Genomic DNA, 57671 nt, shown 5'->3' on the forward strand with positions numbered 1-57671 from the left:
TTGTCATTTGCAATTACTGTTTATGGACTTTTAACGGAGTCCACACGAACGAAAGCTTACGTCTTTAGGCGTTTGTCGATGCTATTTCGGCCCCATCAGAAGCCCACCAAATTAATGTTGGGTTTGTGGTGGAGCCGCCGGGTACTGCCCCCGGGTCCAATCCGCTTATTACACGCGCGTTTATCGTCATATCTGGCAAGCCAGCTCTTACTATATAGTGCATCCGCGTCGAAAGTTCCAGTCCCAAACGAAAAAGCCGCCCCGAAGGACGGCTTTAAACGCATAAATCTATGACGGATTAACCGGACCAGCCCATACGTTTGGCATTGGCTTCGCAGCTCGCCTTGGCTTTGTAGCCTTCCGTGCTGCGGCCCACAGGTTCGCCATTGGAGGCGGTCCGACGCCAGCGATGCTCACCGGCTTTATCTTCGTAGAATTCCCACTTATCGGCCCCACCGAGATTATTGGGATTGCCGTTATAACCGTGACGTTCGGCATTGGCGGTGCAGCTGGCTTTCGCTTTATAGCCTTCAGTTGCGGCGCCAATGATGTTGCCATTGGAGGCGGTGCAACGCCAGCGATGTTCGCCAGCTTTATCTTCGTAAAATTCCCATGTGTCGGCCATCGTGGTCTCCCCGATCTTTGTTTTCGATGCGCATGGTTAATAAGCGCAAGGCGGTTTTGGCAAGAGACAATCGTGCACAGGCTTGTTTTGGGCGTTGAAACGAGGCGGCTTGGCGGTCATAGAAAACTCATGAGTCAGGCCCTGAAATATCTTCGTAAGCTTGTCGCGTTCGACACGCGCAATGGTAGCGGTAATGAGGTGGCTTGCGTGGAGTGGTTGGCAGAGGCGTTAAAGGCGCATGCGCCGGATCGCTTGATCGTTGAAACGGTCGGACGGTCGCGCGAAAAATCAGATAGCGCTTTCGTACTTGCCAGCTGGGGCCAGCCGAAGACCGTCTTGAATGTCCATATCGATACGGTGCCGAGCGGCGAAGGGTGGTCGGCTGATCCATTGACATTGGTGGAACGGGATGGACGGGCTTATGGTCTCGGCACGGCTGACATTAAAGGCGCTGCGGCCGCGATCCTCGCTGGATTGGATGAGGTGACGCCTCGGGACGTCGCGATCCTCTTTTCGGGCGACGAGGAGCATGGCTCCGAAGTCATGCCTGCCGTCATCGAACGGGGTTATCTTTCAGGGATTGAACGCGCCGTCGTCTGCGAACCGACATCCTGCCGTGTCGGACGGGCGCATCGCGGAATACTTGCGTTTAGCGCAACTTTTCGTGGGCCCGGCGGGCACTCGAGCCTGTCTGATACGATCGAAGCTCCTTTGCTTAAAGCGGCACGGTTCGCTGTCGCCCTCGGAGATTATAAGGAAGACAATATCGCCTTTGGCGTCGATCCCTTCAAAGGGCTGTGTGTCAATATTGGGGAATTGAAATCTGATGGCGCTTATAATGTAATTCCGACGACCGCGACCGCTTGGGTCTCCATGCGGCCTCCTCCCGGGGATGACGTGCGTGCGCGCGAGGGAGATTTAATCGCCATGGCACTTGCAGCGGCGTCTGATGTTCACACTGACACGATCGTGGCTTTCGCGCCCTTCGCCAGCCTGGATATCGCAGCTTTCATGCCTGTGTTCGGGACAGAGGAGATCGTCGATCTTCCTTATTGGACGGAAGCGTCAATGATGAGCGGCGCAGGGCTTAACGCCATCGTTTATGGTCCGGGCAATCTGGAACAGGCACATCGATCAAATGAATATGTCGAAATCGATCAACTCCATTCGGCGCAGGCGCGTTATGCTGCTGTCTTAGCAGGGGGGCTCTCATGAGCAGTGTACGTCAGACGGTTCTGTCGTCGCTCTCCGCCGTGGGCGCGACACAAGAGGCGAGCTTTTACGCTGAGTTGTTCGCCAAAGATGATCCGGAACGCTTCGCGTTGATCCTGCTTGATCCGCGGGTGCTAAATAATCCCTTGCTCGAATCGCTCACGTCGAATTTGCAAATCCTCTCCAATTTAGGTTTGGCGCCAACGCTCCTGATCGGCGCGTTGGAAGATAATCGGACAGCGATTAAATTTCAGGGACAACGGCTGGCCCGCGATCTGGATAGTTCGGGCGTGAAATCAGCGAAGTTGGACACCAAAACCTACGGGCTTATCGGTGAAATTCGCCGTCGTGCGCAATCCGGGATTATTCCAATTTTGGAAATGACTGAACGTCGCGGGCAGGGCGGCATGACAAAGCTGATCAATGATCTGCGGCCTAATAAAATTGTCTCCTTGCAACCCTCTGGAGGATTGAGCCTCAAGGGTGTCCGCCGTCGTAATCTGCGCTTGGCTGAAATCGAGGGATTCTTGAATCAAGCGACGGTTACACCGGGTCAGCAATCCTTTCTGCGGATGGTTCAAAGCATTGAACAGGATGCGAATGAAGGGCGTCGTAGTTATGTATTGGCTTCGCCGCTTAATTTACTGAGTGAGCTGTTCACGACCAAGGGATCTGGGACACTGATCCGTCGGGGCGCCGCCGTGGTGCGTCACGAAACACTGGCCGAGGTCGATTTGCTTGGCTTAACGGCCGCCATTGACCGGGCCTTTGATAAGCCCCTGCGGACTGAGTTTTGGTCAGAACCGATCAAAGCCGCTTTTTTAGAGCCTGATTTTCGAGCCGGTGCGATTTTTACGGAACTGGCAGGTCACGCGTTTTTGTCAAAATTTTGGGTCGTGCCTGAAGCGCAAGGCGAGGGCTTATCCCGCGATGTCTGGGAGAAAGCGTGTGAGGACATCCCGAAATTCTTTTGGCGCTCGCGCCGACATAATCCGTTTAATGATTGGTATATTACAGCCTGTGACGGGATGCAGGTGAGTGGCGACTGGCGTGTGTTCTGGAAAGGGCTTGAGGGGAATGCTATTCCCAACGCGATAAGCGCGGCAACCACGGCCCCTGACGATTTTAGACCGGACTGAATATGACACTTTCAATCAATGACACTTTTGACTCGGGTAATATCGAGGTTGTCGACGCGTCTGATCCTCAGAATATTCGCCTTCGCATCAAGCAAGATCATCAAAGCGATTTTTATCAGTGGTTTCACTTCCGGGTTGCCGGCGCGAAGGATGTGCCTTTGCGCCTCGTGATCGAAAATGCGGGTGCGTCCGCCTATCCGAAAGGATGGGAAAATTACAAAGCCTGTATGAGCGAAGATCGCGATGACTGGCTGCGTGTGCCGACGACGTTTACCAATGGTGAGCTGGTCATTGAGCATACGCCAACACTTGATTCTGTACATTATGCCTACTTTACGCCTTACACGATGGAGCGTCACCGGGACCTTATCGCTGACGCTGTGTCCTACGAGGGCGTCTCGCTACGTGTGTTGGGTCAGACGCTCGACGGACGCGATATGGATTGCCTCTCGATGGGCACGGGCGACAAATCGATCTGGGTTATTGCGCGCCAACATCCCGGCGAGAGCATGGCGGAGTGGTGGATGGAGGGCTTCCTCGCCCGCATGACAGACTCCGAAGACCCGCTTGTGATCGACATGCTCAAGAAAGCGACCTTCCATATTGTTCCAAACATGAACCCAGACGGCTCTTTTCGCGGTCACTTGCGCACCAATGCGTGTGGCGCGAATTTGAACCGCGAGTGGGACACACCGTCGATGGCACGCAGCCCCGAAGTCAAATTGGTCCGCGATGCGATGGACGTGAATAAGCCTGTGCTTTGCTTTGATGTCCACGGCGACGAAGATCTGCCGTATAACTTTATCGCGGGCGCCGAGGGCAATGATAATTATACGCAAAAACAAGCGGATGATCTTGCGGCCTTCCTCACGGCTTATAAAGCGGCCAGCTCAGATTTTCAGACTGAGGTTGGCTATCCGCTGACCGCACCGGGAAAAGCCAATATCACCGTCTGCACCAATGCGGTCGCGTCCCGTTACGATTGCCTGGCGATGACGCTCGAAATGCCGTTCAAAGACAATGCCAATGCGCCGGATGCGGCGCGCGGATGGAGTGGCGACCGCGCGGCTCAACTCGGCAATGATACGCTCGAGGCGATGGCGGCGGTGATTGACCAACTCTGATAAAAAGCCCCGGCGCGAACGCCGGGGCGGTAGGGGTTTTAAAGCGTAACGCGATCGACGATTTTGACCTGATCAATGGCTTGGATAGCGGCGACAGTTGCGTCGCTGACCATGCCATCGACACTGATGAGGCAAACGGCTTCGCCGCCTTCTTTTTTCCGACCCAAAGAGAAGGTCGCGATATTTGTCTTGGCTTCGCCCAAAACGCGGCCGACTTCGCCGATGAAGCCCGGCTTATCGTCATTGCGGACATAGATCATCGACGGGCTGAACGCTGCGTCCATCGGGACGCCAAATAGCCTCACAATGCGCGGTTCACCGCGATAGATCGTGCCGACAATCGCAAACTTACGGACAGCCGTTTCGACAGTGATCCGTATCAAGCTGTCGGCTCGTTCCGCTTCGTTCACATAGCTCTCAGTCAGTTCGATGCCGCGTTCTTTGGCGAGAACAGGCGCGCTCACCATGTTGACATCTGGCATGGCGGCCTTGAGCATCCCGGCAAGTGCCGCAGCGCTCAAGGGGTTGGTATTGAGCTGCGTAATCCCGCCTTTATACGTGATCTGGATGCTTTTGGCCGGTTCGTGGAGCAATTGTCCCATCATCGTGCCAAGCTTGTCAGCCAGGTCGACCCAGGGCTTGAGTCGAGGGGCTTCTTCGGCGGTAATCGATGGTGTGTTGATGGCGTTGCTAATCGCGCCGGTCAGCAAGTAATCCGCCATTTGTTCCGCGACTTGCACGGCGACATTTTCCTGCGCTTCATTGGTCGACGCGCCGAGATGCGGGGTCGCGATGAAGCCCGGCGTGCCAAACAAGGCATGCTCTTTGGCGGGTTCAATGGAGAATACGTCAAGCGCAGCCGCACTCACATGGCCGGCGTCTAACGCATCTTTCAATGCTTCTTCATCGACCAGACCGCCGCGCGCGCAATTGACCAAAATGAGGCCTTTACGCGTCATGCCGAGCCGTTCGCGATTGACGATGTTCTTGGTACTTTCGACCAAGGGCGTGTGCAACGTGATGGCATCAGCGCGCTGGAATAATGTGTCCAGTTCGACTTTTTCGACACCAATTTTACGCGCGCGCTCTTCGGTCAAATAGGGGTCGAACGCGATCACTTTCATTTTCAAGCCAAGTGCCCGCTCTGCGACGAGCGCACCGATATTGCCGCAGCCAATGACGCCGAGCGTTTTATTAAATAGCTCCGTGCCTTTGTAATCCGATTTCGGCCATTCGCCATTCTGTGTGCGTTCTGACGCTTTCGGGATTTGGCGCGCAGCCGCAAAGAGCATCGCAATGGCGTGTTCAGCCGTCGTGATGGCATTGCCAAACGGGGTGTTCATGACAACGACACCGCGGTCCGTGGCCGATTTAATGTCGACATTATCGACACCAATCCCGGCCCGTCCGATGACTTTAAGGTTGGTCGCTTGGCCAATAATTTCGGCGTCAGGACGGGTGGAGGATCGAACCGCGAGGCCGTCATACTCACCAATGATTTTCATCAATTCGTCTTTGCTCAGACCTGTGATGACATCGACATCAACACCGCGCGCTTTGAAAACTTCGACGGCGCGATTGGACATTTTGTCCGCAATGAGAACTTTTGGCATCTTACAGCTCCGCGATCAGAGTATCAAAGGCCCAATCGAGCCACGGCAAGACGGCGACAACATCGCCGTGCTCACACAATCCAGACACCCAGAGGCGGAAGCCGGGAGGGGCCGTACGGTAAGCGCCAAAATCGAGCGCGACATTTTCATCGGCCAGCAAATTGACGATGGATTTGGCGAAGGCGGCTTGGTCGTTGAGCGGGAGCGCGGCAATACGCGGGTCCACGATTTTGAGGCAAACACCCGTATTGGAGCGTTTCTCGTCATCTTCGCACAAATTGGCAATCCAATCTCGCGTGTCGACCCAATCCCAAATTGTTTGAGCGTTAGCATCGGCCCGGTCTTGCATGCCTTTCAGGCCGCCATTAGCTTTAACCCATTTGAGCGCGTCGAGATGATCTTCGGCACAGAGCAGGGACGGCGTGTTGATTGTCTCGCCTTTGAAAATGCCCTCAATCAATTTGCCGCCTTTCGTGAGACGGAAGATTTTCGGCAGCGGCCACGGTGGGTTGTAGGACTCCAGCCGTTTTACGGCATGGGGCGACAGGATAATCATGCCATGCGCGGCTTCTCCGCCCATGACTTTCTGCCAAGAATAGGTGACAACATCGAGCTTTTCCCACGGCAGGTCTTGTGCATACACGGCGGACGTGGCGTCGCAAATCGTGACGCCGTCGCGGTCATTCGGGATGAAACCGTAATCCGCGACTTTCACGCCGGACGTCGTGCCATTGGCAGTAAAGACGAGGTCTTGTGAGCCATCATAGGCTGAAAAATCGGGGAGCTTGCCATAATCAGCGGTGAGCAGCGTGAGCTCATCCAAGGGCAATTGCTTGTCTGCATCAACGACCCATGCTTGGCCGAAATTTTCCCAAGCCGCGACGATCACGGGCTTTGGGCCGAGCATCGACCACATGGCCATTTCGACCGCGCCCGTATCGGATGCGGGGACGATACCGATGCGGTAATCGTCAGGAATTTGGAGGACTTCGCGGGTGAGGTCGATAACCTCTTGAAGTTTGGCTTTGCCAAGTGCGGAGCGGTGGGAGCGGCCCAGAGCCGCGTTAGAAAGCGCGTCTAATGTCCAACCGGGGCGCTTACGTGTCGGTCCGGCAGAAAAACGCGGATCAGCCGGACGTGAGTCCGGTTTCGGAAAATTCGTCATCAATGTCTCCATCAGTGCGTTTTTATACACCGTCGAAGTGCGCCTCAGTGGGGAGGCGTGGCCCACGCGCCGAATAGCGGGCCGGGGAAATGAGTCAAGTTAGGGAATGATAATATGTACGACCGCGCATCAAGGCGCCGGCATTCAAGCGTTTCGTGACGTGACACGAGCGCGGGCCTTCCCCGCTGATGGGGAAGGTAAAGTTAGAACCATTTACAACGAGCATAGCCCGCGCGCCTGACAGACGCATCCGATCAAAACGCCGTGCCCTCGCGGCCCGCTATGAGCTCACGCGAGTGACGGTTAGACCCTTCCGAGGCTTTCGACCCCGCAACTGACTGCCGCCCGATCTACCGAAGGCGCACCTGACATTCAGGGCCGAACCGCGATGCGGTTCGGTTCCTAGCCAAACGATCCACTGGATCGTTTGGCGTCGTCAAGCTCGTTTCTCATCCGATAGTCGTCATCGATAGTTCCGTCGAATGGAACCGCATGCGCCGCATTAACTCGCATACCGTCCAGCCTACCAAACCCCCGCCAGCCTGAGAATAATGCCTCTCTCGTGTCCGAAGCGGGTGAGGTTACAAGACCATGGTTTAGGAAAGCGGGGATGGGAGTGCGTGGATTTCTTTGGCTGCGTGATCAGATGTCGATATAAACGCGGATTGATCCGCCAAGACCGCTGACAAACTTTCAAAAAATGGACAACGTTCATCCCTAACACCCCATTTTACGCCGCTCACCCTGACGAAAGTCGGGGACCAGCCACCTGACATGGCGAAGCATGGATGTGTTCCTAAAACTGGAGTCGGACTTTCGTCGGGACGAGCGATTTTGAAGGGACAAGGATAAGCGTGTTAATCGCCTAAAACTCCGTATACCCGCCGCCATTATCCTGCGCCAAATTACCAAATTTGGTCAGTTCTGGCGTAAAGCTCAACATCACAGAGCCAATGGGTCCGTGCCGTTGTTTTTGGATCAGGACTTCGGCTTTGCCCACGGAGTTATCCATCTTGGCTTGCCACTTCATCACCGCTTCAGGATCGTCATCATCCGGTTGTTCGCGGGCGAGATAATATTCGTCGCGGTAGATGAACATAACGACGTCGGCATCTTGCTCGATAGAGCCAGATTCGCGCAAGTCAGAGAGTTGTGGGCGTTTGTCTTCGCGTTGTTCGACCTGCCGCGACAACTGGGCGAGGGCGAGCACAGGAACATTGAGTTCTTTGGCGAGGGCTTTCAGACCCTGCGTAATCATGGTCACTTCCTGCACTCGGTTTGTCGACGAATTCATCGCTGCGCCGCCGGTCAAGAGCTGGAGGTAATCGACCACGATCAAATCAAGACCCTTCATCCGTTTGAGCCGCCGCGCACGCGCCGCCATGGCCCCAATCGACAAGCCGCCCGTGTCATCAATATGTAGCGGGATACGGCTGATTTCATCGGCGGCATCGCGCAAATGTTCATATTGTTCGGGGTTGATATCGCCGCGCCGGATATGGTGCGAGGGAACCATAGAGTGTTCGGCCAGCAATCGTGTCGCCAGCTGTTCGCTACTCATTTCGAGCGAGTAAACACCGACAATGCCGCCGTTCATGGTTTTTTCGACGCCATTTTCGTCTTTTTCAACTTTGTGCTGTTTGGCAACATGGAAGGCGATGTTGAGCGCGAGGGATGATTTGCCCATCGACGGACGCCCGGCCAAGATCAGCAAGTCAGATTTATGCAAGCCGCCCAGTTGCGCGTCGAGATCATCAAGCCCGGTAGCAATGCCCGAGAGTGTGCCTTTACGCTGATACGCCGCCGTCGCCATTTCAATCGAGTCGATAAGCGCATCTTCGAACGACACGAACCCCGTTTGTGTGCCGCCAATCTCAGCGAGATTATAAAGCTGCATTTCGGCTTGTTGGATTTGCTTGGACGCATCGTCTTCGCTGTTCTGATCCTTGGCCAATTCCTTCATCGTGTCGCCGAGGCGGATAAGCTCACGGCGCATCGCCATATCAAAGATCAGCTTAGCGTATTCCGGCGCGGTTGATCCGGGCGGCGCCTGTTCTAGCAGCAGCGCGAGATATTCGACGCCGCCAATATCGGACAGGGCGTCATCCTTGGCAAAACGGTTTTTGATGACGATCGCGTCGGCAAGTTTACCATGCTCAATCAGGCTCGCCATCGCACGGTACATGTTGACGTGAACGGGATTGTAAAAATGTTTGGCTTCGACGATGGAGCTAACGCGGTGGTAAATCTCATTATCATAGAGCAGCGCGCCCAAAAGGGCCTGTTCGGCCTCCATACTATGCGGCGTTGTGTCGAGTTCTTCTTCGAACCCGTCCATCATCTGGCCCTCCATCATTGAGGGGTCGATCGGGGCATAGTCAGGCATGTCGGGAATGTCGCTCATGGCCTGCGTCTGTCACACCTGAGAGGACGGCGGCAGATGTCTTAGCAGCAAACAATCTTATACATATCCACAACGCCCGAGTGATGGGGATAAGAGGGGTGTTTCGCCAGCTCTATGGCGACATTTGGCTTGATCTATGCCTTTCCCACAATCGGATTGAAAGTTGTGCGTCGTCTGTCGGATTGCATTGTCGGGAGTTCATGGCGGTCCTACGGTCATGAAATGAGCAAGCCGCGCCGTATCATTGGGTTCGACCCGTCCATTGTCGCTTGCGGTTGGGGCGTGATTGATGTGGAGGGCAGTAAGATGCGCCACGTTGCGCACGGGGTTATTCGTCCGCCGCGCAAAGAACCCTTGGTCAGCCGCTTGTCCTTTCTTTTCGTGGAAGCCCAAGCGGCGATTGAGGCCTTTCACCCGAGTGAGGCGGGCGTCGAAGAAGCCTTCATGAAGGATAATGCGATGAGCGCGCTAAAGCTGGGGCAGGCGCGGGCCGCCTGTATACTTGCGGCGACGCAGTCGGGATTAATCGTGGGAGAATATGCCGCGAAGCTCGTCAAGAAATCCGTCGTCGGGACGGGGGCCGCCGATAAGGCGCAGGTCGCGCATATGATGAACCTGCTGCTGCCCGGGGCGAATGTGAAGGCCGGCGACGCGGCAGATGCACTCGCGATCGCGATAACTCACGCCAATCATCCGCGCATCGGGTAGTGCTATTTACGCGCGGGTAGATAATGCGGGGCGGGCACAGGTGGCTCTGGATACCCCATCATGACGACGGGCGGCGGCGGGGTATAAACCTGCGGCTCTACATAAACGGGTGCTGGCGGTTCCGGTGCGACATAGACGTTAGGTTCGACCGCAACCGGAGCCGGGGGCGGGGCATACATGTAGGGCTGTGCGTAGCAGCAGGGGTTCTGAACAGGGGGTGGCGTGCACACGTACGGATGACACCCTGAATTCGTGTAGCGCGTGTTGTCAGGCGACGTTGAACAGGCCGACAGGGTCGACGCGCCGACAAGGCCAAGGATGACGACAGATATTGCTTTCACAGTCATTGTAGATGCCAAATTTGTGTTTCTAGCCTTCTCACTATCCCATGTGACTTAAAATTAGATAAAAATGCGCGCGGTGCAGGACATCGCAATCTTCGTATGAGCTTGCCCGCATCACCCAATCCATGTGCTAAAGGTTCGCTACGAATCGCACAGGACGTAGTGACATGATCGGTATGATATCCGGAACATGCCTGATGGTGGGCACGGGCGAAGCCATCGTCGATTGCGGCGGTGTTGGCTATCTGCTGCGCTGTGGCGTCCGAGCGCTGGGCGATATGCGCGAGGGATCGCCCGTCAGATTGCATGTCGAAACCCATGTGCGGGAACAATCGATTACCTTGTTCGGCTTTGCGACTGAAGAAGAACGCGCGTGGTTTGAACGGTTACAAGCTGTGCAGGGTGTGGGTCCCAAAGCGGCCTTGGCGATCCTTGATATTCTTAGCCCCGGAGACGTGATGAGCGCCGCCGCCCTAGAAGATAAAACAGCGTTTTCGCGCGCCTCAGGGGTCGGGCCAAAGCTTGCGACCCGCATTGCGACGGAACTCTCAGGCAAACCGCCACCGCTCGGACGCGGTTTTACGTCGGCTTTCACGGCGCCATCATCAGACGTTATTGATGGGGCGGCCCGTAATGAGGGCTTATCAGACATGCGTCTTCGCAATGATGCCATTAGCGCGCTGGCGAATTTGGGCATTCCGCAAAGCGATGCGCTCCGGGCTGTCGCGGCGGCCTATGCAAAGTTTGAGGATGATCCAGCTCTGGATGATCTGGTTAAAGCCGCTTTGAAGGCATTGGGGTCATAGATGGACGACCTTGCTGCGCGCCTCACTGACGCCGATACACAGCCGGGCGATGTGCGTGACCGGGCGCTGCGTCCGCTGAGTTTCACTGATTTTCGCGGTCAGCAAAAGGCCATCACGAACTTAAAAGTTTATGTTGAGGCGGCGCGACGACGGGGTGAACCGCTCGATCACTTGTTGCTGTCCGGCCCGCCGGGCCTCGGTAAGACCACGCTGAGCCAGATTGTGGCGCGTGAGCTCGGGGTCAATTTTCGTTCGACGTCAGGGCCAATCATTTCAAAGGCCGGTGATCTCGCGGCGCTTTTGACGAATCTCGAACCGAACGATGTCTTGTTCATCGACGAAATTCATCGGCTCAATCCGGTGGTGGAAGAAGTGCTCTATCCCGCGATGGAAGATTACGAGCTTGACCTGATCATTGGTGAAGGGCCTGCGGCACGGTCGATAAAGATTGATCTGTCGCCCTTCACATTGATCGGCGCGACAACCCGTGCGGGTCTGCTTGCGACACCGCTGCGCGACCGTTTTGGTATTCCGGTTCGTTTGGAATTCTATTCCAAGGAAGACCTGACAGAAATTGTGGTGCGGGCCGCGGGTAAACTTGGCTTGAATATGACTCCGGACGGCGCGGCAGAGATTGCCGGGCGCGCGCGCGGAACCCCGCGCGTTGCGGGTCGCTTGCTGCGCCGGGTTCGCGATTTGACAGAGCATGACGGCGTTACTGTCGTCGATGCCGTGGCAGCCAATGTGGCCTTGAACCGCTTGGGTGTTGACCATTTGGGTCTCGATTCTCAAGATATGCGCTATCTTCGGACGCTATGCGATATGTTTGGCGGAGGGCCAGTCGGTGTCGACACGATGGGGGCCGCACTCGCGGAGGCCCGTGACGCCCTTGAGGATGTGGTTGAGCCTTACCTGATTCAGCAGGGGTTCTTGATGCGCACCCCGCGTGGCCGCGTCGCAACACCCCGCGCCTATGAGCATATTGGCCTGCCCGCCCCGATGGTTGTATCGAATAGTGAATTTTTCGGCGATGATTCTCTTGATAGTGGCGGGGTTGGAGATGTCTGAAGACGAGACTGAGGTGCCGACCAGTTTTCTGCGCAAAACGATCGCGCCCGCTGTTGCGATGGTCATCCTTTATGCGTCAATCCGATCATTGCCTTCGTTACTCATGAGCCAAACCCCGCCGATTAACGGCGAACACCTGCTGGGCGTGTTCCTCCTCAGTCTGGTCGTGTTTTACCTGTTTGGTCTCTACAATGACCGCAAACGCAAGCGGAAAGGGCCGAACGAGTGAAACCTGAAGACGCTGCCATTCCCGACCGGGATCGTCCGCCCCTCGGCTATTTTGACGGCCGACAGCACCGTTTTCCCATCCGCGTATTCTATGAGGATACGGATTTTTCAGGCGTCGTTTATTACGCGAATTATCTTCGGTTTTTGGAACGCGCCCGGTCGTCCTTCTTTCGCCTTGCTGGGATTGGTCATGCTGAATTGCTTGAACGGGATCCAGCGCTCGCCTTCGTGATCCGAAAAATCAACCTCGATTATCGGAGTAGTGCGAAGATCGACGATGTCCTGACCGTGGTCACGACCTATGATGTTTTCAAAGGCGCACGATTGTTGGTGACGCAGTGGATAGAACGAAACGGCGAAATCATTTTGACCGCCGATAGCGAAGCCGCTTGTATCGATTTGGATGGGCGTCCAAGGCGGGCGCCAAAAGAGATGATCGAAAAGCTCAAACCTTTTCTTCTCACCACCCTGTAGGAGGCGCCCATGTTCGAAGGATTCGACTGGCAACCCATCCTCATCGCCGCGATTGCGGTCATGAGCTTAATTAACGGCTTATCCGTTTTTCAAAACTTTCGTTCTGACCGCGCCGTCGTTCGGATCGAACCCGTTTATGAAGATGATTGGATGTATTGGACGGAACTTGTCGATGAGAAAAGTTCCGAAACTGTCCGCCGCTATATTATCATCGGGCACTTAGCGCGGACGAACTTCGGGCGCAGACCGACATCAATCGCCAATACAAAATTGCGAATTCGTCTTCGGAATATGCGGACAGCAACTTCGGCCCTTTATGATATAGCACCGCCGGAGTTAGAAATTTCGAATGCAGACTCGCAACGTCTGCCTGTGATGAAAGCGGGGCCTGACCCATTCGATTTTCGCCCCATGCTCCAACCGGGCCAATCTGTTGCCGGTATCCATTGTTTCTTATTCGGAATGTATGGCTCTGATTTGTGGATGCCAAAGACTGAAAATGGGATGCTCGAAGGTGCTCTTGAACTAGAGAGTGGATTTGGCAATTTATTCAAATCCAAAGTCGGGTTTCGTCACGTTGAATTTTCGGCGCTGGAAACACTCTTCCCAGAGTTGGAAAGCTTCGTAATGAAAAACCTCGAAGCGGATGAGGCATGATCCGAGACACGCTGTTCCTGCTTCCGCCAGGGTTTGAGGCGCGCGGAGAACGTCAATATTGCCCCGAATGTGCTGAGGTCTGGGGGTTACTGGCTTATTACCCCGCAATCCGTGAGACGTTGGACGTAGTCTATCAACCTGTCGCTCATCCTCGACCGGACTTAGTGACACGATTGGGAACAGGGCAGTGGAACTGCCCGACGCTAATTTTAGGAGACACCAGCCCGGATGGGGCGGGGGTGCAGGCTTCAAACGGTGTCCGCTATATCGATAACGCGCGCGATTTAGGGCGCTACTGGGCGGCCCTTTATGGGACGGCAGTGCCGCGATAGCACTGCGGTTTTTAGGCTGCTCTAAGGGGCGGGCCTATATTTCAGAACCTATATTTGATGGATCGGGGCCGATGTGAATCGACCGTGCTCCAGTCGATTCCGTGATCAGCGCCAACGCGAAAGAGTGGTCTCGCAGTGTCAGAGTGGTGGCGCAAACAATGGTGGGCGATACTGGGATTGAACCAGTGACCCCTGCCGTGTGAAGGCAGTGCTCTCCCGCTGAGCTAATCGCCCGTAAGATCCATTGTCCTTACGAAGGCGCGGCTTTAGCGGGGCGGGGGCGTAAATCAAGCCTCGCCTGTAAAAGTCTTGCGACAGCGGCCTTGCTTTTTTGTAATGGTTTTCGATAAAGCGCGTCACAATCGTGTTACAATTGGAAAGACGACGTGAAAAACGCACCCTTCAAGCTATGGTAACCGTAGCTTGGTGACTAGAATAGATTGGTGTCAGTTTGGGGTTAACCCGTTTCACACTAGTTTTTCGTATAATCGCCGTGGCAGAGTTTTAGGCTGTCCTAGAGAGAATAATATGACCGAGCCGACGCCCATTGCTCGCAACATCCCCCTTAGGCATGGTGATTTCGCGACTCTTAGCGAAGCCTTGGACTATGCTGCGACTGGTGATACTGGATTTAACTACTTTGACGGGAAGGGGCGCTTGCGCACCAGCCTCCCCTATTCTGAGTTGCGAGAGCAAGCGATGGATGTCGCCAAGCGGCTCGTCGGTTTTGCGCCGAAAAACTCTCGTATTGGTTTGGCCGCCGTCTCAACCCCCGAATTCGCTATTCTGTTTTGCGCTTGCCAATATGCGGGCTTGGTCCCGGCGCCGCTGCCCTTACCCGTAACCTTGGGGGGGCGCTCATCTTATGAGCGTCAGCTTGAGCGGATGGCGGATACGGGTGACTTCTTTGCCCTCTTTGCGCCGGCCTCGATGGAACCGATCATGAGCTCGGCTCTGAACGACACCGCGACACCAGTCTATACGTTTGAAGCCGTCCGAGCGCTGCCCAAAGGCGATAGGCTCCGCCCCTTCGACGCGGATGACCTGTGCTATATTCAATATTCATCAGGATCGACATCGTCTCCCAAAGGGATTCTCGGGACCCAAGCGTCCGTGTCGGCCAATTGTCATGCGATCACGAAATATGGTCTGCAGGTCAATGAAACGGACAGGGCGACGTCTTGGCTGCCGCTCTACCATGATATGGGACTGATCGGTTGTATGCTTGCGCCGCTTGTTTCGCAAATGTCTGTCGACTTTATGGATCCAACTGACTTCACGCGCCGCCCGGTGACGTGGCTCCAGTTGATTTCAGATCACAAGGGCACGCTGTCCTATTCCCCCACATTTGGCTACGAGCTGTGTGTGCGCCGCTGGCGTGAAGACCGCGAGCTGGATCTATCGAGCTGGCGCGGCGCAGGGATCGGCGGCGATATGGTGCGTCCAGAGCCGCTGACTGATTTTGCAGAGCTATTTGCGCCGATGGGCTTTAAGGAAAGTGCGTTTACACCGTCCTACGGCATGGCCGAAACCACGTTGGCCGCGACTTTCGCGCCGCTGGGGCAGGGGTTGCTGAAACATACAATTGATATGCGCCGTTACGAGACCTCGTCCGATGCCGTGACGGCGACAGACCTGACGCCAAAAGCGGATCGTCGGACATTTGTCGCCTGCGGTGTCAAATTGCCAGATCATGACGTTGAAGTGCGCGACGAAGATAACGCCGTTTTGGGCGAAGACCATATCGGTCGGATTTGCTTAAAGGGACCGTCCCTATCGCCGGGCTATTTCCGCAACAGCCAAGCGACGGAAGCCGCATTTTCACGCGATGGTTGGCTCGATACAGGGGACTTGGGCTATTGGCACGGTGGCCAGTTGATCGTGACGGGGCGCTATAAAGACCTTATCCTCTATCATGGCCGCAATATTTGGCCCCAAGATATTGAATGGGCGGCACAAGCTGCGGCCCCGCATCGCTGTGGTCGGGCCTGCGCTTTCTCCGTCGGCGGAGCGGGCGATCAGAAAACGATCATGTTGCTGCTTGAGTGCCGGACGCGGGATCGGAAACTACTCGCCGAAATTGAAGCCGCGGTCTCTGCCGCGATTCGTCTCGAAGTGGGTGTGCCCGTACAACTCATGCTGGTTCCAAAATCGACCATGATTATTACCTCATCAGGTAAGCTGTCGCGCGCGCGCGTGAAGCAAAAATACCTCGATGGCGGCATCATCGATTTACAGACACCAACACAACTCCGCGCTGTTGAAACGGCGGGTTAGCCGTCACACTTGCACGTTAGGGGTGGTGAATGGGTGGCTAGACGCCCAGCTATCAGCTTGGTAACGGCGCGGCTTGAAACGTATGGCCACTGTTGAAAGGGCCCGCATGCCGACTGATGAGCAAATATTTGATAAAATATGCGAGCTGCTCAAGCCGTATAATGTCAAAAACAAGCCAATCCTACGGGCGTCAGGCATTATGTCCGACCTTGAAGTTGATTCCACAGCGGTTTTCGACCTGATTATGGAATTGGAAGATCACTACGATATTTCGATTCCGATGGAAGTCATTAGTGACGTCAAAACGGTCGGTGAATTGGTGAATGCTATTCAGGACTTATTGAACTCATGAGTGGACCCAAAAGCACTGCGGATGGCGAGAAAGTCGCCGCCTCCGGCCTATCGATTTTCAGCAAATATGACCCGCTTAAGCAACGTGTCGATGTCGTGAAAAAGCTCGGCGTCGATCCGTTTGATATGACGTTTGATGATATAATGAGCGCCACTCGCGGGCGCATTGGCAACCGCGAAATCATCCTGGCGGGCACAAATAATTATCTTGGACTCACCTTTGATCCGTCGACGCGTGCATCCGCTAAAGACGCGATTGATCGTCACGGGACTGGCACCACAGGCTCACGCATTGCCAATGGCACATATGTCGAACATGAACAGTTAGAGCGCGATTTAGCCGCGCATCTCGGCAAGCCGTCCTGCATCGTCTTCACGACAGGCTACGTCACAAATTTGGCCGCGATGGCCGGATTGGCGGGTCCGAATGATGTGATCTTTATCGACGCGGATGCGCATGCCTGTATCATTGACGGGACGCGCTTGGCGGGAACAACGACCGTCCGCTTTCGCCATAATAATCCCGCGGATTTGGACAAACGCCTCGCGCGGCAGAAAATCCCCGAAGGCGGCCATGCGTTGGTCGTGATTGAAGGGCTCTATTCCATGTTTGGCGACATTGCGCCGATCGATGAATTTGTTGCCGTCGCGCATAAGCACGGCGCCTATCTCTATGTGGATGAAGCCCATAGTTACGGTGTCTTTGGTGAGACAGGGGCTGGGATCGCTGAAGAGCAAGGTGTTCTGGATAAAATCGATTTCTACTCTGGCACATTTTCCAAAAGCCTCGCGTCGGTCGGCGGCTTTTGTGCGTCGCGCCATCCTGAATTTGAACTGCTGCGCAAGGTTATGCGCCCTTATATGTTCACCGCCTCTGCAGCTCCGTCCAACATCTGCGCGGCACAGGCGGCGCTAGATGCGATTAAAACGCGCCCTGAGTTGCGTCACAATATTATGGCCCGCGCCGCACAATTGCATGCGGGACTTAGCGATATGGGCTTCGAGCTTTGCGCGCCCGCCAGCCCTGTGATTGCGGTACGCCGTGATAATGAGGTGCAGGCCGCGATGGAATGGAATTGGCTGTTACAAGAAGGCGTTTACGTCAATTTGGCCGTGCCGCCCGGAACACCTGAAAGCTCAAGTCTACTGCGGATTTCCGTCTCAGCTGCGCACACGGAAGAGGACGTCAACGCGATCCTCAGCCGTTTTAAAGCGCTTAAAGACAATGGCGATGACATCATCGCGGAAATGATGCGCCGGATGCAAGCGTCTGCATAAAGGCTCCTGTCTAGGGGGCTACCCTAGCGAAACGCGCCGCGTCGCCAGAGTTTCCATCCTAGGACGGGCGACCAGAGAACGGGGTGTTTACGTTGCGCCTTTGTGACCTCGAGCGACACGCCAGAGTGTCGCTCTACTTTGCGCAGAACGTAATCAAGGCCGCCATCAAAAGTGGCGGCGCTGTTTAAAACGCGGATCGCGGCGATGGGTCTCCCGATCATACGGCGCATGAACCACCGAAATTTTGAGCCGTTTCCGGGGTAGGTTTCAACAGCATACTGTCCGTTATCGGACGCCCCGAAGAGCGTTTCGCTGACTGTGTCGTAACGGGCTTGGTAGCGGGCGACGATTTCCTGCGCGCGCCCGTCGTCACTTTCGGGACGCAGTTCCGTGCGGTAACTCTCATAAAAGGCGCGACCCCAGAATTCAGGCGCCGTTGCAGGCGCGTCAAACAGTGGCGCGGTCTCACGCGCAAGTTTTCGCACGGCCGCGACGCGGGCTTGTAAAATTCGGTCTTCAATCGCGGGGTTAGATGCATCCAACAACGCACAAGGCTGGCTGAACCGGCCCCACACTTGACTGAGAAAACTATCGGAACAGCGGCGTTCAAACTCGTCTAAAGTGATGATCGAATATTTGCAGGTCGATAAGACGCCGTCATTCTCTTGTTCAAGATAATAGACAGCGGGCGGGATGAGGCGGTTCGTTAGGGCTCTCCATCGCCCCGATAGTGTCGAGCCATGCGTCTTACGGTAGCTGTCGACGAGCACATAGAAGTCGAGCATTTTTCCCGCATCGTCCAGATCGCGCAAACTGGATCCGTAATAGACAAAACCGAGTACCCGTCCAGAGTGGCGCGTCCGAATGGCGTTCATCACCGCGTGAACGCGCGCAGGGGGATCAAGCTGTTCAGATCGGATCAAGTCCAGCAGCTGGTCCGATTTTGCGCCCGTATTTTTGCCGGTCATCGCCGGATCGTGACTGGTCGGCTGGCGGATATCCGGAACTTGTTTCCGGGCAGATTTAACGGTTCACCATCCAGCATCACAGGACCAGAATAGGCGAATTCCGCCGTGTCTGTATTCCAGCTATAAAAGCCATCGGGACGGCGATCTTTATCTTTGAAACCGACCCAAACCTCAGCCAGGTGGCGATAAAGCTTTGAGCACCCCCCTTCGACATAAGTCAGACGAAGATCGCCGTCTTCATCGCCCCAAAACGGGTCCAAACCGAGCGCGACAGAGGGAAGGGTTGTTGCAATCGTGCCCAGATGTGGCCCCGTATGCACGACCCCGTTAATCGTGAGTGTGCAATCGGTGGCGGGCATGACGCTATCTCGTTCCGCGGTTACGGCCTTGACGATCCCGCCGACAACGGCTGCCGAGCCGCCAATGCCGCGTGTGTGGAGTTCGTTTTTCGCAAAGTCCGTCACCATCGGCAGGGCCCCGGTGGAGAAGAGAAAACCGTATTGATCGGGAACGCCGTCGCACGACAGGCGGATCATGCGTGTTTGAAGCGCTTTTGGGTCGTTGTGGATGGTCTTTAATCCGGATCGGCCTACGCGTTTCATACCAATGATTTTGGCGATTTGGTTTGTCATGCCGCCGGACGCGATGGCGAAATCCGGGATAGTGTCGGTATCGCCGACTTGTCGCATGACTTCGCTCATGACGCATTGAACTGTGCCGTCTCCGCCTTCGATGACGATGAGGTCAGAGGTGCTGAGTGCAGCTTCAACTTGGCTGGGCAGAGCTTCGAATAAGGCGAGATCAAAGACGCGCGCGCCGTGCTCATCCGCATGCGTGGCAAGGCGAGAGCCTTTTTTGCCGACGCGCTCTGAATGCGGGTTGATGAATAAGGACGCGGTCATAGGGCGGCTATAGCGCCTCAGTGCGCGTGAGAAGAAATGCTGAAAGCAGCCCGAAGGCGAGCAATGGCATCGCGATGGCCGGACCGACAGAAAGGCCGCCCGATGCTGCAAATGTGGCCATAGCCCCGTCAATAATCAGAAACACGAAGCCAAGCGTAATGCCTAAAACAAGGGTTTTATCACCTGTGTCCTCCCGCCCTGTGCGCTGCATCATCGCGGCACAGGCCATGAGCAGAATAAGAGCGGCGAGGGGGCGAGTGAGACGGTGCGCGTGCCAGAAGGCGTAGGCGAAGGCCGGTTTGGCCCCGCTATTGCCGGGTTTCATGAAGTCCCGCATTTCCGAAAGCGATAAATCACGGGGCTCAGCTGCGAGGCGAGCAATGGATGTTGGGGTCTGCGAGGTCGTCCACGTTGCATTGCCGTTGATTCGCGTGGCTTCGCGCGGTTCGCCGTTTGAGCCTTTCACTTCGAGACGGCGAACGCCCTGCAGCGTCCATCCATCCCCAGCGTAAGTGCCTTTATCCGCCCAAATAATCGAGTCGACTTCTCCGAGTTCGTTTCGTTCAAAAATCTGAATTTCGCCGAGTGTTTCGTAGGAGACGCGTTCTGTCGCGCGAATGATGGCCCCATTGTCCTCGAGCCAAAGCGGGTTATCGCGGGTGATGTTCTTTATTTTATACTCACCAATTCCCCACGCCTGCAGAGCGCGCACGGCAGGGGCCATCGTATAATCAATAAAGGTAATCGACAGGATAGACGCGCCGAGCACGACAGGGGTCAGAAGGAGCACTTGCCGCGTCGCGCTAATCCCGAAGCCGAGCAGGGCGACGAGCTCATGCTGTCGGATCAATTTCACATAGGTCAGTAAGATCGCAACGACGAGAGTGAAAACAAAAATACGGTCAAAGATGACGGGCGCACGTAGCGCCATATATTTGAATGTACCTTTAAATCCTTCGCCGCTCGCGACAATGTCTGCGCCGTTGGCCAGACTATCGAGCAAACCGATAAGCACGAGGAATCCGAACACAACCATCAACCAGGTGAAGAGAAAGGCCTTGGAGAGATAGACTGCGAATTTAAGCACGCGGGACCTCTGTCTCGCCGCGTAAACGACGACGTGTTTTTTGGATAAAGGTTCGAACTTGCCCCTGCGCGTGACTGACCCACTGCGCGAACGATGTCAGCGGAGGTTGGCCCATTTTAAAGGCACTCTTCCAGAACACAAAGGCGGCAAAGATGGTGAGGAAGGTCATTAACCCCCATATTCCGACCCATGGCGGCAATTTCCCGGACGCGCCAAGCGATTGCGCAAATTCGAGCGCTTTCTCGAAGGAAACCACGAAAACCACGCCGACAAATATGCCCGCAGAAGACGGATTTCGCCCATAGTTCAGACCAAAGGGCACTGCGATGAAGGGGATTAGGAAGAGCAGCATCGTGCGCGCGATACGGCGGTGCAAGGTCGCGTTATTCGTATTGCGATCAATTTCTGTCCGTTGATCGCCGCGGCGGTTTTCAAACAGCTCGGTCGAAGTGAGTTCGCGCTCATCATTGCCGCGAATCCGAAATGGGGTCGGGTTTGATACACCCGCAATCGAAATTCCGTCAAAGCTGCCATTGTCTGATAGGCGCGAATTGTCCGTGACTTGATAGCCTTGACCGGCGCCGAGTTGCAGGACCGGCGCGCCGCTTTTCTCACGGATAATTAATTCGCCTTCATTGGCTGTTGTTAGGCGAAACCCGGTCTCGACCCCCTCGGTATCAAGGATCGCGTCATAGATAAAAATGGGCCCGATTCCGGCGTTAGGCTTGGCCGTGCCGCCAAAATAAGTTCGAGACCCAACGGTCGTGAACGTGCCTTCGCGCAAGGCGGCCGTAAAGGACGTCTGTTTGACGGAATTCTCAACCGTCCGATACCGATACCGCCCGAGCGGCTGTAACCAGCCCTCAATCAAGATCGACCCAACGGCCAAAATCGCCGCGACAACAAGAAACGGCTTTGTCATATGGGTCAAGGATACGCCCGCGCCCAAGGCCGCCGTTAATTCAGAGGAGCGCGAAAAGCGGTCAACGGTAATGATCGTGCCCAGCATCAAGGCCATCGGCACGGCAATGCCAAGATAATAAGGCAAGAGCGAAACAATCATATTGGACGCATCAGATGCAGGTTTTGTCGACGTCGTGACAACCTCAAAAATACGTAGCAGGCGTTCTAACAGGAGGACGCAACAGGCAAAAACGATCAACCCGCCAATCGCAGACATTGCTCTTTTGAAAAGATATGTGTTTAGACGACCCAAGAGATTCCTGCGATGCACACTTTCATAAGTCTCATTCCGTGCCATATTCGGACGGCACACGACATGAAATGGTTCATGCCGTGCTCATTTAACTGGGCCTATTGAAAAGCCATGATCAACGCAATTCCCCCGCACAGACTCGACCAAAAAATTATTCGCGTGGCTTCGGCCTTTGCGATTGGATGTTTCGGCATGGCTGCAACGTCCACTGCGCTGGCTAATGATGAAGCCGAACCTCGATCCGAAATCGGTGTGGAGCGCGGTCTCGAGCTTTATGACACAGATGCCGCGGACCGTTGTATCTTGGGCTACCATCAAGTCCGCTTGACGATCAATAATGTTTACGAAGAAGGCATTCTCAAACTAGAGCTTTTCGGCGAAAATGACTTTATGAAAAGCTCCGGCAAATTACGCCGCATTCGCGTGCCCGCAGAAGCCGGCCCGATGAAGGTTTGCATCCACGTGCCGGGCGCAGGCGAATATGCCATTGTCGGTTATCACGACATCGACGGCGACCGGAAGCTCGATAAGAAATGGAATTTTAGACCGAAAGAGCCGTTTGGCCTGTCTAACAATCCTGTGATTGAATCGCTACGCCTTCCAAAATGGGAAGAAACGCGCTTCACTGTCCCGCATGACGGCGTTGAAATTTCCATTAATTTGGTTGACCCGTAACAGGCTCTGCCGTCATGGCAGCCCCTTTATTGAGTAACCAAAGGGTCCCTTCGCATGGCGCGTGTCGCATTTGATATCAGCGGATCGGATCAAGCCGATAGCGATTTTCTCGCTCTACCCTACACCCTGTACGCGGGTGAGCCTGAGTGGCGTGCGCCGCTACGATTTGAGCGCAAAGCCCAACTCAGCGCTAAAAACCCAACACGCGCCGCAATAACAGCCCGTTTTTTTGTGGCGCGCCGCGCCGGGCAAGCGGTCGGGCGTATCGCCGCCTTTATCAATACAGCGCATGATCAGGTTCATGGAGGGGCTGTTGCTTTCTTTGGTTATTTTGATTGTGAAGACGACCCGGCGCTTTCCGACGGTCTCTTGAACGCGGCGAAAGACTGGGCGCGTTCGCAGGGCCGGACGCATTTGCGCGGTCCGGCGATGTGGAGTGTGAATGAGGAAGTCGGCCTGTTGGTTGACGGTTTTGAACATCCGCCCGCCGTCATGATGCCCTATGGCCATCCGCACCAAGTCGACGCGATCACGCGAAACGGATTTGAGAAATCGACAGACCTCTATGCCTATCTCGCGGATCTTACGGACGGCGCACCGTCAGGGCGATTGGTTAGCGCTTTGCGCGGCAAAGCCGAAACGGACTCCGGATTGACGTGGCGGTCTATGAATACGCGTGACTTCATGGGCGATGTCCGGATGGCGCGAGAAATATTCAATGACGCTTGGTCGGATAATTGGGGTTATGTCCCGTTCTCTGAAGAACAATTTAGCCATATGGCCAAAGAGATGAAGCCGATCATGTTTAAAACAGGGTTTCAAATTGGGTTTGTCGACGGTGAACCCGCTGCGTTTATTTGGATGATTCCGGATCTGAACGAGGTCGTGAAAGGGTTGAATGGCCGATTGCTACCCTTTGGCTGGGCGCAACTTCTTTGGCGTATCAAAGCAAAAAAAGTCACCAAAGGTCGCGTGCCGTTGATGGGACTCAAACGCAAGTTTCACAAAGGTCGTCGCGGCGTTGCCTTGACGACTCAGATTTGTTCAGACGCTTTCGACGCCGGACAAGCACAAGGTTTTACCCAATGCGAGTTGTCTTGGATATTGGAAGGCAATCGCAGCATGACGAGTATTTGCGAATTGGTGGGGGCCGAACCCTATAAAACATACCGTATGGTCGAGGCTGAACTGTGAGTCTTCGCGCGATAATTCTGGCCGGACAGCGTCCCGGCCCGGATGCCCTCTGCGATCATGCCGGTGTGGCGTTCAAAGCCGACATTCCGATCGGCGGTATTGCAATGGTTGAACGCGTCGCGACGGCGCTTCGTAACGCCGGAATTGATGCGCCGTTTGCGCTGTCGGGCTATCCAGAGCCAAAAACCGGGTTTGTGATCGTTGAGGGGGGATGCGGTCCCGCTGATAGCGCGCTAATGGCGGCCAGCGACGGGGCGTTTCCGGTCTTGCTCACGACGTGCGATCATGCCTTGCTGACATCGGATATGGTGGAAAATTTCGTCGCTCAGTCGCGGGCCTCGGGCGCGGATTTCACAGCCGGATTGGCTACTGAGGCGGTTATTCAGGCCGCTTACCCGACGACGAAACGGACCTATTTGCGGTTCGCCGATCATGCGGTGAGTGGCTGCAACCTGTTTTACCTCGCCAATGAAAATGCACTCGAAGCGATCCGTTTTTGGCGCGTCGCCCAAGACTTTCGCAAGGACCCGTTGAAATTGGCCCGCACGGTAGGCTTGGGCCTTGGTGTGAAATATGCGTCGGGCCGGCTGACACTGGGCGGCGCGTTTGAAGCGGTCTCGAAAAAGCTGGGCTTGTCTGCCGCGCCTGTTCTATTGCCCTTCGCGGAAGCCGCCATTGATGTCGACAAGCCATCTGATTTAACCCTTGTCGAAGCGATATTGGCGGCGCGCGACTGATGGATCTTACGATTCAATGCACGCGTACGGTTGGAAACCGAATCGCCTCGAATGCTGGGCTATTGTTTGGCGCGAAGGCGGTGGGGGCTGTTCTGGGCGTGATTACGCTGATCGTTACAGCGCAGGCCCTGGATAGTCAGGTCGAATTAGGGACCGTAATTTTCCTACATGCCTATATGATTTTCTTTGCCGAAATGATGACATTCCAACCGTGGCAATCCATCATTCGATTTGGGTCTGATGATGTCGAAGCCAATGATGGGGCGTCTTTTGCGCGACTCGTCAAATTTGGCGCCATTCTGGATGCCGTCGCCGTTAGTTTATCTTATGTCGCGGCGATTGCCATGTTTGGTGTTTTCGTTGCTTTTGTGAACGCTTACCCAGATTTTTGGGCAGGCGATGAACAGATCGACCCGTCCAAGCTTTTCTGGCTCGTTGTTAGTTATTGCTCGGTCGTTTTGTTCCAGCAAACGGGCATGAGCACGGGTGTCCTGCGCCTGTTCGATAAATTTACCGGATTGGCCGCCGCCTGGTTGGTTATGCCGACGGTCCGCCTGATCGGTGTCTTAATCGCGGCCCATCAAGGGTGGGGTATGATGGGATTTATCGCTGTTTGGTATTTTGGGGCGCTCGTTCGAAACTTTGTCGTAGTTGGCTTAGGGCTGACCGAACTGGCCCGGCGCGGGATCCTTAAGCCCGCCATCAAAGCAAAAATAGATTTCTGGCGCCCAAGGACTGGCCTTTGGTCATTTGCGACCAAAGCCTATGTGGATAGCTCTTTGGCGGCGGGCTTTTCTCACTTACCCGTTCTCTTGGTCATGGTTGTGTTTGGGCCCGTATTTGTCGCGGTTTACAAATTCGCGGAGGAAATCGCGAAGCTTCTCTCAGAGGGTGTGAAGCTGCTTGATCAAGTCATCTACCCGGAACTGGCGCGGATTGTTGCGGCCGGGAAGGGCGGACAAATTCTACGCTTAGTCAGTAAAGCCAGTGCCGTGGCTTTGGCTGCAGGCGTTGTTTTATCGGCCTTGGCCTATGTCTTTGCGCCGCCACTCGTCGACCATTTTCTGGGGGACGGATATGAGCTCGTCCCGAGTTTGGCTGTCTTGCTCGTTTTAGGGGCCGCTATTTTTGCGGCCGTTGCGCCGCTCTACCCGGTCTTTTATGCGGTCGGAAAACCCGAGCGCGCGATCTATGCTCGCGCGGCCGGGATCGTGGCTTATATTACAAGCTTTATTCTTCTGACCCGGTGGTTGGGCGAAATAGGCACAGGTTGGGCATGGATCGTCGGCTATTCGGTCGCGCTGATCGTTGTCATCGTTCTCGTCTTGAAAACCTTGTCTGCCTTTGAGGATGATCCGATCTCATGATTGCTGTTTTCGACTTGGATTACACGTTGACGCAGCGTGGGACATGGGGCCGTTTTGTATGGCGAAGTGTCCGGACACGACCTTGGTTTTGGGGGCCGTTACTGTTTGAGACGATCCGAGATCAAATTGAATATAAGGCCGGTCGTCGGCCTCGTGGTGCGGTCAAGCAGTCCATGATGCGGTGGAGCCTTATGCGGCGAACGCGACCCGACCTAGAAAAGATGGCTGGCGCTTTTGCTGATGCGGAAATCCGCTCAGGTCTGCGTCCCGGCGGACGCGCGGCGCTGGCTTATCATCGCGATCGTGGCGACCATATTTTGATCGCGTCAGCGGGTGTGGATTTGATCGTTGGTCCCATTGCCGAGCGCCTTAAAGTGGATGGGGTGGTTTGCACGCAAATGGCGTGGAAAGCGGACCGTCTTGAAGATCGGTTTGCGTCGGAAAATTGTTACGGAGACGCAAAGCGCGCGGCTGTCACCTCTTACCTGATCGCGAATAATCTTACCGGGCCCACCGTATTTTACACCGATAGTAGAGCGGATTTCGCGCTTCTACCGATCATGGACCAAACGATCGTTGTTGATCCAAAGGCCAAGACGCGGGCAGACGCGCAAAATTTGAGCCTGCCGATCCAACATTGGGCGAAAAGTGAGGGCGGGTTTGAGCCTGCCCCCCAGATGACGAAATCGTGACAGATCTGCAACCCTTTGTGACTATCAGTCGTTTCCATGCTGGGATTAAGGAGTGATAGAAATGCCAAATAAACTCCATAAATATGATGGTACGCGGCTGAAGGTTGCGTTTCTTTACAATCATGAGGTCCCGCATCAGGTAGCTCATACAGCGCCTGTGCTGCGTGAAATGTTGATCCGGCACGCCGATATCGATGTGAGCGTTCTGACTTCGACAGCGGAGCAAAAAGACATCGTCTTGTCCGGGCTGGGCCCCGCCCTCGCGGCTCGCACGAATTTCATCGATTTAGACACGACGAAATCTGATCGGGGTATACGCCGCGCCGCGAATTCCGTGGCCCCCGCGCGCCGCATTTCCGTGCTGCAGGAAAACCTAGAAACATTGGCGAAGTTCGATGTTTTTGTCGTTCCAGAGAGCACGTCTTTGATGATGAAGACGCAGTTTGGGTTGGATCATTTGAAATTTATTCTTACCCATCACGGCGCGGGGGATCGTGCGGTGACAGAAAAAGTCTCGATCCGTGATTTCGATTTTGTTCTGGTGCCGGGTGAAAAGCTCGAAAAACGGCATAAAGAACATGGTTTGATCCGGGACGGGGACTATGCCGTCACGGGGTATCCCAAATTTGATTTTGTCGCGCATGGCGGCGAACCCAAACTGTTCGATAATGACAATCCGGTTGTTTTATATAATCCGCATTTCGATCCGCACCTGTCGAGTTGGTACACGATGGGTGAGGCGGTTTTGGACGCGTTTGCCGCGAACCCTGATCTGAACTTAATCTTCGCGCCGCATATCATGATTTATCAGCGCAAGATTCATACGTCCGTTGAATTCAAACGTGTTCGGCGCCGCAAGCCGCTGCCAAAGCGGTTCTTGGATTTGCCCAATATTCACATTGATCTAGGCAGCCCGCGCAGCGTCGACATGACTTACACGCGCGCCGCCGATATTTATCTCGGTGATGTCTCGTCACAGATTTATGAGTTCTTGCATGAGCGTCGGCCGGTGATTTTCCTGAATAGTCACGATGCGGACTGGCAGGGTAATCCGCTCTATTTGAATTGGACAACCGGACCCGTGTTGACGGACGTGAGTGATCTGATCGAAACGGTTCATGGGGCAACAGATGCGCATGCTGATTACCTCCCGGCGCAGAACCTAGCCTTTGAAGATACCTTCGATTTGACGGACGGAAAGTCGTCCGTGAAAGCCGCGGACGCTGTGGCTGAATGGTTACGGCGTGACGTGCTGAGCGAGCCTGAATTGCTGGCCGCACAATAATTCTTGAAACAAATGTGATTTGTTGAAGTTCCTAGGGTGCTTATGCTGCACCTATGAAACTACTTGCCCCGCTAATGCATCGTTTCGTTTCGGTTGGAAGACTGACAATTATTGATCATACCGGCACCCGACATGATTTCGGTCCTGGTGGGGCGCCCTCCGCGACGGTCCGTGTGACAGACCCACGTCTCTACCGGAAACTGTTTCTCAACCCGGAACTCCATGCGGGCGAAGCCTATATGGACGGAACTCTGATCATTGAAGACGGCGGAATTCGCGGCTTGCTAGAGGTGTTCGCGCATAATCGCGATGGGCTTCGCAAAGGGCCAATCCGTAAAGGTATCAAGACGATTCAAAAGACATTTCGAAAGACTATGCAGCGGAATAAACGCAACGCCTCAATAAAAAATGTTGAGGCGCATTATGATCTTTCCAACGACCTTTACCGCCTCTTCCTTGATTCCGACCTGCAATATAGTTGCGCCTATTGGCCGACCGACATCAAGCCATTGGAAGAGATTACCTTAGAAGAGGCGCAGTTGGCGAAGAAACGCCATATTGCGGCGAAGCTCCGACTGGAACCCGGTCAGCGCGTGCTGGATATTGGGTGTGGCTGGGGCGGAATGGCGATCCATTTGGCTAAAAACCATGGCGTCAATGTTGTGGGTGTTACCCTCTCTCAAGATCAATTTGCTTTAGCGCGCCAACGCGTCGCAGCGGCGGGTCTGCAAGATAAGGTCGAGATCAGATTGCAGGATTACCGCGATTGTAAAGGGCCCTATGATCGGGTTGTCTCGGTTGGCATGTTCGAACATGTGGGGGTTGGGAATTTCGAAGAATATTTCACGAAAATACGCGACGTGTTGACGGAGGATGGTTGTGCCTTGGTGCATTCTATCGGTCGTAAAGGTGGGCCTGGGGCGACAGGAAAATGGATTCGAAAATATATCTTCCCTGGGGGGTATAGTCCAGCTCTGTCAGAGACGTTTGCTGCCATCGAAAAGGCGGGGCTTTGGGTCACGGATATGGAAATTCTTCGCCTGCATTATGCGTGGACCCTCGCGGAATGGGAGAGGCGCTTTCAGGCGAACCGAGACGCAGTCGTGACCATGAAAGATGAGCGTTTTGCCCGCATGTGGGAGTTCTATCTGGTCATTTCAGAATTTAGCTTCCTCTACGGGAAGCATATGAATTTCCAGATTCAATTGGCCAAATCTGTCGGTGCGGTACCGGTGACACGGAACTCCATGATGGACGGGCCGGATCTACTGGCATAAAGGCCTGCGCCATGACTGACCCAGCCTCAATCGACCCAGCGGAAAAGCCCGCAAACCTCAGCAATCCTCGCCGGGCCTTCATCAAGAAGACTGGTAAGAAGCTCGTGCGCAAGATTGCAGGCTTCCAGTCGGCGCAATCCAAAGTGCCTGATACGCCCAAGCTGGATAACGCGCATTTCCCGTGGCTGTCTGAATTTACGGATAATTGGGAAGCCATTCGCAAGGAGGCGCAAGCCGTACTCGCGTTTCGCGACGATATTCCCGCGTTCCACGAATTGTCGCCGGATCAGTACCGTCTTTCCACCGCGAAGAATTGGAAGACCTACATCCTCTATGGTTTCGGCCAACGCATGGAGACGAATACCCAGCTCACGCCCGTCACAGCGGATATTTTATCGCGCGTGCCGCATATTCAAACAGCGATGTTTTCCATCCTCGCGCCCGGCTATCATATCCCGGCGCATAAGGGTGTGACCAAGGGCATTTTGAGAAGTCACTTGGGCTTGATTATTCCGAAGGACCGCGAGCAATGCCGTATCCGTGTCGATGACACGATCACGGCCTGGAAAGAGGGCGAAATTTTTGTCTTCGATGACACGTATGAACATGAAGTCTGGAATGAGACTGACGAAGAGCGTGTGATCTTGTTGTTTGATTTCGATCGCCCGATGAAACTGCCCGGACGGGTGCTCAACAAGACCTTTCTTCAAATCATGAAGTTTACGGCCTTCTATCAGGACCCGAAGAAAAACTTGGCGTCGGCGGAAGAGAAAATGGAAGCGGCCATCCGCCAAGCCGACGCGAATATTGAAGCTATGAGCGATCCTGCTGACACATAAAAAAACCGGACGGCAGAACCGTCCGGCTTAAGTTTGATGGAATTGATTGCGTCTAGTTCAAGTCGACAATCGTATAGCCAAGATCAGCCAGCCGCGCTTTTTGGCTCGCGGCATCTCCGACAACGACAATCCGCATCGCATCGGGACGCATATGCGCATCCGACAGCACTTTCGCATCGGCGAGTGTCATCGACTGAACCCGTGCCATTTCTTGGGCCCGAATATCGGCGGGTAGGTCATTGCGGCTAATGTCTTGGATGAGCCCCAGCTTATCGCCGAGTGTTTCTGTCTTGAGGGCCTGACCGCGCATCAGCGATTCTTTCATTTCCGCCAGTTCCGATTCCGTCATGTTGCGGCCATGCTCAGCGACAATGTCGCGGATGAGCTCGAGGCTTTCCTTGGTCGCATTGGTGCGAACCGATGTTCGGACCAAGAAAGACCCGCTATCTTTGTCAGCGTTGGCGCCAGAGCCGATCCCGTAAGTGTAGCCTTTATTGACGCGCAATTCCGTCATCAGTTTCGACGTATAGATGCCGCCCAGTGGGAAGTTGAGCGCATCAAGACGCGCATAGTCCGGGTCAACCGATGTGAGCGCCGGGCGGGTCATACGAATGACTGACTGTTTGGCGTCCGGCACATCGTAGAAATAAATTGTCGTGTAATCTACGGGGGCCATGGCCGGGCGGGGCTTATCGGCGAGTTCGCCGTCAACGGGATCACCGATTGTGCCAAATACGCTCAACACATCGCTTTCCTGATAGTCGCCGACAATGTTCAAGGTCGCCGTGGAGAGGTCCATATAGTTGGTATGGAAGGCCTTAAGGTCCTCCAGCGTGATCGCGCGGACTTGATCTTCTGTGCCTGCGCCGGCGACGGATAGGGCGCTATCGCCCGGGTAAGTCAGGCGCGCTTCGGCTTGGGATGCTAAGAAGTTCGGGTTGGCTTGCTGCGCGACGGCGCTTTGGGCGTAGCTTTCGCGCAATGTCTCAAACTCAGTCGCGTCAAACGCGGGCGTATTGATCATATCGTTGACGAGTGCGACGGTGGCGTCGAGGTTTCGGGCCAAAGTTTTCCCGCGGACCGTCGTAAAGCGGTTGCTTGTGGAAACATTGATGGTTGAACCGAGATTGCCGAGCGCTTCTTGGAAGCTGGCCGTGTCGAGTGAGCCTGAGCCCTTCATCAATAAGTCACCCATCATCGTGGCGACACCGGGCTTCGCGGCGGTCGCGCGATTTTTACCCGCGTCAAAATCAATCGAAAACTCAATCAAAGGCACTTCAACGGATTGAATGCCTACAATCTCTAAGCCATTTCCGGCCTCAGCCGTCCAGATTGCTGGGACAGGCAATGTGTAGGGCGCGCCAAAGTCCGGCTCGACTGTGCGGTCAAACGCGGACGCCGTCGGTTCATAGATACGGGCGTCTGGATTATAAGGTACGTCCGCTTCTGCGCCTTGGACGACAACTTCTTCGACCACTGTGGCGGTCGCTGCGCCGTCTAAGCCGAGTTCAAGTTCGCCTTTTGGGACGAAAGAGGTTGAGATGAACGGCTTGTCTTTGATGTAGCGGTGGTAAACGTCCATGACGTCGGCGGCGGTGACAGCGCGCAGTGCGGCAATGTCATCATCAAGATAACCGGGATCGTTCCGGAATAGGTTATATTCAGCCAGCGCAATGGCTTTGCCGAGCGCGCTCTGGACTTCATCATAAACGGAGACTTCGGCGTCCGTCTTGATCCGCTCCAGCGCATCTTCGGGGATGCCGTTGGCTTCAAATCGGGCAAAAGACGCGGTGATCGCCGGGATCAAATCGTCAATATCTTCGCCAGCCTTAGGAGAAACGAACAAATAAACTTCGCCCGCGAGTTCTTTGAAATAGGTGAAGGTCCCGACACCGGTGGTGAGCTGTTCTTCATCAATCATCACTTCGTTGAACGGCGCGCGTTTGCCGTCCGATAGATAGGTCATGAGGACTTCGAGCGCGTAGGAATCCGTGTGATATTCTGCGACAGCGGGCCAGACCATGCTGAGCTGCGGCACTTTGGCGAAGCTGTCCTCATGCACGAACATCTTACTTTCTGTGAGCGTGACCGGTGCGATAACACGCTCGGGTTGGACGTCGCCCGCCGGAATTTCACCGAAATAGCGCTCTACGAGTGTGCGGGCTTCCGCCGGATCGAAGTCGCCAGTAATTGTCACGGTCACATTTTGTGGCGTGTACCATTTGGCGAAGAAGTCTTTCGTGTCCTGCAAGGTCGCATTGTCGAGATCCTCGAGCGATCCGATGACCGTGTGGTTGTAAGGATGGCCGACGGGGTAGAGCGCTTTGCCAATAATGTAGAAATTATGTCCGTAGGCTTCATTGTCGACGCGCTGGCGCTTTTCGTTTTTGACGACTTGTTTCTCGCGGTCGATCACATTTTGATTAACCGTGTTGATGAACCAACCAAGCTTATCGGCTTCAGCCCAAATCACTTTTTCAAGCGCGTCCGCGGGGACGGCTTGGAAATATTGCGTCATATCATTGGTGGTAAAGCCATTCGTCCCTTCACCGCCGATGCGGGTGTTCATGACGTCGAGGCCCCCATAGCCAAGGTTCTCAGAATCGAGGAACAGCAAGTGTTCGAACAAATGCGCAAACCCTGTCTTGCCGGCTTCTTCGCGGGCAGAGCCCACATGAGCGGCGAGATTGATGGCGACAATCGGATCGGATCTATCAACATGCAAGATGACGTCGAGACCATTATCGAGGGTGAACTTTTCGAATTCTAATTGCGGCAGAGACGATGACGCATCAGCGGCCTTTAGATTGGGCACGGAGGTCGTCTCACAAGCCGCCAGGGCGATAACGGAAGCAAAAAGGAGAGCGCGCTTTTTCATGATCAATCCATGTTGTTTATCGATAAACTTGCTCTGCTATAGTCCTGACCATTCTGAAATGCTAGTCAGAACCGATGGATGATTTGCACATTCGAAACGGACTATATGTTCCCGCGCAGGCGATGAGCGTCGATGCTGTCAAAGCGTCGGGGCCGGGCGGGCAATCGGTCAATAAAACCAATTCGGCGGCACAGCTCCGCGCCTATATCGATGCGTTTGGCTGGTCGGACGGGTTCGTCGCGCGGGTGCTCGCCCATTCAGACGGTCGGATCAGCCAAAGCCAGCGCGCCATTGTCATACAGTGCGATACACACCGCAGTTTCCACCGCAATCAGGATGAAGCCCGCGAGCGTTTAGCAAGATTACTTCTCAAAGCCCTTCATCGCGATAAACCTCGCCGCGTCACCCGCCCCTCCTACAGTTCAACAAAGCGCGCCGTGAAAGCGCAAAAGCGTCGCGCGGAAATTAAGTCGCTGCGCGGTTCCGTGAAAGATTGGAACGGGTAGCTTGGCCTGTTGGCAGGCGATAAGGAAGTCACGCTCGATATTTCTGGTAATGCGACGTCGGTGATAATGAGAACGCGAATTTAGGGGGCTATTTAAATACTGTTATTCGCGAGTTGGCATTCTCATTCCGCTGGCGGTAACACTTGCGGAGCATGGCGCGACTCGCTATGGGGCGCGCCGATCACCGCGGCTTTTCCTTATCTCAGGATGAGGTTTAAGGCCGCGATTTACGTTATAACGATGGAGGCGACCATGGCGGTCCCTAAGAGTAAGATCAGTAATTCGCGTCGCGGCATGCGCCGCTCGCACGATAAACTCGGCAAGCCGAGCTATGTCGAAGATAAAGACAGCGGCGAACTTCGCCGTCCGCACCACATCGACCTGAAATCCGGCATGTATCGCGGTCGTCAGGTTTTGGCGGCTAAAGAGTAAACCAAATACCGCTTAATCGCGTTGTTTTGGCATAGAGGCTTCGGTCTCTCAGACGATAAAGAATGAACACCCGGCGGTCTCGCCGGGTTTTCTTGTTTGGGGCGATGACAGATTGATAGACGTGATCCTGTTGACTCCCGCGTCTATCGGACTAATCGGCTGCGCATGATTGAAATCGAGACAGTATTTGCCCGCGAGATTCTAGATAGCCGGGGGAACCCGACACTGGAAGTGGATGTCACGTTGTCAGATGGCGGCTTTGGCCGTGCCGCCGTGCCGAGCGGTGCCTCCACTGGCGCGCATGAAGCGGTTGAGCTTCGCGACGGCGACAAGACGCGCTATCTCGGCAAGGGTGTCCAAAAAGCCGTTCAAAACGTGAATGATGAGATCGCCGACACGATTTACGGTCTCGACGCTGAAAACCAGCGCGGGATTGATGAAATCCTCAAGACATTAGACGGAACTGAGAACAAAGGCCGTCTCGGGGCTAACGCCATGCTTGGCGTCTCGCTTGCGCTCGCGAAGGCTGTCGCTGATAGTCAGTGTGTGCCCCTCTACCGCTATGTTGGCGGCGCGAACGCGCACGTTTTGCCTGTGCCGATGATGAACATCATCAATGGCGGCGAACATGCCGATAACCCGATCGATATTCAGGAATTCATGGTCATGCCTGTCGGCGCGGAGAGCTTCTCTGAAGCCCTGCGTTGCGGCGCCGAGATTTTTCACGCGCTGAAATCAAAGTTAAAAGCCGATGGCCATAATACCAACGTTGGTGATGAGGGCGGCTTTGCGCCAAACCTGTCCAGCACGCGCGATGCGCTTGATTATATTTTGAAGGCGATTGACGCGGCGGGCTATACCGCGGGCAAGGATGTCTTTCTGGCGCTCGACGTGGCCTCGACCGAATTTTACGAAGGCGGTCGTTATGAGCTGAAAGGGGAGGGCAAGAGCCTTACCTCAACAGAGTTTGTCGATTATCTGGCGCAGCTGGCCGCTGATTACCCGATTATTTCTATCGAAGACGGCATGGCCGAGGATGATTGGGATGGCTGGGTCGAATTGCAAAGCCGCATCGGTGACACAGTCCAACTTGTCGGTGATGATTTGTTCGTGACCAATCCGAAGCGTCTCAAAACTGGCATTGAAATGAAGGCGGCCAATTCGATCTTGGTCAAATTCAATCAGATCGGTACGCTCTCTGAAACGCTGGATGCTGTGGATATGGCGCACCGTGCAGGCTTCACGGCTGTGATGAGCCACCGCTCGGGCGAAACATCGGATACGACGATCGCGGATTTGGCCGTTGCGACCAATTGCGGGCAGATCAAAACGGGCAGCCTTGCACGGTCAGACCGGCTCGCGAAATATAATCAACTGCTCCGAATCGAAGAGCAGTTGGGCGATATGGCGGTCTATGCCGGACGGTCGATTCTGAAGGGCTAAGACTGTCACTTTACGCCCAGGCGTCATCACATTTTCGTCTGAGGCTTAACGCGACGTAAACTGTGATCCGACTAATTTGGCCGGATGATCCGGCGGCTTAAATTGACACTCCCAGACGTAAAGCGCCGCGCTCCAGCGGCGGCTTTGGTTGTCTTTTATCTGTACATTGGTTTTCACGCGTTCTCAGGCAGCCAAGGCCTCGTGCGTTGGATGGAACATGCGGATCGCGCTGACCATTTACAGGGGCGGGTGACGGCGCTCGAATCACGGCGCGCCGATCTTCAAACGCATGTTGACCTGCTTTCGGCAGGGTCTCTTGACCTCGATACGCTCGATATCGAAGCTAGACAGCGGTTATATGTCTCGAAGCCGGGTGAAATCACAATATGGCTTGACCCTTAGGCCCGGCATGTAAAGAAGCGCATGAATACTCGGCTGTTCATGTCGGGAATTGATACTGACAGCGCTGTCGGAGTGATTAATGGCTACGAAAACACCAAAGAAATCCACCAAGAAATCGAGTGCTGCGCCCAAGAAAGCGGCGTCGCGCACGACGGATAAGGATGAGCTGCTCGGTTATTACCGGGATATGCTGCTGATCCGGCGCTTCGAAGAGCGCGCAGGGCAGCTCTACGGCATGGGGCAAATCGCGGGTTTCTGTCACCTCTATATTGGACAAGAAGCCGTCGTCACCGGATGCAAAGCCGCGATGAAAGACGGCGATCAGATGATCACGGGCTACCGCGATCACGGTCATATGCTGGCGCTCGACATGGACCCGAAAGGCGTCATGGCCGAATTGACCGGGCGCGCGACGGGCTATTCCAAAGGGAAAGGCGGGAGCATGCACATGTTCTCGACCGAGAAGAAATTCTACGGCGGGCACGGCATTGTTGGCGCGCAGGTTCCGATTGGCGCGGGTCTCGCGTTTGCGAACCAATATCTCGAGAATAAAGCCGTTAGCCTCGCCTTCTTCGGTGATGGGGCATCCAATCAGGGTCAGGTTTATGAGGCCTTCAACATGGCCAAACTCTGGAACCTGCCTGTCATCTTCGTGATCGAGAACAATCAATATGCGATGGGCACGTCCGTTCAACGCGCCTCAGCCGAAACCGAATTGTTTAAACGCGGCATCAGCTTTGAAATCGAAGGCAAACTTGTCGATGGTATGGATGTTCTTGCCGTCCGCGATGCGGCTGCGGAAGCCATCGAACATGCGCGCTCTGGCAAAGGGCCGATGATCCTCGAGATGAAGACTTACCGCTATCGTGGCCACTCCATGTCTGATCCGGCGAAATACCGCTCTCGCGACGAAGTCACCAAAGCGCGGGATGAAACCGACCCCATTGACGCGGTCAAGAAACGTATTTTGACTGAAAAATGGGCGAGCGAGGACGATCTCAAAGAAATCGACAAAGCGATCAAAGCCACCGTTAAAGACTCGGCGGATTTTGCTATTGAAAGCCCAGAGCCAGATCCGAGTGAACTTTGGACGGATGTCCTGATTGAGGTGGATTAATGCCCACTGAACTCCAATATCTCATTTCGGCCGTCGGTCTCTACCTGTTCATGATCCTTATGCAGACGGTCTCAGCGACCGTGTCGCGTAAAGCGAGCGTCGCAGACCTTGTCGGCGCGCGGGACGATTTGCCCACCGCGGGACTAACGACCTTCCATGGCCGCACAAAGCGCGCGCAAGCGAATTTCACCGAGTCGATGGTCATGTTCGTCCCGCTCTGCCTGATTGCGGTTTATTCTAACGATACATCCGGCCTTACGGCGCTCGGCGCGGCCCTGTTCTTTTATGGGCGTTTAGTCTTTGCCCCGATGTATTATTTCGGTGTGCCGTGGTTGCGCACCCTCGCTTGGTTCGTGTCGATTATCGGCATCCTTCTGTTCTTCGTGGAGCTGCTTTTCTAATGGCAATCGATATTCAGATGCCCGCCCTCTCTCCGACGATGGAGGAGGGGACACTTGCTAAATGGATGGTCAAGGAGGGTGACACCGTGCGCTCTGGTGACATCCTCGCCGAGATTGAAACTGACAAAGCGACGATGGAAGTCGAAGCCGTCGATGAAGGCACGATTGGCAAGCTGCTTGTCGCGGACGGAGCGGAGGGTGTCAAAGTCGGCACCGTGATCGCGCAATTGCTGGAAGACGGCGAAAGCGCGGATGATTTGGCCTCGCCCGCGACATCCGAACCTGCTGATCGCGGTCAGATTAAAGCGGATGATCAAGGCGATGACAAACCCGGCAGTGCGGGTCCGGCGCATCCGGAGAATAACGCTGACGACGGCACGGTTGAAAAAGCGCCGGCGGGCAAAGCGGTCGCCAACGACCCCGATATTCCAACCAATATTAAAATGATCTCGACAACCGTGCGCGACTCGCTGCGGGACGCGATGGCCGAAGAAATGCGGCGTGACCCGACCGTTTTTGTGATGGGCGAAGAAGTCGCCGAATATCAGGGCGCGTATAAAGTCACACGCGAACTCCTACAGGAATTTGGCGCGAAACGCGTCATCGACACGCCGATTACCGAACACGGCTTTGCCGGGATCGGCGTCGGCGCGGCTTTTGGTGGGTTGAAGCCCATTGTCGAATTTATGACATGGAACTTCGCCATGCAGGCGATTGATCACATCATTAACTCCGCCGCTAAGACGCTCTATATGTCTGGCGGACAGATGCGTTGCCCGATTGTGTTCCGTGGCCCGAACGGCGCGGCGTCGCGCGTTGGCGCGCAACACTCACAGGATTACTCCAGCTGGTACGCCCATGTGCCGGGCCTGAAAGTTGTCGCGCCTTATGATGCGGCGGACGCGAAAGGTCTGCTCAAAGCCGCGATCCGTGATCCGAACCCGGTCGTGTTTTTGGAACATGAGCTGATGTATGGCGAAAGCTTCGACGTACCGGACATGGACGATTTCATCATTCCGATTGGCAAAGCGAAAGTCCGCCGCGAAGGCAAAGACGTGACCATCACGGCGCAATCCCGCATGGTCAAATTCGCGCTCGAAGCGGCGGAGATTTTGGCGGAAGAAGGCATTGATGCCGAAGTCATCGATATGCGCACGCTCCGTCCGCTCGACACGGATACGGTCATCAAATCCGTCAAGAAGACCAATCGCATCGTCTGCGCTGAAGAAGGCTGGGGCCAACACGGTATCGGCGCCGAAATCGCCGCCCGCGTCGTCGCCGAAGCCTTCGACTATCTCGACGCCCCGCCCATGCGCGTGCACCAAAAAGACGTGCCGCTACCCTATGCGGCCAACTTGGAAGCGCTCAGCTTGCCGGGCACGGAGGATGTGGTGAAGGCGGCGCGGGCTGTTTGTTATAAGTGAAGTTCGTTTTCCAATTTGATATGGGGGTAGAGGGTAAACCAGAAGAACCAAACGAGCTCTTAGCCACTACGTGGTCATCTAATCGGCTTAAGGCGCTTACAAGAGTGACGAACCCATTCCAACTAAATGGAAGATTCAAAAGTTGGGGGCCAGTTATCCGTCTCGTTCTTAAAAAGCGTTGGGTGAATGTTGGTCTCGACCAACTTTTACGAGAAGGTCAAATTCCCATGGTTGCTTGCGCTGACAGTCCGCCCCGGTATGCGGACCCTCGCGCTTGGCTAGATGAAAACGAACATTTCGCCAAAAGCTTAGGGTTTGGTAGTCTCCGCTTAATGAAACCCAATTCGTAAGAAAACCTACTCCTCAACCTCAAGCCTGAAAGCCCGTAATGTCTGAAGTCGGAAGCCTCACAATCCCACCCGCTGCTCTTGAACACGACAACCGCCAAGAGATGTTCCGATTCTGGATTGCCGGAAATACGGGTCATGTGGCGCTGAAATACGGCTTTCTGGGTGAGCAAAAAGACGAAGCCTATATGTTGGGGCAAATGTTGGCTGACGTGGCCAAACATTATACCAATGCCTCGTCCGAAGGACTCCCGAACGGGCTGAGCGCGGATGAAATCCTCTCGGCGATCAAACGCGGGATGACAGACGGGCTTACGTTTGACGGCCATACCGAAGTCACTGAAGCGCCGGATAAGCCTTAACTAAACGACTGTTGAGACAGGGAAACGCACGGATGTCCGCACGCATATTTCAAATATTGGTCGGTCTTGTTGCGATTTCTTTTGCGGTCATATTTACCGTTATCGTCGGTCCGGCGCTCATCGCGGATTCGGATCCCGTTGCAGGCGCCCTCGCGGGATTCGTTAATCCCTATGCGTCCGGTTATGCGTTGGACACGATCCTCTGCGGACTGATCCTGACAATCTGGATTCTTTATGAGCGGAAAGCCTTAGGCATTCGCCATGGCTGGATTTGTATTCTATTAGGGCTTGTCCCCGGCGTAGCGGTCGGCTTCGGCCTCTACCTTATTTTGCGCTTCCGACAGTTGCGCGACCAGACACAGACGAAAGCCGTATAATGCCTATTGAAATTCTCATGCCCGCGCTATCTCCAACGATGGAGGAAGGCACACTGGCCCAGTGGCTCGTCAAAGAAGGCGATACGGTCGCGTCGGGTGATGTGCTGGCTGAAATCGAAACGGATAAAGCGACGATGGAAGTCGAAGCTGTGGATGAGGGGGTCATCGCGAAACTTCTCGTTCCCGGTGGCACGGAAGGCGTGAAGGTCAACGCGCCGATTGCGATCTTGCTGGAAGAGGGCGAGGACGAAAGCGCGCTGGACGGGTATAGTGTTGGGGGAGCGAAGGCTGCTGATGACGGAGAGAAGACGGACAAGGCCCCGGCAATAAATGCCGGGGACGAGACGTCTAAGCCGTCCCCGGCCCCTGTGGCCGGGGCCTCATCCGGTGAAGACCGGATATTCGCGTCACCCCTCGCCAAACGTATCGCCAAAGACGCCGGACTCGACCTTTCGTCGATCTCTGGCTCCGGCCCGAACGGTCGCATCGTAAAAGCCGATGTTGAGAAAGCGCAGAGCGCGCCAAAATCCGCGCCTAAAGCGGCCGCAGCGCCACAACCCACACCGTCGACATCGACAGAAGTCGGCTTGCCGCGGGCGGGCGGCGCAGAGATGCTCACCAAAATGGGTGTCCCACCAGAAAGCTACCGTCTGGAACCACTCGACGGGGTTCAGAAAGTTATCGCGCGCCGCTTGACCAGTTCCAACGTTAATGTGCCGGACTTCCCGCTGACGATTGATTGCGAAATCGACGCGCTGCTCGCGATGCGCAAAGAGCTGAACGGACAAGCGCCTGAGGGCATTAAGATTAGCGTCAATGACATGCTGATCCGCGCCTGCGCGCTGTCCCTTAAGGCACTGCCGGAGACAAATGCGAGCTATACGGATGACGGGATTGCCTATCACCATAATGCCGATGTTGCCGTGGCCGTCGCCAGCGATCGCGGGTTAATTACGCCGATTGTGCGTCAGGCTGAGAACAAAGGCTTGTCGATGATTTCGGACGAGATGAAAGATCTCGCCACCCGCGCCCGGGATGGAAAACTCAAGCCGCAAGAATATCAGGGCGGCAGTTTCTCGATCTCTAACCTCGGGATGATGGGCATCCGCGAATTTGGCTCAATCATCAATGAACCGCACGGCATGATCTTGTCTGTTGGGGCCGGTGAACCCCGCGCCGTTGTCAAAGACGGCGCCCTTGCGATTGCCACGGTCATGACAGTGACGCTGACCTGCGATCACCGTGTGGTGGACGGGGCCGCGGGCGCGCGTTGGTTGCAACACTTCAAAGGACTGATCCAGAACCCTCTGACAATGATGTTGTAAAGGCGGGGATGTTGTAAGGGCGGATGTTGTAGGGCTGGGGATGCTGTCAGCAGTTTTCCCCTCACGGTTGTGCCGGGTTGAGAGATTTCGCGCGCGGTCCTATTTTGGCACACGTGTTTCGTCGGAGCCCAGATGGTGCTTAAATTTCTAACGGCTGGAGTGATCTCCGCCATCCTTGCGGGTGGCGCGATGTATCTTGCCATGGACGAAGATATGCTGGCGCAGTTGCGCGCCGATACGCAGCGCGCGCGGACAACAGACACGATCCCAGAACTCAGGCGCAATGCGGAAACGTCCACTGAAACCGGGACTGTCGTTGATCGGTTGCTCGGACGGGATGGTGTCTCTCGTGAGGCTGACGCGCCAAATGCCGATTCATCCGCCAATGACGATGGCGCGCCTATAGACGCCACGCTTTCCGAAACGCAGCCCGTCGAATCACCGAGTCGCGTGGGCCGTACCGTCGAAGATGGCTCGCCTAAGCGCGGCTGGCTCGATGATTTCCTCCCGCAGCGTGACACGGTGACGACCCCAATTCCCGTCGTGCGCGAACCCGATGCGCCGCGCCCGGTTGATCCGGCTGTATTTGAGACGCTGATCGCGCAGGCGGCTTTGGTCGAAATTGTCGATGCGCGCGATGATGCCTATTTCAACATTCTCAATTTCTCATTGGCGGAGGGACGGTATGAAATTGCCGCCGGTTTGGTCGCAAATCTGTCGTCACCAGAGCTGCGGGACACGGCGCGCCAACGCATCGGCATTAGCCACGCGCAAGCCGGACGCATGGATCAAGCGTTTGCTGTTTTGGACGATATTGAGATCAAAGAGCTGACCGATCCGATCCGTTTGGAAATTATCCGGTCTGTCACGATGAGCCGCCAACCCGGCTAGCTAATTCCCCGCGACTCTGCCAAAGTGTCAGCGCTTTAAACCATCGTTTTCATGGGATTTTTTCATGGCAGATTTCGACGTCATCATCATCGGCTCCGGACCTGGCGGCTATGTTACCGCTATTCGGGCGAGTCAGCTCGGTTTGAAGACTGCGATTATCGAAAAAGCGGAGTTGGGCGGCGTCTGTCTGAACTGGGGCTGTATCCCGACGAAGGCGATGCTGCGCTCCGCGGAAGTCTATCACAATATGCAACATGCGTCCGCTTACGGCCTATCGGCTGAGACGGGCTATGATTTAAAAGCTATCGTCAAACGGTCGCGGGATATTGCCGGGCAGCTCTCGGCCGGCGTCAAACACCTGATGAAGAAGAATAAAATTACGGTCATCAGCGGTCACGCCTCCCTTAAAAAAGGCAAACCCGCACCGACGGTCGTCGTTGATGGCAAAGATTACACCGCCGACCACGTCATTCTGGCGACGGGCGCGCGGGCGCGGGTAATCCCACCCGCCGGGCTGGAACCCGACGGCAAGTTCATTTGGACTGCACGCGAAGCGATGACTCCCGATACAATTCCCGAGCGTTTGCTCGTCATTGGATCCGGGGCCATCGGAATGGAATTTGCGAGTTTCTTCTCGGCATTTGGCGCGAAAACGACCGTCGTCGAGATGATGGACCGGATTTTGCCTGCTGAAGACGCCGAGGTGTCAGCCTTTGCGCAGAAACAGTTTGAAAAACGGGGGCTCACGTTCCGCTTGAACTCGCAAGCCTCGATTAAAACCGGGGCGAAATCTGTCACGGCGACATTCACGAAAGACGGTAAAACAGAGACGGCGGATTTTGACCGCGTTATTCTTGCGGTCGGAATTGTCGGTAATGTCGAAGACATGGGGCTGGAAGACGTCGGTGTCAAAATCGATCGGACTCATATTGAGACGGATGAATTTTCGCGCACCGGCGTGCCGGGTCTCTACGCGATTGGCGACGTCACGGGTGCGCCGTGGCTGGCGCACAAGGCCTCACATGAAGGCATTATCTGTATTGAGAAAATTGCTGGGGGATCGCCGCATCCGCTCGATCCGAATCGTATTCCGGGTTGCACCTATTGTCACCCGCAAGTCGCCAGCGTTGGCCACACTGAAGCTCAAGCAAAAGAGGCGGGTTATGACGTCAAAGTCGGCAAGTTCCCCTTCGTTGGCAATGGCAAGGCGATTGCGCTCGGCGAACCGGAAGGCTTTGTAAAGACGGTGTTTGACGCCAAGACAGGTGAACTCCTCGGCGCGCATATGATCGGCACGGAAGTGACCGAACTGATCCAAGGGTACGCTATCGCGCAGACCTTAGAGACCACGGAACAAGAACTGATCGAGACCGTATTCCCGCACCCAACCCTGTCTGAGATGATGCACGAAGCGACTCTGTCCGCCTATGGCCGCACTATTCATTTTTAGTCGAGGAGCACGGCCGTTTTGTCGAAACTAGGCTGGCTGCGTCCAAAGCGGAGCCATGCCCCGAACGGTTTTTTATAGGCCAGCATCGGTTTCTCAACGAAGGTCCATGAGAGCCATGCCAGTCCGACGACAACGGGTAAGCTAAACATGAATAAGCTCAACACTGTTGCGTTGGGCAACAGGCCGATGATGACTTGCATCACGACCCAATGGTAGATGTAAATGCCATAGGATAAGTCCGTTACACGTTGCATCCATGCGAATTTCGGCGCTTTGACATAAGCCACCCAAATTACGAAGCACGCAAGCATCAGGTTTGCGGTCACTTCGACCATGGGCGTGTCTCTTAATATCCAAGAGAGTGCGGCGAGGGCTGGAATGGCGATCCAGTGGACACGGATCACGTCTCGGTAGGCGTAAATCATTGCGCCCAAACCATAGGCGATCCCAAACCGTGTCGCGCTTTCGGTTGTCGCGGGCAAGCTTTCAAAAAGACCAAAGTTTTGACCAGCGATCCAGACCAAACTGGGAATGACAAATTGTGCCAGCACCATCCATTTCCGGCGAAGGAATCCGAGGGAAAAGGCTAGGAATGTCGCAATGTAGCAAAGCACTTCATAGCGCAGGGTCCAAAGGGGGGCAGAGCCGTATTGTTCGCCATTGGCCGTGAATACACCGGGTAAAATCATATCCGTGTCGTAAAATGTCAGCACTTTAAAAGGCTGCATCCAGACATCCTTATGCGTTAGGTAATCAAGCAGCGGCAAGGTCGTCATGAACGTGCCAACGACCAACGCGACGAACAGCATATGCACGACGAGAGCAGGCATAATCCTAAGCGAGCGTGCGGCTAAAAAGGCTGGGACATCACCGCGGTAAAGTATGGATTTTGTGACAAGAAGTCCGCTCGCAATAAAGAACATGTTCACGGCCAGATAGCTAAACGTATAGTGTAGGAAAACGTGCGGTTCGCTATCGCCATTCCCGGCTTGGACGGCGAAGGCATGTCCCACCATCACAAGCAAAGCGAAAATCAAACGTAAGGGCGTGAAGAAATTATCATGCCCATCCCGAATTTTGACGGGTGTCGATTGTTTTAACATGGTGTGTGCCATTCTTTTACGTCTTAGATTAAGTCCTTTAAAATATGCATAATCCGCGCCGTTATTCGCTTGGTAGGCGAGTGAACTGCGCCTACGGTTAATACCTGATGAATCCAAAACCTCTCTTTAAGTCTGTCAAATCGGGTTGGACTCCGGATCGCGTCGGCGATCAATCCGGCAAGACGATCCTGATTACGGGGGGGAATTCCGGAATTGGGCTGGAAGCGGCAAAGATTCTCGCCAGCAAAGGCGCAGACATTTTATTATGTGCACGGACAGCGCGCAAAGGCGACGCCGCGGTGGCTGAGGTCAATGCGTTGGGCGGCGGCAAGGCCCGATTGGTTCTGCTCGACCTTGCGGATATGGCGTCAATCCACGCCTGCGCACAGACGGTTGCCTCGATCGTGGATCGGCTTGACGTCTTGATCAATAATGCGGGTGTGATGCAAACGCCCAGAATGACGACGAGTGATGGCTTTGAGTTACAACTCGGAACCAATCATCTCGGTCATTTCCTGCTCAATGGATTATTGTTCCCGCTTGTCGAAAAGGCCAATGGCCGCATCGTGACAGTGTCGTCCATTGCCCACAAATTTGGACGGCTTAACCTCAATGACCTGATGTATGCCAAAGGCCGCTATAATCCGTCTATTGCCTATGGTCAGAGCAAGCTTGCCAATATTGTCTATGCCTTTGAACTGCAGCGGCGATTGGACGCCGCCGGGAGTGATGTCACCAGCTATGCCGTACATCCCGGCTATTCCGATACAGCGTTACAGAGTTCGGGTCCGAAAGGGCTGCTTAATCTGTTCTATAAACCGTTGAATGCGCTCTTGGCGCAGCCGGCAAAATATGGCGCCTATCCGACAGTGTTAGCGGCGGTAGAGCCCAAGGCGCGTCCGGGCGGCTATTATGGACCGACGCGGTTCCAAGATATGCGCGGCCCGGTGGGGGATAGTGCGGTTCACCCCAAAGCGTTGCGAGAAGACAAAGCCCGGACACTTTGGGCGTTGAGCGAGGACTTAGTCAGTTTCGATTGGTCGACTGTTCTTAAAACCGCATAGACGCAACCCGCATTCGCCTCTTGTGAATCACGTCCACCCGCGCCAATTAACGCCCATAATGGCTACTCTTATCGACATCAATAATCGTCCCGCTTTACAGGCGAGGCCGCGACATCCTGAAAAGGCTAATCGGCCTGAAACGGAGGTCCTGCGAAAACCGAAATGGATCAGGGTCAAAGCCCCGACGTCTGAAGGCTACGCCAAGACCCGCAAGATTGTAAAAGACAAGGGACTGGTCACGGTCTGCGAAGAAGCGGCCTGTCCCAATATTGGCGAATGTTGGGAGAAGTCCCACGCGACCTTCATGATCCTTGGTGAAATTTGTACCCGCGCCTGCGCGTTCTGCAATGTCGCGACCGGCTTGCCGCAAGCGGTCGATGCCTATGAGCCCGGCAAAATCGCGGAAGCGGTGTCGGAGATGAACCTACAGCATGTGGTTATCACGTCGGTTGATCGTGATGATTTGGCCGACGGCGGCGCGCAGCATTTTGTCGATGTGATTCACGCCATCCGGGCAAAGTCGCCCAAGACGACAATCGAAATCCTCACACCGGATTTCCTACGAAAGGGCGATGCGCCTGATATTGTGATTGATGCGCGGCCTGACGTGTTCAACCATAATTTGGAAACTGTGCCGCGCCTGTATTTGTCGATCCGTCCCGGTGCGCGCTATTTCCATTCCTTACGCTTGCTCGAAAAGGTCAAGGATCGCGATCCGAGCCAGTTCACCAAGTCTGGCCTGATGGTCGGATTGGGCGAGACGAAACAAGAAGTCATGCAAGTCATGGATGATATGCGGTCCGCCGGAATCGATTTCTTGACGATTGGCCAATATCTGCAGCCGACGCGTCGCCATGCCAAATTGGAACGCTATGTCACGCCCGAAGAATTTAAAGCCTATGAGACGATTGCGCGCGCCAAAGGGTTCCTCATGGTGTCCGCAAGTCCGCTGACACGATCATCCTACCATGCCGATAGTGACTTCGCGCAGCTTCGTGCGGCCCGCGATGCGCAGGTGGGTAAAGCCTAATGCCAAGCACGCGATTTCTGGAGCGGGTTCCGCATTGTCCTGACTGCGTCATGAGCCTTGTGACGAATGTTGAGCGTTACCCGGACTTTATTCCGGCCATGACCGCGCTTCGTAAAACGAAGGACCTAGACGATGGGTTCGAAGCCGAAGCCATGATCAACTTCAAAGGTGTGACAGAGACATTCGCGTCACGCATCACAATTGATAAGGTCGCGCGGACTGTCACGGTTCAAAAATCTAGAAAGGGTGGGGCGGTTAAGGCGCTCCGTAATAATTGGCGTTTCTATGAGATGCCTGATGGCTCAACCTTGATTGATTTTGAAGTTGAAGTCCGATTAATGTTCCCATTGGAGTCGCTGCTCCGTCAAAAATTCGACAAGGCACGGGTCGTCGTTCGAAATGTCTTTGTGCAACAGGCGCTCGATAATTGCGAAACAGTGTCGGGCCAGCCGCGTTTGGACTTGGCCGCAGAAGTGACGAAACTTGGCCTCGACTCGCGTCTTATTTACGATCCGCCGCTCGTATAAGCATTTTCATGGCGTGTATGACGGCATAGTCGCGCACCCGATTGCGCGACAGATCAGCAAAGACCGCCGTCTCAGTTAACACGCCACTGTCAGACGCGAGCCCGAAACAGACGGTTCCGACAGGTTTTGACGGCGATCCACCCCCTGGACCTGCGACTCCTGTGATGGAGATCGCCAGATCGACGCCCAAGCGCTCTCTCGCGCCAGCGGCCATCTCGCGCGCTGTGTCTTCGCTTACTGCGCCGTGCGCCCGCAAAGTGTCTGCCGACACGCCAACAAGCTTTTGTTTGAGCGTGTTTGAATAGGTCAGGAACCCGCCTTGGAAGACGCTTGAGCTGCCGGGCATGGCCGTGATGGCGGCGCCTAACAGTCCGCCTGTGCAGCTTTCAACAACGCCGATTGTGACGTCATGGGCTTTGGCTGTCTCCAAGAGGTCTTTTGACAAGCGGAAGATATCGGCGAGGACTGGATCTGTCATTTTTGAGTATCCAAAGAGTCCGGAATTTCCACAGTGGCAAGGGCTTGGGCGGCGATGCCTTCCTTGCGACCGGTGAAGCCGAGCGTTTCCGTTGTGGTGGCTTTAATCGACACGCGTGCGAGGGGCAGACCGGTTATCTGCGCCACGCGCGTGCGCATGGCCGCGCGATAAGGCTTTACCTTCGGGTGTTCGCAAATGAGCGTCAGATCAATATGGCGCAGCGTTGCGCCAACATCTTGGGCCAAACTGATCGCATGGGCGAGGAACCGATCGGAACTCGCCCCTTTCCACTGCGGGTCAGAGGGGGGGAAATGGTCGCCTATATCGCCCATGGCAACGGCGCCTAAAATGGCGTCTGTGATTGCGTGTAGACCGACATCGGCATCGGAATGACCGACCAGCGTATAGCGGCTCTCGACCTCAATGCCGCAGAGCCAAAGCGGATCCGTGCTTTCTTCCAGCTTGTGAACATCAAAGCCCGAGCCGGTAACGGTGAAAGTCGTATGAGACAGCATGGCCTCGGCCTTGGCGAAATCTTCGGGCCACGTCACCTTGAAATTGCGCTCAGATCCCGGCGTGAACGCCAGAGACAGACCCGCGTCCTTGGCGACCGCTATATCGTCATGCGCCGACGCGTCAGCGGGTAGGGCATCGAATGCGGCCTTGATTTTGGCATAGTTGAAGGCTTGGGGCGTTTGCACACGGTGCAAACGGTCGCGATCAACGGCGGAGAAATCATCCGCTTTCAATGCATCTGCAATGGGCAGAGCCGGCACAGCCCCGTCATGGGTTTCAAGCGCGTGCAAAAGGGGCTGGATGAGCGCGGTATCCAAAAACGGTCGTGCGCCATCATGGATCATAACATTACGCGGCGGTTGATCTGCCAACGCGTCCAATCCGGCGCGCACAGAGGCTGTGCGGGTCGTCCCACCGACAACGACTGTAATCGCGTCGCTTAAGGTAGCGGCCCGGGTATCATCCGCAGCAACAACGACAATGATGCGGTCAAAGAAACCCGTGTTTGCTGCATTATTCAGCGTATGCGCCAGTAGGGGTTTTCCCGCTAACTCTTTATATTGCTTAGGTATATTTCTGCCTGCGCGTTTTCCTCGCCCCGCAGCGACCAAAATGAGTGCGCAGTCGGTCAATGTCAGGTGTCTCCGGTGCTGAAATATTGTGCAAAAGCCGACGCTCGGCTAAACCTTCTCTTCCATGCCAAACCCCATCCATATCGGCAAGCTCGCCTTGCGCTCTCGCGTCATCGTTGCGCCTATGTCTGGTGTCACCGATCTTCCGTTCCGGCGGATTCTGTCGCGGTTCGCACCGGGGGCAGTCGTATCAGAGATGGTTGCCGGTGAGGGACTGGCGAAGGATGACCCTGAAAACGTAGCGCGCGCCGCGGGGGGGGCGGATATCAAGCCTATGGCCGTGCAGCTTGTTGGCCGGGATCCCTATTGGATGGCGGAAGGGGCCAAGAAGCTTGAAGCCGCCGGCGCAGAGCTAATCGACATAAATTTCGGCTGCCCCGCGCGAAAAGTTGTGACGGGAATGAGTGGTAGCGCGTTGATGCGGGAGCCGGATCTCGCCCAAGAGATCGTGTCCGCTGTAGTTAAGGCCGTCTCTGTGCCTGTGACCGTGAAAATGCGGTTGGGCTGGGATGATGACAGTCTCAACGCGCCGCGCATCGCAACCGATGCTGTCGCGGTTGGGGCTGTTGCGATTACTGTTCATGGCCGGACACGATGCCAATTTTACGAAGGGCAAGCCGATTGGTCCGCCGTACGGGCAACCGCTGACGTCTTGAACGTGCCGCTGTTCGTCAATGGGGATATTGCGGACGGGGAAACCGCGCTCGTCGCGATGACACAATCTGGCGCTGATGGCGTGATGGTGGGGCGTTCACTGATCGGGAGGCCGTGGGCGCTTTCGCCGATCATGGCAGCGGTCGATGGAACGGGTGCAAAACCCGATCTGAGCCCGGCTGAAAAAACGCAACATGCGCTGGATCATTATGCTGAGATGCTGGCGTTTTATCCGCAGCGCAAGGCGGTTCGCGTCGCGCGCAAACATTTGATTGGCTACGCGACGGACGCGGGTTTGAGCGACGACGATCCTGTGCGCCAACGGCTCGCGCGCTCTGATGACGCGGACGAAGTGCGCGCCATTCTCGAAACCTTATTTATCCTTGCAGAGCGGACTGCCGCATGACCGGAACCCTCATTGAAGATTGGCCATTCCCGCTGTTTCAAGTGGAGGATGGGCGCATCGTTTTTGCCAATCAGGCCGCACAGGAATGGACGGGCGATAGCGTCAAACGGATGCGAGGGCGGGTGTTGTCCGACATTATTCAAACCGACCCGGGCCTCGATGAGCAGATACAAAAGTCGAAGGATTTGAATGCGGCGCTGACCAATCGCGCCTGTTCCGCGATATTGCCAACGGGCGCGACCTTGACCTGTCATATAACGGTCTATCCGGTCGAAGGTGGAACGCAGGGCGTGTCTTTCTGGTTGGCGGGCCCGCGCCCGCGCCAAGGGGCAATGGGCGGCCCCGTTGTATCGGGCATGGGGCGGATGATCGCTCATGAACTGAAGAACCCTCTCGCGGGGATTAAAGGCGCAGCGCAATTGCTGCGCGATGACGTGAAATCGGAAGAAGGACGGTCCTTATTGGACCTGATTGGGTCTGAGATTGATCGAATTCGTCGTTTGGCGGACCGAATGGAAACGCTCGGTGACCAAGATCCTGACCATATGGATACGGTCAATATTCATACGGTTCTCCGGCAAGCCCGCAAGATTGTTCAATCCGCCGAACCGCGGCTGGTCTTCTCGGAAAACTATGATCCATCCTTGCCGCAAGCGCAGGGCGACCCGGATACATTGATGCAGGCTTTGCTCAATCTCATCCGGAATGCGCAGGACGCGCTGTGCGATACGGATAAGCCGGAAATCGAATTGGTGACAGCCTTTCGCACCGGCGTGACCTCCCGGAGTGACAATGGCGATGAGGCGCGGAACTTACCGATTCAGATTAGTGTGACCGATAATGGCCCCGGCATTTCTGACGAATGGCAAGATCATATCTTTCAGCCTTTCGTATCCACCAAACGCGACGGGCAGGGGCTGGGCCTCGCCTTAGTGTCGAAAGTCGCCAAGGCGCATGGCGGTCTCGTTGAAGTCCGCTCCCGACCCGGCCGCACAACCTTCTCTATCCTCCTTCCCGCTCCCTCAGGAGAGTTTCTGTGAAATATGACGTCTTACTGGCAGATGATGATGACAGCATCCGATTGGTGCTGAGTAAGGCATTGACCCGTGCCGGGCACACGGTGCGCGCGACCGACAATCCGCATACGCTATTGAAATGGGCTGAAGCGGGACATGGTGACATCGTTTTGACGGATGTGATGATGGACGGGCGCGAAGTGTTTGAACATCTTCCCGAACTGTCGAGAATGCGGCCTAAACTGCCGATCATTGTGATTTCGGCCAATAATACGGTGAATACAGCGATCAAATCCGGACAGCATCGTGTGTTTGAATATGTGCCTAAGCCGTTTGATTTAGACGAAATCACGAGTGCGGTTGCGCGGGCAGGGCAATCGGTCGGGCCTCGCCGGGTCAAAGCGGTCCCTGTGCGCGGTCGATTGCCGATGATTGGCCGTTCCGCCGCGATGCAGCCCGTATTCCGGGCGGTCTCACGCTTTGCTGCGGCAAACCTACCAGTGCTTATTTACGGCGCCGTCGGGACCGGTAAGGATTTAGTCGCGCGGTTGCTCCATGATGGTGGCCCGCGCCGCGAAGGCCCGTTTCTGCGGACATCAGATTTTGAGAATACGTCGCTGACTTTGCAGAAGGTCAATGGCGGAGACCTCTATATCGACGAGGTCGCAGAACTCTCGACGATGCAGCAGGAGCGCTTGTTGGCCTTTCTGACAGAAAGCGAACAGATTCCGGCCTCTGAGCGCCCGCGCGTTGTGTGTGCCACACGCAAAGATTTACGGCGCGAGGTTGAAGACGGGCGTTTCCGCGATGATCTGCTGTTCCGTATCAATGTCGCCGAAATTCGTATTCCACCACTCGCGGCCCGAGATCGCGATACGATTGAATTGGCCGAAGCTTTCCTCGGGCAGGCTAGTCCACATCAGTCTCGCCGTTTTTCCACTGAGGCCCTTGAGGTGCTGCACCGCCACGAATGGATCGGGAATGTCCGGGAATTAGAAAATATCGTTCGCCGTCTGGCGGTTCTCTATTCTGATGATGTGATTTCAGCGGACATGGTTTTGCAGGAATTTTCTAAGGATATACGGTCCAGCGATACGGATACAGATGCGTCGGATAAGTTCGAGCGGCAGTTGGCTTTGGCTTGCCGCGCCTTACTTGATGAGGATAATTCTACGGAAGACGGGTCACATTATCAAACTGCGATGGCGTGGATTGAAAGACCTCTGATTACCGAAGCGCTTCGCGTCACGGGCGGGAACCGAGCCAAGGCTGCGGACTGTCTGGGAATACACCGCAATACGCTCCGCACCCGTCTGAAATCTCTCGATTTGCAGTAGGTTTTTACACCTCTAGTGTTGAAAACAGGCCACACTGATGTATTCGTGCAACAGTGTTGTTCGGTGCTAGGGCTCGAACGTTATCACATGGAGCCAAATGGCGGACGCGCGGGCCATAACTAAAACGGTGCGCCCCCCTGCGGGTTCTGTCGTGCGACCGACTGTGAATGTCCGTTCCGGCGGACAACAATCGGCCGGGCGTTTGCCGCGCATTGCCCGATCAGCAGCCTTTGGTGTATTCTTTGTCTCGGCAATTGCGCTGACAATCCTCGGCGCTTTGTTGAGCTTTAGCTCCAATGATGCGCAGGTCAGCACAGCCTATATCATTCTTCAAGCCAATATGGCCTTGATCGCGGTCATTGCATTTTATCTCGGATACCGGGTGCGCAAGACCCTTTTCGTCCCGGCAGAACGGGACTCGACCCCACTTTTGCACCGCAGATTTGTTGCCATCTTTAGTCTCGCGGCACTGTTGCCTGCGATCATCATCGGGGCTTTCTCAGCCTCATTGATCAGCCAAAATGTCACCGGCCTGTTCGGGTCTGATGTGCGAGAAAATATGGAGAGCGCCAAGCGTATCCTCAATGACTATGTGGATCAGGAATTATCAGAACTCGCATTTGATTTGCGGATCGTTCGACAAGGTCTGGAAGAGCGGAATTTCGACATAAGTGACCGCATTTCCTTGACGGCGGAATTGCAGATTGTGTCTCGTGTCAGGGATTTGGATGCGATCATCCTGATGCGTGAAGACGGACAGGTGCTAGCGGAAGCACAGGGTCCGCGCGCGCCATTGTTTGAAGTGCCGCGACCGGAGCTCTTAAAAGGCATCAACGCGAGTAAAGTTGAGTTTTTGAAAAATGATCAAACGAACTATTTGATCGCCTTGATCCGATTGGATGAGGAGAGTGATATCTTGCTCTATACGGGGCGATTGTTGCGGTCTTCGTCACAAGTGCTCTCGAACATAAATGGCATCAATACAGCGACGGCGCGGATCGACGCGTTTACCGCCAGTCAGTCACGGATGAATCGGATTTTCGCGCTGACATTTGTCGAAACGGCTCTGTTGTTATTGATGGCGGCGACATGGCTCGGGCTTGTGCTCGCCAATCGCATCATTGAACCGCTCTCCAGTCTGGTGACGGCGGCTGAACGGGTGCGCGCCGGGGATATGAGCGCCCGTGTCAGCGTGTCCGGGCAATGGGGCGAGATTTCCGATCTCGGCAGCGCGTTCAATCGTATGACCCAACAGCTCAATAGCCAACGGGATGCTTTGGTGCGCGAACATGATGTGTCGGAACAACGACGGCAGTTCTCAGAGGCGGTGCTGTCCGGGGTTCGTGCCGGGGTTCTCGGCTTGACGGAAAGCGGTCGGATTACGCTTATTAATGCGTCGGCAGAACGGCTGCTCGGCCTTTCAGCCGAAGCCGCGCTCGACCGTCCAATTGCTGATCTTCTGCCAGAATTCGGCCCCGCTTTTGCGCGCGCGCGCGAAAGTGTCAGCAATCGCGCGGAAGACCAAATCGCTTATGAAACCCAAGCCGGGTCGATCAACCTTGATCTTCGGGTTGCGAGCTATCGCGGAGCGCGGAGCGACACGGGTTGGGTGGTGACGTTTGATGATATGACCCGTTTGGTCGCGGCGCAGCGGCAATCCGCATGGCGCGAAGTCGCGAGGCGAATTGCGCATGAAATCAAAAACCCACTGACGCCAATCCAGTTGTCCGCAGAACGCCTCTCGCGAAAATATGGTCCGTTGCTGACCGAAGACCGAGACGTGTTTGACAATTGTACGCAAACTATCATCCGTCAAGTCGGGTCCTTGGAGCGTATGGTGGACGCGTTTTCAGCGTTCGCGCAAATGCCGCAACCGGAATTTGAGCCGATCAATTTGATTGATGCCCTAGCAGATGTCTTATTCGAACAAGGCGTGGCCTTTCCAAACATTCGTTTCAAACGCATCGGGATATGGCCTGAAACGCTCCCCGTTCGGGGAGATGAGCGCTTGCTGACACAGGCGCTGACGAACATTTATAAAAACGCCGCCGAGGCCGTTTTGCGAGACGCCGATCAGAAATATGGCACGTGGGTCGGCGAGGTTGAGACACTTGTTCAAGATCATGGCGAAAGCCTTCAAATCATTATCCGCGATAATGGGCCGGGCTGGCCGATGGCGGATATTAACCGTTTGCTCGAGCCCTATGTGACCACGCGAGACGGCGGTACCGGGCTGGGACTGCCTATCGTCAAACGCATTGTCGAAGATCACGCCGGGACGATTTCGCTGTCGGCGCGAACCGATGGGCAGCGCGGCGCGCAAGTGTCGGTTTCGCTGCAAGTCGACGCCACCCAAGTTTTGCAAGAGGAAGCTGCTGAATGACATTAGACCGCCGAAATATCTCTGCTCAAGACATTCTGATCGTCGAGGACGAGACGGATATTCGGACTCTTGTCGCGGGTATTTTGCAGGATGAAGGCCATCAGACACGCGAAGCCGCAACGTCGGATGAAGCCCTCGCGGCTGTGCGGGCGCGTGAGCCCAACCTCGTTATTCTTGATGTTTGGCTTAAAGGCAGCTCGATGGATGGGATTGAGTTGCTCGACACCCTGAAGCAAAGCGCGCCAGACCTTCCAGTCATCATTATTAGTGGCCATGGCACCGTCGAGACGGCGGTTTCAGCCATTCGCAAGGGCGCGTATGATTATATTGTTAAGCCTTTCAAAGCTGACAAGTTGATCGTCACCGCCACACGCGCGCTGGAGGCGGCTCGCTTGCGGCAAGAGAACCGAGAGCTGAAGGGCAAGGCACCATCGGACACAACTTTGATCGGTGAAAGTCCGCAGATCGTCCAGCTTCGGCAAAAAATTATGCGGATTGCGTCAACCAATTCGCGTGTCTTGATTTCGGGCGCCTCAGGGACAGGCAAAGAACTGATCGCGCGATTGATCCATCGCCAGAGCGGTCGGTCGGGGGGGCCGTTCCGGGCCGTCAATGCCGCCTCAATGGTTCCTGAACGGGTTGAGGAAGAACTTTTTGGTGTTGAGGGTGCGGACGGTGTTGAGAAATCCGGTCTGCTAGAGCGCGCGCATAATGGCACGCTCTACATCGACGAAGTTGTTGATATGCCATTGGAAACACAAGGTAAATTGCTCCGTCTTTTGGTCGAGCAACGGTTCCAGCGCTTGGGAGGCCGCGACGATGTACAAGTCGATGTTCGGGTGATTACCTCGAGTTCGCGTGATTTGCTTGAGCAAGTGAAGCTCGGGCGCTTCCGGGAAGACCTCTACCACCGGCTTAACGTGATGCCGCTCGAAGCCCCACCCTTATCGGAGCGACGCGATGATATTCCAGAGCTTGTGAGCTTTTTTATCGACCAATTAGCCGCCTCGACGGGACTACCGAAACGCGAAATTGGACCGGATGCGATGGCTGCGCTGCAAGCGCATGATTGGCCGGGAAATGTCCGCCAGTTGCGGAACAATGTCGAACGTTTGCTGATTCTAGCGACGGGTGATCCGACTCTACCGATTACTTTATCGACCTTGCCGCCCGAAGTGTCGGTTGTGCGCGGCGGGCAAGGACCGGATGATAGCGAGCGTATGATCGCACTGACGTTGAGGGACGCACGCGAGCATTTCGAACGGCAATATTTACAAGCGCAGATCGACCGGTTTGGCGGCAATATTTCCCGCACAGCCAACTTCGTCGGTATGGAGCGTTCCGCCTTGCATAGAAAACTCAAGTCGCTAGGCTTGAGCGCAAGTAATGGTGCCAATTCCGCGCAGGCAGACGCCGAGTAGGTGGATTGCCCTGTCGGCAAGTTCGCCGGGTAAATGAGGCTGATCCATGCGAGTGATTATCTGTGGTGCCGGACGTGTCGGCTATGGCCTTGCCACCCGTTTGGCGGGGGACAATAATACTGTGACTGTGGTGGATACGTCCGCCGATTTGATCCGAAAAATTACAACGGGCTTAGATGTTCGCGGTGTTGTGGGTCATGGGTCGCATCCGGATGTACTGGTCCGCGCAGGTGTTGAAAACGCCGATATGATCATTGCCGTAACCCACCATGACGAAGTCAATATGGTGGCCTGTCAGATCGCGCATTCGCTGTTTGATGTTCCCACGAAAGTGGCGCGCGTTCGGGCGCAATCCTATCTCGAGACGCAGTATAATGATCTCTATTCGCGCGAAAATATGCCGATCGATATCATTATTTCGCCAGAGATCGAGATCGGAAAATCAATCCTGCGTCGCCTCTCGACACCCGGGGCGTTCAATGTTGTGCCTTTTGCGGATGGATTGGTGCAGTTTCTTGGGGTTCGCATTGGTGAGGACTGTCCGATCATCGATACTCCGATCAGACAAATTCCGGATCTTTTCGAAGGCTTGCATGCGGCCATTGTCGGTATACGCCGCGACGGTGTGTTGTTTGCGCCCAATCCGGATGATCCGCTTGAAATCGGCGACGATGCCTATTTTGTAACTCGTGCGGAACACTCGCAACGCTTGCTGGAAGTCGTTGGCACACGCGAAGCCCGCGCCCGTCACGTCGTCATTATCGGCGGCGGGAGTATCGGCAGCTATGTCGCTGAGGCGCTCGAAAAGCAGCCTGGCGTTCGTGTTCGTATGATTGAGCTTGATAAGGCCCGCGCGGAAATCGCGGCGACGGCCCTTCCTAAAACTGTGATCCTTCACGGTGATGCGATGGATGCCAGCGTGCAGGCTGAGGCCGGCGCGGCCACGGCTGACATTCTGATTGCTCTGACAGATAATGATAAGACGAATATTCTCGCGTCTGTACTCGGTAAAAAGTTGGGCGCGCGGCATACAATCGCTTTGTTGAATGAACAGTCGATGCAGGATCTGCAAAAAGACTTGGGCATAGACATGGTCATTGATCCGCGCGCCTCGACAGTCTCATCCATCCTGCGGCACGTGAGGCGCGGCCGAATTTTGGACGTTTACATGCTGGACCAAGGCTCTGCGGAAGTGTTGGAAGGCGAAGTGTTGGAGACGTCAATTTTCGCAGGAAAAACTTTGAGCGAGGCCGCCGTCGGAGACGGTGTTGCCATCGGCGCGATTGTTCGCAACGGCAAGGTGATGATGCCAGAGCCAAGTCTGATGCTCAAAGAGGGGGACCGGGTTGTCCTCTTGGCCGAGCGAGCCGCGCTTCGAGGTATCGAAGCTCTGTTCCGTGTTGGCGTTGAGCTGTACTGATCTTATGGTCCCGTTCCTCCTGACACAATCGCGTCAGTCAACCGACCGCTTTGACGGCGCCCCTCAGGCGTGAGGATCGTCAAAATATTCCTCTGGCTTGGCTATGCGTTACTGAGCAGCGCCGCCTTGATGATGTTGACGGCTGTCGTCGCGCTGTTCCTGCTGGAGGTAACAGAGGCGGGCCTTATGGCGATCCTAGCCCTTGTTTCGGCCCTCGTTGGCGCTCTGATGATTACGGCCAGCTACAAAGCGTCGTCCAAAGAAAGCGCGTCAGAAGCCATTTTG

Annotated in this window: 56 protein-coding genes, 1 tRNA gene and 1 other RNA gene (2 of these 58 cut by a window edge); 43 read left to right on the plus strand and 15 right to left on the minus strand. The window is 55.1% G+C overall.

What is annotated here, in order from left to right; all coding sequences use genetic code 11:
* Positions 1-244, minus strand: a transfer-messenger RNA (tmRNA) gene (gene ssrA, locus IE105_RS00280); it reaches 119 nt to the left of the window's first position.
* A gap of 54 nt (positions 245-298) precedes the next feature.
* Positions 299-625 (minus strand): YegP family protein, encoded by a 327-nt coding sequence (locus IE105_RS00285; protein WP_189494188.1) that lies wholly within the window; start codon positions 623-625, stop codon positions 299-301.
* 129 nt (positions 626-754) lie between these two features.
* On the opposite strand from IE105_RS00285, the gene IE105_RS00290 reads away from it, so the two are divergent.
* Genes IE105_RS00290 through IE105_RS00300 form a run of 3 tightly spaced genes read left to right on the plus strand, consistent with a single transcriptional unit; the run spans position 755 to position 4100 of the window.
* Positions 755-1840: a M20 family metallopeptidase gene (locus IE105_RS00290; RefSeq protein WP_189494190.1), complete on the plus strand. Its 1086-nt coding sequence runs from the start codon at positions 755-757 to the stop codon at positions 1838-1840.
* On the plus strand, positions 1837-2976 hold the full coding sequence (locus tag IE105_RS00295; RefSeq protein WP_189494192.1) for a hypothetical protein: 1140 nt from the start codon (positions 1837-1839) through the stop codon (positions 2974-2976). Before IE105_RS00290 ends, IE105_RS00295 begins: the two co-directional genes overlap by 4 nt.
* 2 nt (positions 2977-2978) lie before the next feature.
* Complete coding sequence (locus IE105_RS00300; RefSeq protein WP_189494194.1) at positions 2979-4100, plus strand: M14 family metallopeptidase; 1122 nt, start codon at positions 2979-2981, stop codon at positions 4098-4100.
* A gap of 38 nt (positions 4101-4138) precedes the next feature.
* Here the strand turns inward: IE105_RS00300 and serA are convergent, their stop codons facing one another.
* From serA to IE105_RS00315, 3 genes are all read right to left on the minus strand, one after another.
* A complete protein-coding gene (serA, locus tag IE105_RS00305) occupies positions 4139-5713 on the minus strand; it encodes a phosphoglycerate dehydrogenase (protein ID WP_189494195.1) in 1575 nt (524 codons plus the stop codon).
* A gap of 1 nt (position 5714) precedes the next feature.
* A complete protein-coding gene (locus tag IE105_RS00310; RefSeq protein WP_189494197.1) occupies positions 5715-6878 on the minus strand; it encodes a phosphoserine transaminase in 1164 nt (387 codons plus the stop codon).
* 865 nt (positions 6879-7743) lie between these two features.
* Positions 7744-9234: a replicative DNA helicase gene (locus IE105_RS00315; RefSeq protein WP_373299026.1), complete on the minus strand. Its 1491-nt coding sequence runs from the start codon at positions 9232-9234 to the stop codon at positions 7744-7746.
* Between the two features lie 270 nt (positions 9235-9504).
* Between IE105_RS00315 and ruvC the strand changes: the two genes are divergently transcribed.
* Positions 9505-9990, plus strand: a complete 486-nt coding sequence (gene ruvC / locus IE105_RS00320) for a crossover junction endodeoxyribonuclease RuvC (protein WP_189494954.1) — start codon at positions 9505-9507, stop codon at positions 9988-9990.
* Positions 9991-9992: 2 nt separating this feature from the next.
* On the opposite strand, the gene IE105_RS00325 is transcribed toward ruvC, so the two are convergent.
* Positions 9993-10337, minus strand: a complete 345-nt coding sequence (locus IE105_RS00325; RefSeq protein ID WP_189494199.1) for a hypothetical protein — start codon at positions 10335-10337, stop codon at positions 9993-9995.
* A 164-nt stretch (positions 10338-10501) separates the two neighbouring features.
* On the opposite strand from IE105_RS00325, the gene ruvA reads away from it, so the two are divergent.
* From ruvA to IE105_RS00355, 6 genes are read left to right on the plus strand one after another with little or no spacing between them, the layout of a single operon-like run.
* Complete coding sequence (gene ruvA / locus IE105_RS00330; protein ID WP_189494201.1) at positions 10502-11140, plus strand: Holliday junction branch migration protein RuvA; 639 nt, start codon at positions 10502-10504, stop codon at positions 11138-11140.
* Positions 11141-12208 carry a Holliday junction branch migration DNA helicase RuvB gene (gene ruvB, locus IE105_RS00335; protein WP_189494204.1) on the plus strand — a complete coding sequence of 356 codons (1068 nt, stop codon included), beginning with the start codon at positions 11141-11143 and terminating at the stop codon, positions 12206-12208.
* Positions 12201-12437, plus strand: a complete 237-nt coding sequence (locus IE105_RS00340) for a hypothetical protein (RefSeq protein ID WP_189494206.1) — start codon at positions 12201-12203, stop codon at positions 12435-12437. The genes ruvB and IE105_RS00340 overlap by 8 nt, the downstream gene beginning before the upstream one ends.
* Positions 12434-12910: a YbgC/FadM family acyl-CoA thioesterase gene (locus tag IE105_RS00345; protein ID WP_233353905.1), complete on the plus strand. Its 477-nt coding sequence runs from the start codon at positions 12434-12436 to the stop codon at positions 12908-12910. The genes IE105_RS00340 and IE105_RS00345 overlap by 4 nt, the downstream gene beginning before the upstream one ends.
* A 9-nt stretch (positions 12911-12919) precedes the next feature.
* Positions 12920-13567: a hypothetical protein gene (locus IE105_RS00350; protein ID WP_189494207.1), complete on the plus strand. Its 648-nt coding sequence runs from the start codon at positions 12920-12922 to the stop codon at positions 13565-13567.
* Positions 13564-13899: a DUF3088 family protein gene (locus IE105_RS00355; protein WP_189494209.1), complete on the plus strand. Its 336-nt coding sequence runs from the start codon at positions 13564-13566 to the stop codon at positions 13897-13899. The genes IE105_RS00350 and IE105_RS00355 overlap by 4 nt, the downstream gene beginning before the upstream one ends.
* Before the next feature lie 159 nt (positions 13900-14058).
* On the opposite strand, the gene IE105_RS00360 is transcribed toward IE105_RS00355, so the two are convergent.
* Positions 14059-14133: transfer RNA gene (locus tag IE105_RS00360), tRNA-Val, on the minus strand.
* A 294-nt stretch (positions 14134-14427) separates the two neighbouring features.
* Here IE105_RS00360 and IE105_RS00365 point away from each other — a divergent pair.
* The 3 genes from IE105_RS00365 to spt all read left to right on the plus strand — a co-directional run bounded on the left by IE105_RS00365 (position 14428) and on the right by spt (position 17805).
* Positions 14428-16176, plus strand: coding sequence for a fatty acyl-AMP ligase (locus tag IE105_RS00365; protein ID WP_189494212.1), 1749 nt, complete (start codon positions 14428-14430; stop codon positions 16174-16176).
* A gap of 106 nt (positions 16177-16282) precedes the next feature.
* A complete protein-coding gene (locus IE105_RS00370) occupies positions 16283-16528 on the plus strand; it encodes an acyl carrier protein (RefSeq protein WP_189494214.1) in 246 nt (81 codons plus the stop codon).
* Positions 16525-17805, plus strand: a complete 1281-nt coding sequence (gene spt / locus IE105_RS00375) for a serine palmitoyltransferase (protein ID WP_189494216.1) — start codon at positions 16525-16527, stop codon at positions 17803-17805. The genes IE105_RS00370 and spt overlap by 4 nt, the downstream gene beginning before the upstream one ends.
* Before the next feature lie 23 nt (positions 17806-17828).
* Here the strand turns inward: spt and IE105_RS00380 are convergent, their stop codons facing one another.
* The 4 genes from IE105_RS00380 to IE105_RS00395 are packed head-to-tail and all read right to left on the minus strand — an operon-like array spanning position 17829 to position 22023.
* Entirely contained in the window at positions 17829-18773 is a 945-nt protein-coding gene (locus IE105_RS00380; RefSeq protein WP_189494218.1) for a hypothetical protein, read from the minus strand.
* Positions 18770-19675: a diacylglycerol kinase family protein gene (locus tag IE105_RS00385; RefSeq protein WP_189494219.1), complete on the minus strand. Its 906-nt coding sequence runs from the start codon at positions 19673-19675 to the stop codon at positions 18770-18772. The genes IE105_RS00380 and IE105_RS00385 overlap by 4 nt, the downstream gene beginning before the upstream one ends.
* Positions 19676-19682: 7 nt before the next feature.
* Positions 19683-20762, minus strand: coding sequence for an LptF/LptG family permease (locus tag IE105_RS00390; RefSeq protein WP_189494220.1), 1080 nt, complete (start codon positions 20760-20762; stop codon positions 19683-19685).
* A complete protein-coding gene (locus IE105_RS00395; protein WP_267904640.1) occupies positions 20755-22023 on the minus strand; it encodes an LptF/LptG family permease in 1269 nt (422 codons plus the stop codon). The genes IE105_RS00390 and IE105_RS00395 overlap by 8 nt, the downstream gene beginning before the upstream one ends.
* Positions 22024-22170: 147 nt before the next feature.
* Between IE105_RS00395 and IE105_RS00400 the strand changes: the two genes are divergently transcribed.
* The 8 genes from IE105_RS00400 (at position 22171) to IE105_RS00435 (ending at position 30044) form a co-directional block, all read left to right on the plus strand.
* Complete coding sequence (locus IE105_RS00400; protein WP_189494222.1) at positions 22171-22653, plus strand: DUF2141 domain-containing protein; 483 nt, start codon at positions 22171-22173, stop codon at positions 22651-22653.
* A 54-nt stretch (positions 22654-22707) separates the two neighbouring features.
* Positions 22708-23847 (plus strand): hypothetical protein, encoded by a 1140-nt coding sequence (locus tag IE105_RS00405; protein ID WP_189494223.1) that lies wholly within the window; start codon positions 22708-22710, stop codon positions 23845-23847.
* Entirely contained in the window at positions 23844-24584 is a 741-nt protein-coding gene (locus IE105_RS00410; RefSeq protein ID WP_189494224.1) for a nucleotidyltransferase family protein, read from the plus strand. The genes IE105_RS00405 and IE105_RS00410 overlap by 4 nt, the downstream gene beginning before the upstream one ends.
* On the plus strand, positions 24584-25951 hold the full coding sequence (locus tag IE105_RS00415) for a lipopolysaccharide biosynthesis protein (protein WP_189494225.1): 1368 nt from the start codon (positions 24584-24586) through the stop codon (positions 25949-25951). The genes IE105_RS00410 and IE105_RS00415 overlap by 1 nt, the downstream gene beginning before the upstream one ends.
* The gene (locus IE105_RS00420) at positions 25948-26643 is read left to right on the plus strand and encodes an HAD family hydrolase (RefSeq protein ID WP_189494227.1); all 696 of its coding nucleotides are present in this window, start codon (positions 25948-25950) and stop codon (positions 26641-26643) included. The genes IE105_RS00415 and IE105_RS00420 overlap by 4 nt, the downstream gene beginning before the upstream one ends.
* A 61-nt stretch (positions 26644-26704) precedes the next feature.
* Complete coding sequence (locus IE105_RS00425) at positions 26705-27928, plus strand: CDP-glycerol glycerophosphotransferase family protein (RefSeq protein ID WP_189494229.1); 1224 nt, start codon at positions 26705-26707, stop codon at positions 27926-27928.
* 53 nt (positions 27929-27981) lie between these two features.
* A complete protein-coding gene (locus tag IE105_RS00430) occupies positions 27982-29205 on the plus strand; it encodes an SAM-dependent methyltransferase (protein WP_189494231.1) in 1224 nt (407 codons plus the stop codon).
* A gap of 11 nt (positions 29206-29216) precedes the next feature.
* Positions 29217-30044, plus strand: a complete 828-nt coding sequence (locus tag IE105_RS00435) for an aspartyl/asparaginyl beta-hydroxylase domain-containing protein (RefSeq protein ID WP_189494233.1) — start codon at positions 29217-29219, stop codon at positions 30042-30044.
* A gap of 52 nt (positions 30045-30096) precedes the next feature.
* On the opposite strand, the gene IE105_RS00440 is transcribed toward IE105_RS00435, so the two are convergent.
* Complete coding sequence (locus tag IE105_RS00440) at positions 30097-32922, minus strand: M16 family metallopeptidase (RefSeq protein WP_189494235.1); 2826 nt, start codon at positions 32920-32922, stop codon at positions 30097-30099.
* Between the two features lie 74 nt (positions 32923-32996).
* Between IE105_RS00440 and arfB the strand changes: the two genes are divergently transcribed.
* From arfB to lpdA, 12 genes are all read left to right on the plus strand, one after another.
* Positions 32997-33428 (plus strand): alternative ribosome rescue aminoacyl-tRNA hydrolase ArfB, encoded by a 432-nt coding sequence (gene arfB / locus IE105_RS00445; protein ID WP_189494237.1) that lies wholly within the window; start codon positions 32997-32999, stop codon positions 33426-33428.
* A 252-nt stretch (positions 33429-33680) separates the two neighbouring features.
* Positions 33681-33860, plus strand: a complete 180-nt coding sequence (gene rpmF / locus IE105_RS00450; protein WP_189494239.1) for a 50S ribosomal protein L32 — start codon at positions 33681-33683, stop codon at positions 33858-33860.
* A 165-nt stretch (positions 33861-34025) separates the two neighbouring features.
* The gene (eno, locus tag IE105_RS00455; RefSeq protein WP_189494240.1) at positions 34026-35303 is read left to right on the plus strand and encodes a phosphopyruvate hydratase; all 1278 of its coding nucleotides are present in this window, start codon (positions 34026-34028) and stop codon (positions 35301-35303) included.
* 102 nt (positions 35304-35405) lie between these two features.
* Entirely contained in the window at positions 35406-35705 is a 300-nt protein-coding gene (locus tag IE105_RS00460; protein WP_189494242.1) for an FtsB family cell division protein, read from the plus strand.
* A 79-nt stretch (positions 35706-35784) separates the two neighbouring features.
* Positions 35785-36822 (plus strand): pyruvate dehydrogenase (acetyl-transferring) E1 component subunit alpha, encoded by a 1038-nt coding sequence (gene pdhA / locus IE105_RS00465; protein WP_189494244.1) that lies wholly within the window; start codon positions 35785-35787, stop codon positions 36820-36822.
* On the plus strand, positions 36822-37223 hold the full coding sequence (locus IE105_RS00470) for an MAPEG family protein (RefSeq protein ID WP_189494245.1): 402 nt from the start codon (positions 36822-36824) through the stop codon (positions 37221-37223). Before pdhA ends, IE105_RS00470 begins: the two co-directional genes overlap by 1 nt.
* On the plus strand, positions 37223-38647 hold the full coding sequence (locus tag IE105_RS00475; protein WP_189494247.1) for a pyruvate dehydrogenase complex E1 component subunit beta: 1425 nt from the start codon (positions 37223-37225) through the stop codon (positions 38645-38647). The genes IE105_RS00470 and IE105_RS00475 overlap by 1 nt, the downstream gene beginning before the upstream one ends.
* 388 nt (positions 38648-39035) lie before the next feature.
* Positions 39036-39356 (plus strand): DUF5076 domain-containing protein, encoded by a 321-nt coding sequence (locus IE105_RS00480; protein ID WP_189494250.1) that lies wholly within the window; start codon positions 39036-39038, stop codon positions 39354-39356.
* 32 nt (positions 39357-39388) lie between these two features.
* Positions 39389-39733: a DUF2834 domain-containing protein gene (locus tag IE105_RS00485; RefSeq protein WP_189494252.1), complete on the plus strand. Its 345-nt coding sequence runs from the start codon at positions 39389-39391 to the stop codon at positions 39731-39733.
* Positions 39733-41058: a pyruvate dehydrogenase complex dihydrolipoamide acetyltransferase gene (locus IE105_RS00490; protein WP_189494254.1), complete on the plus strand. Its 1326-nt coding sequence runs from the start codon at positions 39733-39735 to the stop codon at positions 41056-41058. The genes IE105_RS00485 and IE105_RS00490 overlap by 1 nt, the downstream gene beginning before the upstream one ends.
* A gap of 132 nt (positions 41059-41190) precedes the next feature.
* Positions 41191-41949 carry a hypothetical protein gene (locus tag IE105_RS00495; protein ID WP_189494256.1) on the plus strand — a complete coding sequence of 253 codons (759 nt, stop codon included), beginning with the start codon at positions 41191-41193 and terminating at the stop codon, positions 41947-41949.
* Between the two features lie 64 nt (positions 41950-42013).
* Positions 42014-43399 carry a dihydrolipoyl dehydrogenase gene (lpdA, locus tag IE105_RS00500; RefSeq protein WP_189494257.1) on the plus strand — a complete coding sequence of 462 codons (1386 nt, stop codon included), beginning with the start codon at positions 42014-42016 and terminating at the stop codon, positions 43397-43399.
* Here lpdA and IE105_RS00505 read toward each other — a convergent pair.
* A complete protein-coding gene (locus IE105_RS00505; protein WP_189494259.1) occupies positions 43396-44514 on the minus strand; it encodes an acyltransferase family protein in 1119 nt (372 codons plus the stop codon). The genes lpdA and IE105_RS00505 overlap by 4 nt on opposite strands.
* 95 nt (positions 44515-44609) lie before the next feature.
* On the opposite strand from IE105_RS00505, the gene IE105_RS00510 reads away from it, so the two are divergent.
* From IE105_RS00510 to IE105_RS00520, 3 genes are read left to right on the plus strand one after another with little or no spacing between them, the layout of a single operon-like run.
* A complete protein-coding gene (locus tag IE105_RS00510) occupies positions 44610-45566 on the plus strand; it encodes an oxidoreductase (RefSeq protein WP_189494260.1) in 957 nt (318 codons plus the stop codon).
* A 58-nt stretch (positions 45567-45624) separates the two neighbouring features.
* Positions 45625-46596, plus strand: coding sequence for a lipoyl synthase (lipA, locus tag IE105_RS00515; protein ID WP_189494262.1), 972 nt, complete (start codon positions 45625-45627; stop codon positions 46594-46596).
* The gene (locus tag IE105_RS00520) at positions 46596-47123 is read left to right on the plus strand and encodes a type II toxin-antitoxin system RatA family toxin (protein WP_189494264.1); all 528 of its coding nucleotides are present in this window, start codon (positions 46596-46598) and stop codon (positions 47121-47123) included. The genes lipA and IE105_RS00520 overlap by 1 nt, the downstream gene beginning before the upstream one ends.
* Here the strand turns inward: IE105_RS00520 and IE105_RS00525 are convergent.
* Together IE105_RS00525 and IE105_RS00530 are read right to left on the minus strand one after the other, a co-directional pair.
* Positions 47098-47601, minus strand: a complete 504-nt coding sequence (locus tag IE105_RS00525) for a CinA family protein (RefSeq protein WP_189494267.1) — start codon at positions 47599-47601, stop codon at positions 47098-47100. The genes IE105_RS00520 and IE105_RS00525 overlap by 26 nt on opposite strands.
* Positions 47598-48749, minus strand: coding sequence for a bifunctional 2-C-methyl-D-erythritol 4-phosphate cytidylyltransferase/2-C-methyl-D-erythritol 2,4-cyclodiphosphate synthase (locus tag IE105_RS00530; protein ID WP_189494269.1), 1152 nt, complete (start codon positions 48747-48749; stop codon positions 47598-47600). Before IE105_RS00530 ends, IE105_RS00525 begins: the two co-directional genes overlap by 4 nt.
* Positions 48750-48813: 64 nt before the next feature.
* On the opposite strand from IE105_RS00530, the gene dusB reads away from it, so the two are divergent.
* The 7 genes from dusB to IE105_RS00565 form a co-directional block, all read left to right on the plus strand.
* The gene (gene dusB / locus IE105_RS00535) at positions 48814-49809 is read left to right on the plus strand and encodes a tRNA dihydrouridine synthase DusB (RefSeq protein ID WP_189494271.1); all 996 of its coding nucleotides are present in this window, start codon (positions 48814-48816) and stop codon (positions 49807-49809) included.
* Positions 49806-50849: a two-component system sensor histidine kinase NtrB gene (locus tag IE105_RS00540; protein ID WP_189494272.1), complete on the plus strand. Its 1044-nt coding sequence runs from the start codon at positions 49806-49808 to the stop codon at positions 50847-50849. The genes dusB and IE105_RS00540 overlap by 4 nt, the downstream gene beginning before the upstream one ends.
* A complete protein-coding gene (locus IE105_RS00545; RefSeq protein ID WP_189494273.1) occupies positions 50846-52162 on the plus strand; it encodes a sigma 54-interacting transcriptional regulator in 1317 nt (438 codons plus the stop codon). Before IE105_RS00540 ends, IE105_RS00545 begins: the two co-directional genes overlap by 4 nt.
* 97 nt (positions 52163-52259) lie before the next feature.
* Positions 52260-54545 (plus strand): sensor histidine kinase, encoded by a 2286-nt coding sequence (locus IE105_RS00550; protein WP_189494275.1) that lies wholly within the window; start codon positions 52260-52262, stop codon positions 54543-54545.
* Positions 54542-55966: a nitrogen assimilation response regulator NtrX gene (gene ntrX / locus IE105_RS00555; RefSeq protein WP_189494277.1), complete on the plus strand. Its 1425-nt coding sequence runs from the start codon at positions 54542-54544 to the stop codon at positions 55964-55966. The genes IE105_RS00550 and ntrX overlap by 4 nt, the downstream gene beginning before the upstream one ends.
* A 46-nt stretch (positions 55967-56012) precedes the next feature.
* Entirely contained in the window at positions 56013-57386 is a 1374-nt protein-coding gene (trkA, locus tag IE105_RS00560) for a Trk system potassium transporter TrkA (protein ID WP_189494278.1), read from the plus strand.
* A gap of 69 nt (positions 57387-57455) precedes the next feature.
* Positions 57456-57671, plus strand: partial view of a TrkH family potassium uptake protein gene (locus IE105_RS00565; protein ID WP_189494280.1) — the 5' end (the start) only. Its footprint extends 1224 nt past the window's final position; the window shows 216 of its 1440 coding nt (coding positions 1-216); the start codon lies at positions 57456-57458; its stop codon lies beyond the right edge, outside the window.

The organism is Algimonas arctica (assembly GCF_014652695.1).
GTDB classification, from domain to species: Bacteria; Pseudomonadota; Alphaproteobacteria; order Caulobacterales; family Maricaulaceae; genus Litorimonas; species Litorimonas arctica.

Coding starts and splice junctions, on each gene's coding strand:
- IE105_RS00285 (WP_189494188.1), bottom strand. CDS start 625: ATGGCCGACACATGGGAATTTTACGAAGATAAAGCTGGCGAACATCGC.
- IE105_RS00290 (WP_189494190.1), top strand. CDS start 755: ATGAGTCAGGCCCTGAAATATCTTCGTAAGCTTGTCGCGTTCGACACG.
- IE105_RS00295 (WP_189494192.1), top strand. CDS start 1,837: ATGAGCAGTGTACGTCAGACGGTTCTGTCGTCGCTCTCCGCCGTGGGC.
- IE105_RS00300 (WP_189494194.1), top strand. CDS start 2,979: ATGACACTTTCAATCAATGACACTTTTGACTCGGGTAATATCGAGGTT.
- serA (WP_189494195.1), bottom strand. CDS start 5,713: ATGCCAAAAGTTCTCATTGCGGACAAAATGTCCAATCGCGCCGTCGAA.
- IE105_RS00310 (WP_189494197.1), bottom strand. CDS start 6,878: ATGACGAATTTTCCGAAACCGGACTCACGTCCGGCTGATCCGCGTTTT.
- IE105_RS00315 (WP_373299026.1), bottom strand. CDS start 9,234: ATGATGGAGGGCCAGATGATGGACGGGTTCGAAGAAGAACTCGACACA.
- ruvC (WP_189494954.1), top strand. CDS start 9,505: ATGAGCAAGCCGCGCCGTATCATTGGGTTCGACCCGTCCATTGTCGCT.
- IE105_RS00325 (WP_189494199.1), bottom strand. CDS start 10,337: ATGACTGTGAAAGCAATATCTGTCGTCATCCTTGGCCTTGTCGGCGCG.
- ruvA (WP_189494201.1), top strand. CDS start 10,502: ATGATCGGTATGATATCCGGAACATGCCTGATGGTGGGCACGGGCGAA.
- ruvB (WP_189494204.1), top strand. CDS start 11,141: ATGGACGACCTTGCTGCGCGCCTCACTGACGCCGATACACAGCCGGGC.
- IE105_RS00340 (WP_189494206.1), top strand. CDS start 12,201: ATGTCTGAAGACGAGACTGAGGTGCCGACCAGTTTTCTGCGCAAAACG.
- IE105_RS00350 (WP_189494207.1), top strand. CDS start 12,920: ATGTTCGAAGGATTCGACTGGCAACCCATCCTCATCGCCGCGATTGCG.
- IE105_RS00355 (WP_189494209.1), top strand. CDS start 13,564: ATGATCCGAGACACGCTGTTCCTGCTTCCGCCAGGGTTTGAGGCGCGC.
- IE105_RS00365 (WP_189494212.1), top strand. CDS start 14,428: ATGACCGAGCCGACGCCCATTGCTCGCAACATCCCCCTTAGGCATGGT.
- IE105_RS00370 (WP_189494214.1), top strand. CDS start 16,283: ATGCCGACTGATGAGCAAATATTTGATAAAATATGCGAGCTGCTCAAG.
- spt (WP_189494216.1), top strand. CDS start 16,525: ATGAGTGGACCCAAAAGCACTGCGGATGGCGAGAAAGTCGCCGCCTCC.
- IE105_RS00380 (WP_189494218.1), bottom strand. CDS start 18,773: ATGACCGGCAAAAATACGGGCGCAAAATCGGACCAGCTGCTGGACTTG.
- IE105_RS00385 (WP_189494219.1), bottom strand. CDS start 19,675: ATGACCGCGTCCTTATTCATCAACCCGCATTCAGAGCGCGTCGGCAAA.
- IE105_RS00395 (WP_267904640.1), bottom strand. CDS start 22,023: ATGGCACGGAATGAGACTTATGAAAGTGTGCATCGCAGGAATCTCTTG.
- IE105_RS00400 (WP_189494222.1), top strand. CDS start 22,171: ATGGCTGCAACGTCCACTGCGCTGGCTAATGATGAAGCCGAACCTCGA.
- IE105_RS00405 (WP_189494223.1), top strand. CDS start 22,708: ATGGCGCGTGTCGCATTTGATATCAGCGGATCGGATCAAGCCGATAGC.
- IE105_RS00415 (WP_189494225.1), top strand. CDS start 24,584: ATGGATCTTACGATTCAATGCACGCGTACGGTTGGAAACCGAATCGCC.
- IE105_RS00420 (WP_189494227.1), top strand. CDS start 25,948: ATGATTGCTGTTTTCGACTTGGATTACACGTTGACGCAGCGTGGGACA.
- IE105_RS00425 (WP_189494229.1), top strand. CDS start 26,705: ATGCCAAATAAACTCCATAAATATGATGGTACGCGGCTGAAGGTTGCG.
- IE105_RS00430 (WP_189494231.1), top strand. CDS start 27,982: ATGAAACTACTTGCCCCGCTAATGCATCGTTTCGTTTCGGTTGGAAGA.
- IE105_RS00435 (WP_189494233.1), top strand. CDS start 29,217: ATGACTGACCCAGCCTCAATCGACCCAGCGGAAAAGCCCGCAAACCTC.
- IE105_RS00440 (WP_189494235.1), bottom strand. CDS start 32,922: ATGAAAAAGCGCGCTCTCCTTTTTGCTTCCGTTATCGCCCTGGCGGCT.
- arfB (WP_189494237.1), top strand. CDS start 32,997: ATGGATGATTTGCACATTCGAAACGGACTATATGTTCCCGCGCAGGCG.
- rpmF (WP_189494239.1), top strand. CDS start 33,681: ATGGCGGTCCCTAAGAGTAAGATCAGTAATTCGCGTCGCGGCATGCGC.
- eno (WP_189494240.1), top strand. CDS start 34,026: ATGATTGAAATCGAGACAGTATTTGCCCGCGAGATTCTAGATAGCCGG.
- pdhA (WP_189494244.1), top strand. CDS start 35,785: ATGGCTACGAAAACACCAAAGAAATCCACCAAGAAATCGAGTGCTGCG.
- IE105_RS00470 (WP_189494245.1), top strand. CDS start 36,822: ATGCCCACTGAACTCCAATATCTCATTTCGGCCGTCGGTCTCTACCTG.
- IE105_RS00475 (WP_189494247.1), top strand. CDS start 37,223: ATGGCAATCGATATTCAGATGCCCGCCCTCTCTCCGACGATGGAGGAG.
- IE105_RS00480 (WP_189494250.1), top strand. CDS start 39,036: ATGTCTGAAGTCGGAAGCCTCACAATCCCACCCGCTGCTCTTGAACAC.
- IE105_RS00485 (WP_189494252.1), top strand. CDS start 39,389: ATGTCCGCACGCATATTTCAAATATTGGTCGGTCTTGTTGCGATTTCT.
- IE105_RS00490 (WP_189494254.1), top strand. CDS start 39,733: ATGCCTATTGAAATTCTCATGCCCGCGCTATCTCCAACGATGGAGGAA.
- IE105_RS00495 (WP_189494256.1), top strand. CDS start 41,191: ATGGTGCTTAAATTTCTAACGGCTGGAGTGATCTCCGCCATCCTTGCG.
- lpdA (WP_189494257.1), top strand. CDS start 42,014: ATGGCAGATTTCGACGTCATCATCATCGGCTCCGGACCTGGCGGCTAT.
- IE105_RS00505 (WP_189494259.1), bottom strand. CDS start 44,514: ATGGCACACACCATGTTAAAACAATCGACACCCGTCAAAATTCGGGAT.
- IE105_RS00510 (WP_189494260.1), top strand. CDS start 44,610: ATGAATCCAAAACCTCTCTTTAAGTCTGTCAAATCGGGTTGGACTCCG.
- lipA (WP_189494262.1), top strand. CDS start 45,625: ATGGCTACTCTTATCGACATCAATAATCGTCCCGCTTTACAGGCGAGG.
- IE105_RS00520 (WP_189494264.1), top strand. CDS start 46,596: ATGCCAAGCACGCGATTTCTGGAGCGGGTTCCGCATTGTCCTGACTGC.
- IE105_RS00525 (WP_189494267.1), bottom strand. CDS start 47,601: ATGACAGATCCAGTCCTCGCCGATATCTTCCGCTTGTCAAAAGACCTC.
- dusB (WP_189494271.1), top strand. CDS start 48,814: ATGCCAAACCCCATCCATATCGGCAAGCTCGCCTTGCGCTCTCGCGTC.
- IE105_RS00540 (WP_189494272.1), top strand. CDS start 49,806: ATGACCGGAACCCTCATTGAAGATTGGCCATTCCCGCTGTTTCAAGTG.
- IE105_RS00550 (WP_189494275.1), top strand. CDS start 52,260: ATGGCGGACGCGCGGGCCATAACTAAAACGGTGCGCCCCCCTGCGGGT.
- ntrX (WP_189494277.1), top strand. CDS start 54,542: ATGACATTAGACCGCCGAAATATCTCTGCTCAAGACATTCTGATCGTC.
- trkA (WP_189494278.1), top strand. CDS start 56,013: ATGCGAGTGATTATCTGTGGTGCCGGACGTGTCGGCTATGGCCTTGCC.